49 protein-coding genes, 1 tRNA gene, 1 pseudogene and 1 riboswitch (1 of these 52 running past the window's edge) are annotated in these 57,671 nt (G+C 67.4%); of the genes and pseudogenes, 29 read left to right on the forward strand and 22 right to left on the reverse strand.

Annotation, left to right across the window (positions count from 1 at the left end; translation table 11 throughout):
• The 8 genes and pseudogenes from F7Q96_RS26770 to F7Q96_RS02810 all read left to right on the forward strand — a co-directional run.
• Positions 1-245, forward strand: a pseudogene (locus F7Q96_RS26770) (hypothetical protein); the annotation flags it as partial.
• Between the two features lie 205 nt (positions 246-450).
• Entirely contained in the window at positions 451-1,026 is a 576-nt protein-coding gene (locus F7Q96_RS02780; protein WP_212762988.1) for an RDD family protein, read from the forward strand.
• The gene (locus F7Q96_RS02785) at positions 1,023-2,054 is read left to right on the forward strand and encodes an esterase/lipase family protein (RefSeq protein WP_053821421.1); all 1,032 of its coding nucleotides are present in this window, start codon (positions 1,023-1,025) and stop codon (positions 2,052-2,054) included. The genes F7Q96_RS02780 and F7Q96_RS02785 overlap by 4 nt, the downstream gene beginning before the upstream one ends.
• A gap of 149 nt (positions 2,055-2,203) precedes the next feature.
• Positions 2,204-3,229 carry a UDP-2,3-diacylglucosamine diphosphatase gene (locus tag F7Q96_RS02790; protein ID WP_151022039.1) on the forward strand — a complete coding sequence of 342 codons (1,026 nt, stop codon included), beginning with the start codon at positions 2,204-2,206 and terminating at the stop codon, positions 3,227-3,229.
• A gap of 69 nt (positions 3,230-3,298) precedes the next feature.
• Positions 3,299-4,414 (forward strand): glycosyltransferase family 4 protein, encoded by a 1,116-nt coding sequence (locus tag F7Q96_RS02795; protein ID WP_151022041.1) that lies wholly within the window; start codon positions 3,299-3,301, stop codon positions 4,412-4,414.
• Positions 4,335-4,814: a diacylglycerol kinase gene (locus F7Q96_RS02800; protein ID WP_151022043.1), complete on the forward strand. Its 480-nt coding sequence runs from the start codon at positions 4,335-4,337 to the stop codon at positions 4,812-4,814. Before F7Q96_RS02795 ends, F7Q96_RS02800 begins: the two co-directional genes overlap by 80 nt.
• A gap of 128 nt (positions 4,815-4,942) precedes the next feature.
• On the forward strand, positions 4,943-5,689 hold the full coding sequence (locus tag F7Q96_RS02805) for a TetR/AcrR family transcriptional regulator (protein WP_053821418.1): 747 nt from the start codon (positions 4,943-4,945) through the stop codon (positions 5,687-5,689).
• Positions 5,686-6,270 carry an LOG family protein gene (locus F7Q96_RS02810; protein WP_151022044.1) on the forward strand — a complete coding sequence of 195 codons (585 nt, stop codon included), beginning with the start codon at positions 5,686-5,688 and terminating at the stop codon, positions 6,268-6,270. Before F7Q96_RS02805 ends, F7Q96_RS02810 begins: the two co-directional genes overlap by 4 nt.
• Positions 6,271-6,276: 6 nt before the next feature.
• On the opposite strand, the gene F7Q96_RS02815 is transcribed toward F7Q96_RS02810, so the two are convergent.
• The 5 genes from F7Q96_RS02815 to F7Q96_RS02835 all read right to left on the reverse strand — a co-directional run bounded on the left by F7Q96_RS02815 (position 6,277) and on the right by F7Q96_RS02835 (position 12,108).
• Positions 6,277-6,897: a DUF924 family protein gene (locus tag F7Q96_RS02815; RefSeq protein WP_053821417.1), complete on the reverse strand. Its 621-nt coding sequence runs from the start codon at positions 6,895-6,897 to the stop codon at positions 6,277-6,279.
• Positions 6,898-7,006: 109 nt separating this feature from the next.
• Positions 7,007-7,498: a group II truncated hemoglobin gene (locus F7Q96_RS02820; protein ID WP_226994843.1), complete on the reverse strand. Its 492-nt coding sequence runs from the start codon at positions 7,496-7,498 to the stop codon at positions 7,007-7,009.
• A 33-nt stretch (positions 7,499-7,531) separates the two neighbouring features.
• A complete protein-coding gene (locus F7Q96_RS02825) occupies positions 7,532-10,222 on the reverse strand; it encodes an ABC transporter permease (protein ID WP_151022046.1) in 2,691 nt (896 codons plus the stop codon).
• A 53-nt stretch (positions 10,223-10,275) separates the two neighbouring features.
• Entirely contained in the window at positions 10,276-10,875 is a 600-nt protein-coding gene (locus tag F7Q96_RS02830) for a DUF4126 domain-containing protein (RefSeq protein ID WP_053821415.1), read from the reverse strand.
• 141 nt (positions 10,876-11,016) lie between these two features.
• The gene (locus F7Q96_RS02835; protein WP_053821414.1) at positions 11,017-12,108 is read right to left on the reverse strand and encodes a substrate-binding domain-containing protein; all 1,092 of its coding nucleotides are present in this window, start codon (positions 12,106-12,108) and stop codon (positions 11,017-11,019) included.
• 164 nt (positions 12,109-12,272) lie between these two features.
• Between F7Q96_RS02835 and F7Q96_RS02840 the strand changes: the two genes are divergently transcribed.
• Positions 12,273-13,130: an ABC transporter substrate-binding protein gene (locus F7Q96_RS02840; RefSeq protein ID WP_053821413.1), complete on the forward strand. Its 858-nt coding sequence runs from the start codon at positions 12,273-12,275 to the stop codon at positions 13,128-13,130.
• A gap of 71 nt (positions 13,131-13,201) precedes the next feature.
• On the opposite strand, the gene F7Q96_RS02845 is transcribed toward F7Q96_RS02840, so the two are convergent.
• Positions 13,202-14,152 carry a LysR substrate-binding domain-containing protein gene (locus tag F7Q96_RS02845; protein WP_053821412.1) on the reverse strand — a complete coding sequence of 317 codons (951 nt, stop codon included), beginning with the start codon at positions 14,150-14,152 and terminating at the stop codon, positions 13,202-13,204.
• Positions 14,153-14,420: 268 nt separating this feature from the next.
• Between F7Q96_RS02845 and xdhA the strand changes: the two genes are divergently transcribed.
• The 7 genes from xdhA (at position 14,421) to F7Q96_RS02880 (ending at position 24,177) form a co-directional block, all read left to right on the forward strand.
• On the forward strand, positions 14,421-15,932 hold the full coding sequence (xdhA, locus tag F7Q96_RS02850) for a xanthine dehydrogenase small subunit (RefSeq protein WP_151022048.1): 1,512 nt from the start codon (positions 14,421-14,423) through the stop codon (positions 15,930-15,932).
• A 17-nt stretch (positions 15,933-15,949) separates the two neighbouring features.
• The gene (gene xdhB / locus F7Q96_RS02855) at positions 15,950-18,358 is read left to right on the forward strand and encodes a xanthine dehydrogenase molybdopterin binding subunit (RefSeq protein WP_053821411.1); all 2,409 of its coding nucleotides are present in this window, start codon (positions 15,950-15,952) and stop codon (positions 18,356-18,358) included.
• Positions 18,359-18,403: 45 nt separating this feature from the next.
• On the forward strand, positions 18,404-19,474 hold the full coding sequence (xdhC, locus tag F7Q96_RS02860) for a xanthine dehydrogenase accessory protein XdhC (RefSeq protein WP_053821410.1): 1,071 nt from the start codon (positions 18,404-18,406) through the stop codon (positions 19,472-19,474).
• Positions 19,475-19,533: 59 nt separating this feature from the next.
• Positions 19,534-20,589: an adenosine deaminase gene (locus F7Q96_RS02865; protein ID WP_053821409.1), complete on the forward strand. Its 1,056-nt coding sequence runs from the start codon at positions 19,534-19,536 to the stop codon at positions 20,587-20,589.
• Between the two features lie 69 nt (positions 20,590-20,658).
• A complete protein-coding gene (gene guaD, locus F7Q96_RS02870) occupies positions 20,659-21,975 on the forward strand; it encodes a guanine deaminase (RefSeq protein WP_053821408.1) in 1,317 nt (438 codons plus the stop codon).
• Between the two features lie 204 nt (positions 21,976-22,179).
• Positions 22,180-23,301 (forward strand): fatty acid desaturase, encoded by a 1,122-nt coding sequence (locus tag F7Q96_RS02875; protein ID WP_053821407.1) that lies wholly within the window; start codon positions 22,180-22,182, stop codon positions 23,299-23,301.
• Between the two features lie 68 nt (positions 23,302-23,369).
• Positions 23,370-23,545, forward strand: a riboswitch (yybP-ykoY riboswitch).
• 56 nt (positions 23,546-23,601) lie between these two features.
• On the forward strand, positions 23,602-24,177 hold the full coding sequence (locus F7Q96_RS02880) for a TMEM165/GDT1 family protein (RefSeq protein WP_053821406.1): 576 nt from the start codon (positions 23,602-23,604) through the stop codon (positions 24,175-24,177).
• Positions 24,178-24,496: 319 nt separating this feature from the next.
• Here F7Q96_RS02880 and F7Q96_RS02885 read toward each other — a convergent pair whose 3' ends face one another.
• Both F7Q96_RS02885 and uraH read right to left on the reverse strand, forming a co-directional pair.
• Positions 24,497-25,705 carry a urate hydroxylase PuuD gene (locus tag F7Q96_RS02885; RefSeq protein WP_053821405.1) on the reverse strand — a complete coding sequence of 403 codons (1,209 nt, stop codon included), beginning with the start codon at positions 25,703-25,705 and terminating at the stop codon, positions 24,497-24,499.
• A gap of 31 nt (positions 25,706-25,736) precedes the next feature.
• The gene (gene uraH, locus F7Q96_RS02890; protein WP_053821404.1) at positions 25,737-26,090 is read right to left on the reverse strand and encodes a hydroxyisourate hydrolase; all 354 of its coding nucleotides are present in this window, start codon (positions 26,088-26,090) and stop codon (positions 25,737-25,739) included.
• Positions 26,091-26,383: 293 nt separating this feature from the next.
• Between uraH and F7Q96_RS02895 the strand changes: the two genes are divergently transcribed.
• The 6 genes from F7Q96_RS02895 to F7Q96_RS02920 all read left to right on the forward strand — a co-directional run bounded on the left by F7Q96_RS02895 (position 26,384) and on the right by F7Q96_RS02920 (position 32,242).
• A complete protein-coding gene (locus tag F7Q96_RS02895) occupies positions 26,384-27,124 on the forward strand; it encodes a GntR family transcriptional regulator (protein ID WP_151022050.1) in 741 nt (246 codons plus the stop codon).
• A gap of 179 nt (positions 27,125-27,303) precedes the next feature.
• Positions 27,304-28,710: a nucleobase:cation symporter-2 family protein gene (locus F7Q96_RS02900; RefSeq protein WP_053821403.1), complete on the forward strand. Its 1,407-nt coding sequence runs from the start codon at positions 27,304-27,306 to the stop codon at positions 28,708-28,710.
• A 111-nt stretch (positions 28,711-28,821) separates the two neighbouring features.
• A complete protein-coding gene (gene puuE / locus F7Q96_RS02905) occupies positions 28,822-29,772 on the forward strand; it encodes an allantoinase PuuE (RefSeq protein WP_053821402.1) in 951 nt (316 codons plus the stop codon).
• A gap of 79 nt (positions 29,773-29,851) precedes the next feature.
• Complete coding sequence (uraD, locus tag F7Q96_RS02910; protein WP_053823034.1) at positions 29,852-30,334, forward strand: 2-oxo-4-hydroxy-4-carboxy-5-ureidoimidazoline decarboxylase; 483 nt, start codon at positions 29,852-29,854, stop codon at positions 30,332-30,334.
• A 230-nt stretch (positions 30,335-30,564) separates the two neighbouring features.
• Entirely contained in the window at positions 30,565-31,629 is a 1,065-nt protein-coding gene (locus F7Q96_RS02915; protein ID WP_053821401.1) for a porin, read from the forward strand.
• 367 nt (positions 31,630-31,996) lie between these two features.
• Complete coding sequence (locus tag F7Q96_RS02920; protein ID WP_006576013.1) at positions 31,997-32,242, forward strand: hypothetical protein; 246 nt, start codon at positions 31,997-31,999, stop codon at positions 32,240-32,242.
• Positions 32,243-32,404: 162 nt separating this feature from the next.
• Here the strand turns inward: F7Q96_RS02920 and F7Q96_RS02925 are convergent, their stop codons facing one another.
• Positions 32,405-34,726 (reverse strand): NADP-dependent malic enzyme, encoded by a 2,322-nt coding sequence (locus F7Q96_RS02925; protein ID WP_151022052.1) that lies wholly within the window; start codon positions 34,724-34,726, stop codon positions 32,405-32,407.
• Between the two features lie 323 nt (positions 34,727-35,049).
• Positions 35,050-35,670 (reverse strand): DUF4136 domain-containing protein, encoded by a 621-nt coding sequence (locus F7Q96_RS02930; protein ID WP_053821400.1) that lies wholly within the window; start codon positions 35,668-35,670, stop codon positions 35,050-35,052.
• A 334-nt stretch (positions 35,671-36,004) separates the two neighbouring features.
• Between F7Q96_RS02930 and pepN the strand changes: the two genes are divergently transcribed.
• The 5 genes from pepN (at position 36,005) to F7Q96_RS02955 (ending at position 42,666) form a co-directional block, all read left to right on the forward strand.
• Positions 36,005-38,710: an aminopeptidase N gene (pepN, locus tag F7Q96_RS02935; RefSeq protein WP_053821399.1), complete on the forward strand. Its 2,706-nt coding sequence runs from the start codon at positions 36,005-36,007 to the stop codon at positions 38,708-38,710.
• 200 nt (positions 38,711-38,910) lie between these two features.
• A complete protein-coding gene (locus tag F7Q96_RS02940; RefSeq protein ID WP_053821398.1) occupies positions 38,911-39,927 on the forward strand; it encodes a class 1 fructose-bisphosphatase in 1,017 nt (338 codons plus the stop codon).
• 206 nt (positions 39,928-40,133) lie between these two features.
• Positions 40,134-40,577 (forward strand): hypothetical protein, encoded by a 444-nt coding sequence (locus F7Q96_RS02945; RefSeq protein ID WP_053821397.1) that lies wholly within the window; start codon positions 40,134-40,136, stop codon positions 40,575-40,577.
• A 104-nt stretch (positions 40,578-40,681) separates the two neighbouring features.
• Positions 40,682-40,757, forward strand: a tRNA-Thr gene (locus F7Q96_RS02950).
• Between the two features lie 355 nt (positions 40,758-41,112).
• Positions 41,113-42,666: an amidase family protein gene (locus F7Q96_RS02955; protein ID WP_158507250.1), complete on the forward strand. Its 1,554-nt coding sequence runs from the start codon at positions 41,113-41,115 to the stop codon at positions 42,664-42,666.
• 124 nt (positions 42,667-42,790) lie between these two features.
• Here the strand turns inward: F7Q96_RS02955 and F7Q96_RS02960 are convergent, their stop codons facing one another.
• The 11 genes from F7Q96_RS02960 to F7Q96_RS03010 all read right to left on the reverse strand — a co-directional run bounded on the left by F7Q96_RS02960 (position 42,791) and on the right by F7Q96_RS03010 (position 54,733).
• The gene (locus F7Q96_RS02960; protein ID WP_053821395.1) at positions 42,791-43,804 is read right to left on the reverse strand and encodes an alpha/beta fold hydrolase; all 1,014 of its coding nucleotides are present in this window, start codon (positions 43,802-43,804) and stop codon (positions 42,791-42,793) included.
• Positions 43,805-43,864: 60 nt separating this feature from the next.
• Complete coding sequence (locus F7Q96_RS02965) at positions 43,865-45,796, reverse strand: sigma-54-dependent Fis family transcriptional regulator (protein ID WP_226994842.1); 1,932 nt, start codon at positions 45,794-45,796, stop codon at positions 43,865-43,867.
• On the reverse strand, positions 45,783-47,054 hold the full coding sequence (locus F7Q96_RS02970) for an amidase (protein ID WP_151022056.1): 1,272 nt from the start codon (positions 47,052-47,054) through the stop codon (positions 45,783-45,785). The genes F7Q96_RS02965 and F7Q96_RS02970 overlap by 14 nt, the downstream gene beginning before the upstream one ends.
• 26 nt (positions 47,055-47,080) lie before the next feature.
• Positions 47,081-48,151, reverse strand: a complete 1,071-nt coding sequence (locus F7Q96_RS02975; RefSeq protein ID WP_151022058.1) for a M29 family metallopeptidase — start codon at positions 48,149-48,151, stop codon at positions 47,081-47,083.
• Positions 48,152-48,175: 24 nt separating this feature from the next.
• Positions 48,176-49,102, reverse strand: coding sequence for a branched-chain amino acid ABC transporter permease (locus F7Q96_RS02980; RefSeq protein WP_249041643.1), 927 nt, complete (start codon positions 49,100-49,102; stop codon positions 48,176-48,178).
• 135 nt (positions 49,103-49,237) lie between these two features.
• Positions 49,238-50,104, reverse strand: coding sequence for a branched-chain amino acid ABC transporter permease (locus tag F7Q96_RS02985; protein ID WP_151022060.1), 867 nt, complete (start codon positions 50,102-50,104; stop codon positions 49,238-49,240).
• Positions 50,098-50,787, reverse strand: a complete 690-nt coding sequence (locus F7Q96_RS02990) for an ABC transporter ATP-binding protein (protein WP_315904134.1) — start codon at positions 50,785-50,787, stop codon at positions 50,098-50,100. Before F7Q96_RS02990 ends, F7Q96_RS02985 begins: the two co-directional genes overlap by 7 nt.
• Positions 50,788-50,818: 31 nt before the next feature.
• Complete coding sequence (locus tag F7Q96_RS02995; RefSeq protein ID WP_151022062.1) at positions 50,819-51,646, reverse strand: ABC transporter ATP-binding protein; 828 nt, start codon at positions 51,644-51,646, stop codon at positions 50,819-50,821.
• Between the two features lie 20 nt (positions 51,647-51,666).
• Positions 51,667-52,971, reverse strand: coding sequence for an ABC transporter substrate-binding protein (locus tag F7Q96_RS03000; RefSeq protein ID WP_151022063.1), 1,305 nt, complete (start codon positions 52,969-52,971; stop codon positions 51,667-51,669).
• Between the two features lie 48 nt (positions 52,972-53,019).
• Positions 53,020-53,505, reverse strand: coding sequence for a flavin reductase family protein (locus tag F7Q96_RS03005; RefSeq protein ID WP_053821392.1), 486 nt, complete (start codon positions 53,503-53,505; stop codon positions 53,020-53,022).
• Positions 53,506-53,527: 22 nt separating this feature from the next.
• On the reverse strand, positions 53,528-54,733 hold the full coding sequence (locus F7Q96_RS03010) for an acyl-CoA dehydrogenase family protein (RefSeq protein WP_053821391.1): 1,206 nt from the start codon (positions 54,731-54,733) through the stop codon (positions 53,528-53,530).
• A gap of 444 nt (positions 54,734-55,177) precedes the next feature.
• Here F7Q96_RS03010 and F7Q96_RS03015 point away from each other — a divergent pair, with 444 nt between their 5' ends.
• Positions 55,178-55,591: a hypothetical protein gene (locus tag F7Q96_RS03015; protein WP_053821390.1), complete on the forward strand. Its 414-nt coding sequence runs from the start codon at positions 55,178-55,180 to the stop codon at positions 55,589-55,591.
• Between the two features lie 42 nt (positions 55,592-55,633).
• Here the strand turns inward: F7Q96_RS03015 and F7Q96_RS03020 are convergent, their stop codons facing one another.
• Positions 55,634-57,268: a DUF342 domain-containing protein gene (locus F7Q96_RS03020; protein ID WP_053821389.1), complete on the reverse strand. Its 1,635-nt coding sequence runs from the start codon at positions 57,266-57,268 to the stop codon at positions 55,634-55,636.
• A gap of 233 nt (positions 57,269-57,501) precedes the next feature.
• On the opposite strand from F7Q96_RS03020, the gene F7Q96_RS03025 reads away from it, so the two are divergent.
• Positions 57,502-57,671: the 5' portion of a class I SAM-dependent methyltransferase gene (locus F7Q96_RS03025; protein WP_053821388.1), read on the forward strand. Its footprint extends 658 nt past the window's final position; the window shows 170 of its 828 coding nt (coding positions 1-170); it begins with the start codon at positions 57,502-57,504; its stop codon lies off the right edge, out of view.

A 57,671-nucleotide genomic window follows, 5' to 3' on the forward strand; every position in this document is an offset into this window, starting at 1 on the left:
CGGTACGGCCGATGCCGCACGCGACGGGCGCCGCCTCCGTGCCCGCCGCCGCGGCGAGCGCCGCGGCCGTACTGTCGGCCTCCGCCGCGCTGGTGCCAGGCGCCACCGCGGCCAGCGGCGCCGTTGTGGCGAGCCCCGGTGCCGGCATCCCGCTCGACGCCGCCAGCGCGACGGCCGCAGCCTCGACACCGGTCGCCGAGACCGCGCCGGCCGCCAATACCGACACCTTCTCCCGCGGCAACTGATCTGCGGAAACTGATTCGCGGCAACGGATCGACCCCGTCGACGCCTGCGGCCGCCCGAAGCCGCGCTGCCCTCTCCCCGCTCTCCCGTACCAACCGCCACGCCGCCGCGATGCAGCCCATGGCGACGCCTTTGGCATAATGCCGCTGCCCATCACGCCAGCGCGCGGCCTTTCCGCGCCTCGCCCCGACTCGTCCATGCCAGTCCATGTCCGCCAAGACCGCCACTGACGCCGCCGCACCGCGCCCCGCGCCGACCGCCTCCGCGCAGGTACCCGAGCAGGTCCCCACGCAGGCGCCTGCGATCCGCCGCCGCGTCGCCTGCATGCTGTACGAAGGCGTGCTGCTGTTCGGCGTGCTGAGCGCCTCCACCGCGCTCTATCTGCTGGCCCGGCCGCTGCTGCGGGAACTGCGCGTCGATACGCCGCTGACGATGCAGTTGTGGAGCTTCCTGGTGATGGGCCTCTATTTCTGCTGGTTCTGGCAGCGCACCGGCCAGACCCTGCCGATGCAGACCTGGCGCATCCGCGTCGAAGGCGCCGACGGCAAGCCGCCACGCTGGCCGCGCGCGGCGCTGCGCTATCTGCTGGCCTGGCTGTGGCTGCCGCCGTCGGCGGCGGCCGGCCATGCGCTGGGCCTCGTCAAGGGACCCTTCGTCGGCGTGCTGGCTTGCGGGCTGGCGATCTGGATATTGCTGACCTTCCTCGATCGGCGCCGCCAGTTCCTGCACGACCGGCTGGCGGGCACGCGGCTGGTCGACCTGCGGCCGCCGCGCCGGCCATGAAGCTGACCGCCACCGCGGTGCGGCGCATCGCCGTGGCGATGCAGCTCGGCGGGGTGTACGGTGTGGCGCTGGCGCTGGTCCGGCAGGCCGGCTGGCACTGGGGCGCGGCGCTGGCCGGGGGCATCGCCACCGTGCTGCTGCTGTTCGGGCTGTCGGTCGCGATGGCCTTCGCGATCTCGGTGGGCGGCACCGGCGCATCGGGTACCGGCACATCGGGTACCGGCGCATTCAGCGCCGGCATGCCGACGCTGCCGCCCGCACTGCAGGCGCATCGCACCGCCGCGCGGCTCGGTCCGCGGCAGGCGCTGCTCTGCTATCTGCGCGAATGCCTTGCGGTGTTCCGCATGTTCAACTGGCTGCAACCATTCCGCCATCGGCAGCCGCTGATGCCGGCCCGGCCGGACGCCGCCGCATCGCGCCCACCGGTGCTGCTGGTGCACGGCTACGGCTGCAACCGCGCGGTCTGGCTCGACCTGCAGCCGGCGCTGGCGGCGGCCGGCTACCGCTGCGAAGCGATCGACCTCGAGCCGATGCTGGCCGATATCGACGACTACGGCGACGCGCTGCTCACCGCAATCGAAGCACTGAACCGCTCCACCGGCCGCGCCCCGCTGCTGCTGTGCCACAGCATGGGCGGACTGGCCGCGCGCGCGGCGCTGGCCCGCGCCCGCCGCGAGGGCCGGCCCGCTGCCTGCGCGGGCATCGTCACGCTGGGCACGCCGCACCATGGCTGCACGCTGGCCAGCATCGGCAGCGGCGCCAATGCGCGCCAGATGCGTTGCGGCAACGACTGGCTGCAGGCGCTGGCGCGCAGCGAAAGCCCGCGCGATCGCGCCGCGATGGTGTCGATCTTCAGCTGGCACGATTCGATCGCCGGCCCGGCCGAAACCAGCTGGCTCGACGGCGCCCACAACGTGGCGCTGGCCGGCATCGGCCATGTCTCGCTGCTGCGCGACGCACGCGCCGTCGACGCGGTGCTGGCAGCGCTGGACCGTCTCGCGCACGCCCCGGCCGCGGCCGCTTCCTGATCCCCGGCTGATCGATTGCTGGCCCGCGGCATCGCCGCGCGAGCGGGCGCCCAACGTCTTTACGGTCGGTCACATGTCATTCATGTTTCCGTCATGGCGCCGTCATCGATGGCTGGCTCAATGCAGTCATCGCCGTCACCGGGGCCGCCATGGTCAGTCCACTCCGTTCCGCCCGGGCACATCTGGCCCGCGCCGCGCAGCGACTGCGCGGACGCTCCGACCCGATGCTGCCGCTGGCCGCCATTCCCGGCATGCCAGCCGCCTTCATGCCGCCCGGCCTGGACCGTGCGCCGACCACCGCCTTCCCCGCCGACACCGACCGCCCCGGCCAGCATGACCGGGGCGACCCGGTCCCCGCCGCTGCCCCGTCTCCCGAACCGCCCGAAGTCGAGCGCTACCGCGCGATCTGGCTGTCCGACATCCATCTGGGGACACCGGGCTGCCAGGCCGACTACCTGCTCGATTTCCTCAAGCACAACGAGTCCGACACGCTGTACCTGGTCGGCGACATCATCGACGGCTGGCAGCTGCGGCGCGGCTGGTACTGGCCGCAGAGCCACAACGACGTCGTGCAGAAGCTGCTGCGCAAGGCGCGCAAGGGCACCGAGGTCATCTACGTGCCGGGCAACCATGACGAGGTCGCGCGCCAGTTCGATGGCCTGGCCTTCGGCGACGTGGTGGTGCGCGAGGAAGCGGTGCACGTGACCGCCACCGGCCGGCGCCTGTGGGTCGTCCACGGCGACCTGTTCGACGGCGTGGTGCAGCACGCGCGCTGGCTCGCCTATCTGGGCGACACGCTGTACACGCTGATCCTCGCGCTGAACCGGCATTTCAACCGCATCCGCGCGCGGCTGGGCTTTCCGTACTGGTCGCTGTCGCAGTACCTGAAGCACCAGGTCAAGAACGCGGTCAACTACATCAGCTCGTTCGAACACGCGATGGTCGAGGAAGCGCGCCGGCGCGGCTGCGATGGCGTGGTCTGCGGCCATATCCACAAGGCCGAGATCCGCGAGGTCGACGGCCAGCTCTACTGCAACGATGGCGACTGGGTCGAGAGCCTGTCGGCGCTGGTCGAGACCGTCGAGGGCGAGCTGAAGATCGTCTACTGGACCACGCTGCGCGACCCCGCGCCGGCCGTCGCGCGCCGCACGCGCAAGAGCGCCGCGACGGCGTAACGCCGCGCCGCATTCCGACCGATCGCTGCTCGGCAACCGATACCGCGGCCGCTGCCGCAAGGACACACCATGAAAATCCTGATCGTGACCGATGCCTGGGAACCGCAGGTCAACGGCGTGGTCCGCACGCTGAAGTCGACCCGCCGCGAGCTGCAGGCGATGGGCCATACCGTGGAGCTGCTGACGCCGCTCGAATTCCGCACGGTGCCCTGCCCGACCTACCCGGAGATCCGCCTGTCGCTGCTGCCCGGCGCGGCGGTGCGCCGGCGCATCCGCGAGTTCGCGCCGGACGCGCTGCATATCGCCACCGAAGGCCCGCTCGGCCTGGCCGCACGCCGCCATGCGGTGCGCCAGAAGCTGCCGTTCACGACGGCCTACCACACCCGCTTTCCGGAATACGTGCAGGCGCGCTTCGGCATTCCGCTGGCCTGGACCTATCGCTTCCTGCGCTGGTTCCACGGTCCGGCCCAGGCGGTGATGGCGCCGACCCCGGTGGTGCTGCAGGACCTGCACCGCTTCGGCATCGAGCATGCAGTGCTGTGGACGCGCGGCGTCGATCTCGACGTGTTCGTGCCGCAGTCGGTCAACGTGCTGAACACCGCCCACCCGATCTTCCTCTACGTCGGCCGCGTCGCCGTCGAAAAGAATGTCGAGGCCTTCCTGTCGCTCGATCTGCCCGGATCCAAATGGGTGGTCGGCGACGGCCCGGCACTGCCCGCGCTGCGGGCCCGCTATCCGAACGCGAACTACCTGGGTGTGCTGAGCCAGCCCGAACTCGCCAAGGTGTATGCTTCGGCCGATGTCTTCGTGTTCCCGAGCCGCACCGATACGTTTGGGCTGGTGTTGCTCGAAGCGCTGGCCAGCGGTCTGCCGGTCGCGGCCTATCCGGTCACCGGCCCGATCGATGTACTGGGCGACAGCGACGCCGGCGTGATGCACGAGGATTTGCGCGAGGCCTGCCTCGAAGCGCTGCGCATCGACCGCGCCACCGCACGCGCGCACGCCGAACGCTTCTCGTGGCGCGCCGCGTCCGAACAGTTCCTCGCGCATCTGCGACCGCTGCACGGCATGCCGAACGGCCAGGCCGCGCGCCCCCGACAAGATCATGGCGAAACCCCCTCTTCCCTCCGACAACTCCGTGCCGAAGCCGACCTTGCCCCGCGAGAACGGCGACTACACGATTGAAGACAACCCCCACAAGGGCAACCGCGGCATCGCCCGCGCCTGGCGAGCCGCGGTCAATTCGCTGTCCGGCCTGCGCTATGCGGTGCTCGAGGAAAGCGCGTTCCGGCAGGAGCTGACGCTGGTCGCGGTGCTGACGCCGCTCGCCTTCCTGCTGCCGGTGACCTTGGTCGAACGGATCCTGCTGCTCGGCACGCTGCTGCTGGTGCTGATCGTCGAGCTGCTCAATTCCAGCGTCGAGGCGGCCGTCGACCGCATCTCGCTGGAGCGGCACGGCCTGTCCAAGCGGGCCAAGGACTTCGGCAGCGCGGCGGTGATGCTGGCGCTGGTGCTGTGCGGCGGCACCTGGCTGGCGATCGCCGCCCCGCATGTGGTGGGCTGGCTGCGCGCGCTGACCGGTTGAGCGGGGACCGCGGCGCCGGCGCGCCGCAGGGGCGCATGCGATGCCATTGCATATAATCGCAGTCCGTCCATTCGCAGTGCGCCGGTCCGTCTGTTTGCGGCCCGCGGCTGCCTAGCTTGTCCGGCCTCATGGAATCCAAACCCCAGACCGGTCCCCGCCGCACGCGGGACCGCATCCTCGATGTCTCGCTGCGCCTGTTCAACGAGGTCGGCGAGCCCAACGTGACCACCACCACCATCGCCGAGGCGATGGAAATCAGCCCCGGCAACCTGTACTACCACTTCCGCAACAAGGACGACATCATCACGTCGATCTTCGCGCGCTTCGAGCAGGAGATGGAGCGCCGGCTGAAGCTGCCCGACGACCACAAGCCCACGCTCGGCGAAAGCTGGGGCTACCTGCAGTACATGTCCGAGTTCCTGTGGAACTACCGCTTCCTGTACCGGGACATCAACGATCTGCTGGCCCGCAACCGGATGCTGGAGACCAACTTCAAGCGGATCGTCGAGCAGAAGAAGCGCTTCGCGCAGGAGATCTGCCGGCAGTTCCTCGACGACGGCGAGATGGAAGCCACGCCGGACCAGGTCGATGCGATCTGCACCAATATCGTCGTGGTCGCGACCTACTGGCTGTCGTTCCAGTTCGTGCAGCATCCGCGCCAGTACAACGACCCCGAGCAGATCCGCGGCTATCTGCACAGCGCCAGCTACCACATCTTCTCGATCCTCGCGCCCTATCTGCGCGGCAACGCGCGCCAGGCCTTCGATCAGCTGGCACGCGAGTTCGCCGCGGCCAAGGCGCAGACGGAACAATCGGGCCAGGCGAGCGCGCCGTCGCCCTCCCTCCCCAAACCCAGACAGGAAGGAAAGCAGTGAAATCGGTTTGCGTCTATTGCGGTTCGAGCCCCGGCAATCGTCCGGAATACGCGGAGGCGGCGCGGGCGATGGGCCGCGCGCTGGCCGACAAGGGCCTGGCGCTGGTCTACGGCGGCGGCAAGGTCGGCCTGATGGGCATGGTCGCCGATGCGGTGCTCGAGCATGGCGGCACCGCGATCGGCATCATTCCCGAGGCGCTGATGCACAAGGAGATCGGCCACGCCGGCCTGACCGAGCTGCACGTCGTGCGCAACATGCACGAGCGCAAGCAGATGATGGCCGACCGTGCCGACGCCTTCGTCGCGATGCCCGGCGGCATCGGCACCTACGAGGAACTGTTCGAGACGTTCACCTGGCTGCAGCTGGGCTATCACGCCAAGCCGGTCGGCGTGCTCAATGTCGCCGGCTTCTATGACGGCATGCTCGGCTTCCTGCGCCATGCGGTCGGCGAAGGCTTCCTGAAGCCCGAACACGCCGGCCTGCTGCGCGTGGCCGATACCCCGGACGGCATCCTCTCGTCGCTGGCCAACGTGCCGCAGCTGCGCGTCGACAAGTGGCAGCAGGCCCGCGACAAGACCTGATCGGATTCAGAAGGACGAGCCCGGCTGGCGCAGGAAGGCGACTTCCTCGTCGGTGCTGGGCCGGCCCAGTACCGCATTGCGATGCGGGAAGCGGCCGAAGCGTTCGATCACCACGCGGTGGCGTTCGGCCCATTCGACGACGTCGACGCGCCCCGCCGTATCCTCGCGCAGCGCGGTCATCAGTTCGACCGCCGCGTGCTGGGCGTCCAGCGCCTCGGCATGCTCGAACGGCATATAGCAGAACATCCGGTGATACGGCGTCGGCAGGCAGCGGTCGTCGCCGCGCTCGACCATCCGCCGGGCCAGCGCCAGCGCCTGCGCATCGGTGGCAAAGCTGCGCGGATCGCCGCGGAACATGTTGCGCGGGAACTGGTCGAGCAGCACGATGCGCGCGCAGACCGTTTCCGGCGCCAGCTCGGCGGTGTTCTCGACGAAGGCCGACCATCCATCGGTGCCCGCATGCGCGGCCTGCCACGCCGGCAGGAATTCGGCGCGCACGCGGGCATCGAACGCTTCGCTGCGCGTGAACCACATCGCCCGTTCGCGATCCCAGTCCGGCGAGTCCGGCGTGCCGAACCAGAACGCCAGGATGCGCGCGGCCAGATTGTTGTGATTGGTTTGGTCCATCGTTTCTCCTTGCTGCTGCCGTAGCGGCGCTCCCTGGCGGCTTCCCCCTGCCACATGCGGGAGAGGGAGCCGTTGCCGGCAGCGCGTCAGTGGCCGCGCTGGCGACGCATCATCGCGCCACGTTGCGCATCCAGTCGGCCGTCTGGAACAGCGCCTGCAGCAGCCGCATCTGCAGGTCCTCGGACAGGCCGACGTCCTGCATCGCCATCGCCATGCAGCGCATCCACTGGTCACGCTCGCTGATGCCGATCTCGAACGGCAGATGGCGCGCGCGCAGCCGCGGATGGCCGAAGCGTTCGATGAAATGGTTGGGCCCGCCCAGCCAGCCGCACAGGAACCAGAACAGCTTGTCGCGCGAGCCGTCCAGCGACGGCGGATGCAGCGCGCGCAGCCCGGCGAACTCCGGCTCCAGGTCCATCAGGTCGTAGAAGCGGTCGACCAGCTCGCGCACGCGCGCTTCGCCGCCGATCAGCTCGTAGGCGGTGGGCTGCGCCGCCTGTTCGGTGGCGTCGGTAGCGCCATCGGTGGCGCTGTCGGTGACCTTGTCATTGGCCTGCTGCTCGGCAGCGGTGTCGGCATTCTGCCGGGATACGTCGGACATGGCGGTTTGAATCAATGGAATCGGCTTGCCGGCTCAGGCCTCGCGCAGCGTCGCGAGCGCCGGCTGGCGCAGCACGTCGCGCAGGCCCAGCCAGCCGCCGGCAAAAGCGCACAGCATGCCAGAAACCACGCCGACCGGCACGATCCACGGATTGAGCGCATAGGAGAAGTCGAACACGAAGCGCGACAGCGCCCAGCCGACCGCGATCGCGCCGATGCTGGCCAGCAGCCCCGCCAGGCCGCCGACCACCAGGAATTCGGCGTACTGGGTCTGCTTGATGGTCGCCGCCGATGCGCCCAGCGCCTTCAGCAGTCCCGCGTCGCGGCGGCGCTCGTCGCGCGCGCCGGCCAGCGCGGCATAGAGCACGGTCACGCCCGCCGCCAGCGTGAAGGCGAACAGGAACTGCACCGCGGCGATGACCTGGTCCAGCACGCCCTGCACCTGCCGCAGGATCAGCTCGGTATTGACGATCGTGATGTTCGGAAAGCGCGCGCTCAGCGCATTGCCCAGCGATGCCTGCTCGGGCTTCAGATGGAACGCGGTGATATAGGTCTCCGGCAGTCCCTGCATCATCGACGGCGGCAGGATCACGAAGAAATTGACGCGCATCGAGCTCCAGTCCAGCTTGCGCAGCGAGGTCACCGGCGCCTCGATCTGCTGGCCCGCCACGTCGAAGCGCAGCGTATCGCCGAGCTTCACGCCCAGCGTCCTGGCGATGCCCTCCTCCATCGACGCCTCGGGCCGCTTGCCGTCGAACCAGCGGCCGGCTACCACGCGGTTGCCCTCGGGCAGCGCATCGGTATAGGACAGGTTGAATTCGCGCTCGACCAGATTGCGCGCGCGGCCCTCCTCGTAGCGCGAGGCCTGCACCGGCTCGCCGCCGATATGCGTCAGCCGGCCGCGCACCATCGGATAGAGCAGATCGTCGATGCCGTCGCGCGCCAGCATCTGCCGCAGCGGCTCGCGCTGGTCCGGCTGGATATTGATGATGAAGCGGTTCGGCGCGTCGGCCGGAGTGGCGTTGCGCCACGAATCGATCAGGTCGTTGCGCGTCATGCCCAGCAGCAGCAACGCCATCAGCCCGACCGCCAGCGCCACCGTCTGCAGCACCGTGACCGCGCGGCGGCGCTCCAGCACCGCCAGCGCAAAGCGCCATCCCACCGCCCGGCCGGCCGCCTTGCCGCCGACCAGCCGGCCGCGCACCAGCCGCGCCAGCAGCGTCAGCAGGCCCAGCGCCAGCAGCGCGAACACCACGCCGGCGCCGGCGAAGCCGCCCGCGGTCAGCAGCCCCAGCTTCAGGTCGCGCGCCGCCACCAGCAGCAGCGAGACGAAGGCGCCCAACCCCAGCGCATAGGCGATCCAGACCGAAATCGGCGGCATGCCGACGTCGCGGCGCAGCACCCGCAGCGGCGCGACCCGCGTAAGCGCCAGCAGCGGCGGCAACGCAAAGCCGACCAGCAGCACCAGCCCGGACAGCAGGCCGACAACAGCCGGCAGCGCGGACGGCTGTGGTAGCGACACGGTCAGCAGGTCACCGAGCGACAGCAGCAACCCGTAGTGGCCGAGATAGCCGAGCACGACGCCCAGCGCGGCGCCGAGCACGCCGACCAGCAGGAATTCGAGTCCGAACGCCAGCAGGATCTCTCGGCGCGACAGCCCCAGGCACTTGTAGATCGCGCAGGCGTCGGTATGGCGCTGCATATAGCGTCGCGCCGACATCGCGATCGCCACCGCGGCGATCATCGACGACAGCACCGCGACCAGCGACAGGAAGCGCTCGGCCCGGTCCAGTGTGGCGCGCATCTGCGGCTGGCCCGAGTCCAGCGACTCGACGCGCGTATTGCGCAGCCCCCGCCGCTCGATCTCGGCCTGTGCCCACTGCCGATAGGCGGCGCCCGCCGCCTCCGGCCCGGCGACCAGCAGCCGGTAGCTGACGCGGCTGCCCCAGCCGATCAGGCCGGTCGCTTCCAGGTCGGACAGCGGCAGCATCACGCGCGGCGCGAAGTTCATGAAGCCGCCGCCGCGGTCCAGCTCCTGCGTGATGATCCGCTCGATCCGGAAACTGCGGCTGCCCAGCCGCAGCGTGTCGCCGATCTGCACGCCGAGCGCGCCGAGCAGCGCCTCGTCGACCCATACCGTGCCGGCTGCCGGGATGCCGCCGGCCGGCTGCCCCGGCGCGCCGGGCGCGGTGGCGGTCTTCAGCGTGCCGCGCAGCGGATAGCCGGCGCTGACCGCCTTCAGGGCGGCGAGCTGGCTGGCCGGCGCGTCGTCCTCGGCGGGCGCGGCACCGGCCTGGCCGGCGTTCGGGTTGTCCGCACGCTCGGCAGTCTCGCCGCCGTTCGGCCTGTCTGCCGGGCGGGCGACGGTCGCCATGCTCGGAAAGGTGACCGTCTGCGCGACGGACAGGCCCTGCGCCGCCGCCTGCGCCGCGAAGGCTGCATCGAACGGCTGGTCCGCCACCAGCAGCACGTCGGCGCCGATCAGTTGGCGGGCATCGCGCTCCAGCCCCTGCCGCATCCGGTCGGACAGGAAGCCGACGCTGGCCAGCGCCGCGACCGCCAGCACCAGCGCGAACAGCAGCAGCGTCAGCTCGCCGGCGCGCCAGTCGCGCCGTGCCATCCGCCACGCCTGGGCCCACGGCGAGAAACGCGCTCCGGCATGGGGAACGGCGACGGGGCGCACCAGCGCAGGGGCGGTGGGATCCGCGGCGGAATCGGTCGGCATGATGTCGTGGTCAGGGGTGCTCGTGTTGGGGCAGCGGACGCTGCCGATCCCGGTCAGTACGTGGCGGGCGGCCCGCCCTTGCGGGTCAGCGTGCCATGCAGCTTGCGCACGCCGCGCCACAGCTTGGGCAGCAGCCACAGCGCCAGCAGCAGGCTGATCGCCAGCAGTACGAAGAACAGCACCGGCAGGAAGAACGCCAGCAACAGGCTGCCGGTGGCGGTCACATCCTCGGTGAATGAGGCCGCCCAATTCGAAAAGGGTTCCGGCGACACATTGATCAGCGCTCGGGTGCCGGCCTTGGCGGCATGCGCGGTACCGGCCAGCGTGCCGCCGATCAGGCCGGCGACCACCATCCACTGCGGATCGAGATTGCCGAACGCGGCCGCCGCCAGGATCGCGCCGGCGGGAATGCGCACGAAGGTATGGATGCCGTCCCAGACCGAATCGAAGCCCGGGACCTTGTCGGCGACGAATTCCGCCAGCGCCAGCACGGCGGCCACGCCGATGACCCAGTTCGACGCCAGCGGCTGCAGCCCGGCCGGCAGATCGAGCCAGCCCATGCGGGCCAGCAGGCCGGCGGCCAGCACGGCCAGGTAGAGACGAAAGCCGCTGGCCCAGGACATGCCGGCGGCCAGCGCGGCGGTTTCCAGCATCGGGACGCCCTCGCAGAGTCGCGGCCGGCGGCGCCGGCCATGGGCGCAGTGTAATACGGGTGTCGTCCCGGGCTGCCCGAAGGTCCGCGGTCTTGCCCCGGTCTTGCCCCGGTCTTGCCCTGATCTCGCCCTGGTCTCGCCCTACTCGCGCCCGTCGACCCCGTACCAGGGCAGCACCTGCTCCGGGGCCAGCAGCCCGCGCTGCTCGACCAGCGTATAGCCGGGCAGCGCGGTAATGCGGGCGGCGATCGCCGGGTCGGCCAGCAGCGCCAGCAATGCATGGACCCACGGCGCGAACTGGTCGGCCTTGCGCAGCGCCAGATAGTAGACCTCGCGCGTCAGCGGCACGAAGGCCAGGCCGTGCGCCTCGGCATTGACGCGCAGGCCGAAGCCGACTTCGGCGCGGCCGGCATGCACCGCCTCGGCAACCTTCTCGTTGCTGAACTCGGGCTCGTCATAGCCGACCACCTGGTCGGCATACAGTCCATGCGCCGCCAGCAGCTGGTCGAACAGCAGCCGCGTGCCCGAGCTGCGCTGCCGGTTGACGAAGCGCGCCTGCGTGCGGACCAGATCGCGCAGCTCGCGGATTTCGCGCGCCCGCGACGGCGCGACGATCAGCCCCTGCTCGCGCGAGGCCACCGGGATCAGCCGCACCGCGGACGGGCGCAGCCATTTGCGCAGCGTCACGTGCGCGACCGATCCGGCGGTCTGGATCGGCGCGACATAGAAGCCCGCCAGCTCGGCCTGCCGCTCGTGCAGGCAGATCAGGCCCTCGACGCTGCCGCAGAACACGGTGTCGAGCTGCAGCCCCTCCGGCTGCTCGTTCAGGGCCGCGGCCAGCACCTCCATCGCGGGATCGTGACTGCCGGAGAAATGGATGCGGGTCTGTGGCCGGGCGGCGTCGTCCAGTTCCGCGGCGAACTCGGCCAGCGCCTTGCGCACCGCCGGATCGACCGCCTCGCGCAGCTTGCCCTCGGCCCGCAGCAGGCGCTCGCCGAACCGGGTCAGCGAGGCGCCGCGACCGCGTTCCATATCCAGCATGCTGCGCCCGAGCAACGCCTCCCAGTCACGCATCACGCCCCAGGCATGCCGGTACGACAGCCCGACCTTGGCGGCGGCGCGATGCAGCGAGCCGGTCTCGCGCACCGCCTGCAGCAGCAGGAACACCTTGCCGTTGGCACGCGGATTGTCGTCCGCCGATACCACCGGAAACAGTTCGAATTGGAATGTCATATGTTCCGCTGTTCTTATTTACTTTGTTCTTGGAGTGCCGAGACAATCATGGCGCCCGTACAAGCTTGCGCAGATTAGCGGAAGCTTCGGATGTTGCGCATTGTCACCGAAGCCGATGGGCGCACGCAATTATGTTCTGACAAACATAACTAGAGGAATTCCACATGCCGTCTCCCCTCCTGGGTCGCCCCTCCCGCGCGCTGCCGCGCCTGCTCGCCGCCGCCCTGCTATCCGCCGCCTCGCTGCTCGGGACCGGCAGCGTCTTCGCCGGCGAACTGAAGCTGGCGACCACCACCAGTACCGAAAACTCCGGCCTGCTCAAGACCCTGCTGCCCCGCTTCGAGCGCGACAGCGGCGTCACCGTCAAGGTGATCGCGGTCGGATCCGGCAAGGCGATGAAGATGGGCGAAATGGGCGACGTCGACGTGCTGCTGGTGCATGCGCGCAAGATGGAGGATGCCTTCGTGGCGGCGGGCCACGGCATCGACCGGCGCGACGTGATGTACAACGATTTCATCGTGGTCGGTCCGTCGGCGGATCCGGCGAAGATTGCGGGCAGCAAGGACGTGATCGCCAGCTTCCGCAAGATCGCCGCCAGCGGCGTCAAGTTCATCTCGCGTGGCGACAACTCGGGCACCGACGTGATGGAGAAGTCGTACTGGAAGGAGGCCGGCATCGAGCCCAAGGGCCAGGCCTGGTACGTCAACGCCGGGCTCGGCATGGGCGAGGTGCTGACGATGGCAGCGCAAATGCCCGGCTATACGCTGTCCGACCGTGCCACCTATGGCGCGTATCGCGCGAAGACTGGACTGGCCATCGCGGTGCAAGGCGATCCGAAGATGTTCAACCCCTACGGCATCATCGCGGTCAATCCGGCCCGGCATGCCGGCGTCAACTACTCCGATGCGCGCAAGCTGATCGAGTGGATCACGTCGAAGGCGGGGCAGGACGCCATCGCCAGCTACAAGGTCGACGGCGAACAGCTGTTCTTCCCCAGCTACAAGGAAAAGGCGGGCTCCTGATCCGCGGCCGGAAGCAACGGCAGCAACAACCGCAGCAACAACAGCAGCAGCCGCGGCCGTGCCTTGCCGTGTCAGGGCTCGGCCGGGATCTCCAGCCGCGGCAGCAGCGGCAGATCGGCTGCCACCTCGGCGATCATCCGGCGCAGCCACAGCACGTCCGGCGCGGCGTGGCAGCGCTCGTGCCATAGCTGGTAGAAGCGCATCCGCGGGAACGCCACCGGCGCCGGCACCATCCGGATCGGCAGGTACTGCGCATAGTGCGCGGCGAACTGACGGCCGGTGGTGAACACCATGTCGGTCTTCATCAGCACATAGGGCACCAGCCCGAAATACGGCAGCGTGACCTGGATCCGCCGCTTGTAGCCCTGCTCCGCCAGCGCCTGGTCGATCATGCTGCGCTGCATCGACGCATACGGCGCCGGCGCCAGATGCGGCATCTCCAGATAGTGCTTCAGCGACAGCCCCTTCTTCGCCAGCGGATGCTGGGCGCCAAGCATGCAGACCACCTCGTCCTCGAACAGCGGCGAGATATGCAGATGCTCGGGGGGCGACAGCCAGTTACCGACCACGATATCCAGCTTGCCCTGCTCGAGCTCCTCCAGGAAATCCGTGGCGCTGGTCAGCGGATGGACGAACAGCTTCGCGCCCGGCGCCAGCCGACGCACCCGCTCGACGATATTGGGCAGGAAGAAGGCGTCCAGATAATCGGGCGCCCCCAGATGGAAGGTCCGGTCGGTCGTGGCCGGATCGAACTGCTGCGGGGGCCGCGCGATGCGGTCCATCGCGGCCAGGCTTTGTTCGGCGAGCTCGAGCAGCTCGCGGCCGCGCTCGGTCGGCACCATGCCGCTCTTGCCGCGCACCAGGATCGCGTCGCCGGTGATCTCGCGCAGCCGCTTCAGCGTATTGCTGATGGCCGGCTGCGACTGCCCCATCCGCACCGCGGTGCGCGTGACGCTCTGCTCGGTCAGCAGGGTGTGCAAAACCCGAAGCAGATAGGTGTCCAGATGGTCGCGTCCGTGCATGGTGAATTCGTCCGGCCTGATAAGCCTGCGGGCCGGTGGCGTGGGGATAAGGATCGGCGCATAGTGTATGCCAGTCCCCCTGGCAGCGGTCAATTCGGCGCAAACCCGCGGAATGCCACCGGTTTTCGTGCGCCACGGCACATTTGGGGGGCGCGCCGGCGGTGCCGCGGGTGACCGGGGCGTCATGATGGGGCATATCACCTGGGCCGAATATTGCTACTCGGCGCGAGTGCTATGTTTGTCCCCATCGCAAGGAGATAAAACGACCATGGAGACACAACCCATCCGCTTCTATCATCGCGGCCAGGTTCAGCAGGTCACCGACGCCCCGATCACCCGCACCGTGCTGCAATACCTGCGCGAGGACGCGCGTTGCACCGGCACCAAGGAAGGCTGTGCCGAAGGCGACTGCGGTGCCTGCACCGTGGTCATCGGCGAACTGCAGCAGGATGGCGAACTGAGCTTCAAGGCCGTCAACTCCTGCATCCAGTTCCTGCCCACGCTGGACGGCAAGGCGCTGATCACGGTCGAGGACCTGCGCCAGGCCGACGGCTCGCTGCATCCGGTGCAGGAAGCGATGGTCGAATGCCACGGCTCGCAATGCGGCTTCTGCACGCCGGGCTTCGTGATGTCGCTGTGGGCGCTGTACCAGCAGCACCAGCCGGGCGGCCCCGCGCCGGACCGCCAGACCATCTGCGACGCGCTGACCGGCAATCTGTGCCGCTGCACCGGCTACCGGCCGATCATCGAGGCCGGCCAGCGCATGATGTCGCTGCCGGCGCCGCATGCCAGCCGGCTCGAGCCGAAGGCGATCGCCAGCGCGCTGCGCACGCTGATGCGCGAGGACACCTTCCACTATCGCGATCCGTCGGGCGCTCTCTTCCATGCGCCGCGCACCGCGTCGGCCTTCGCCGCGCTGAAGGCGGCGGAACCGTCGGCACGCATCCTGGCCGGCAGCACCGACGTGGGGCTGTGGGTCACCAAGCAGTTCCGCGAGCTTGGCAATCTGCTTTATGTGGGACAGGTCGAGGACCTGCAGCATGTCGTCGAGCACGACGGCGTCATCGAGATCGGCGCAGCCGTCTCGCTGGAGCGCGCCTACGCCGCGCTGAACCAGGCCCATCCCGAACTCGAAGAGCTGTGGAAGCGCTTCGCCTCGCTGCCGATCCGCAATGCCGGCACGCTGGGCGGCAATATCGCCAACGGCTCGCCGATCGGCGACTCGATGCCGGCGCTGATCGCGCTCGGGGCCGAGGTCGTGCTGCAGCATCGCGACACGCGCCGCACGCTGCCGCTCGAGGACCTGTACCTGGCCTACCAGAAGACCGCGATGGCCGAGGGCGAATTCGTCGCGGCGCTGCGGGTGCCGGTGTCCGGGCCCCAGCACTTCCGTACCTACAAGCTGTCCAAACGGTTTGACGAGGACATCTCGGCGGTCTGCGCCGCCTTCGGCATCACCATCGCCGACGGCGTGGTGCGCCAGGCCCGCATCGCCTTCGGCGGCATGGCGGCCACGCCCAAGCGCGCGGCCCACGCCGAGGTCGCGCTGCTCGGCCAGCGCTGGGACGAAGCCACCGTCAAGGCCGCGATGGCCGCGCTGTCGCAGGACTACACGCCGCTGACCGATATGCGCGCCACCGCCGAATATCGCGCCCGCGGCGCCGCGAATCTGCTGTACCGCTTCTGGCTGGAAACGCGCGACGATGCGCTGCCGGCCGCCGCCGTCAACGTACGGGCGCCCGGCGCGGGCAGCGTGCCGGCCACCGCGATCACCGCTTAAGAAAAGGAGCGATCGGCATGAACAAGCAAACCGAAGCCTTCCTGCTCGACACCGGTGTCGCCAACGGCGGTGCGCCGGTCGCGGCGGACTTCAGCGGCGGCGACCTCGCCGCCCATATCGCGGCGGAGGCGCCGCCGCAGATCGGCGTGTCGCGCCCGCACGAGTCCGCGCATCTGCATGTGGCCGGCACGGCCACCTATACCGACGACATTCCCGAACTCGCCGGCACGCTGCACGCCGCGCTCGGCATCAGCGCCCGCGCCCACGCCCGCATCCGTTCGATCGCGCTGGACAAGGTGCGCGCCGCGCCCGGCGTCGTCGCGGTGCTGACCGCGCAGGACATCCCCGGCGTCAACGACTGCGGCCCGATCGTCCACGACGATCCGATCCTGGCCAGCGACACCGTGCAGTTCGTCGGCCAGCCGATCTTCATCGTGGTGGCGTCCTCGCACGATGCCGCGCGCCGCGCCGCACGCCTGGCCGCGATCGACTACGAGGACCTGCCGCCGATCCTGTCGCCGCAGGCCGCGCACGAGGCGCGCAGCTACGTGCTGCCGCCGATGCATCTGGAGCGCGGCCAGCCGCGCCAGCAGCTGGGCACGGCCGCGCATCGCGACAAGGGCCATATCCGCCTTGGCGGCCAGGAGCAGTTTTATCTGGAAGGCCAGATCGCCTATGCGGCGCCGAAGGAAAACGACGGCATGCACGTCTGGTGTTCGACCCAGCATCCGACCGAGATGCAGCACGCGGTCGCCCACGTGCTCGGCTGGCAGGTACACCAGGTGCTGGTCGAATGCCGGCGCATGGGCGGCGGCTTCGGCGGCAAGGAATCGCAGTCCGCGCTGTTCGCCTGCTGCGCGGCGCTGGCCGCGTGGAAGCTGATGTGCCCGGTCAAGCTGCGTCCGGACCGCGACGACGACATGATGATCACCGGCAAGCGCCACGACTTCGTGTTCGACTACGAGGTCGGGCATGATCCGCGAGGCCGCATCGAGGCGGTCGCGGTCCAGATGGTGTCGCGTGCCGGCTTCTCCGCCGACCTGTCCGGCCCGGTGATGACGCGCGCGATCTGCCACTTCGACAATGCCTACTGGCTGCCGCACGTGCAGATCGACGGCTACTGCGGCAAGACCAATACGCAGAGCAATACCGCGTTCCGCGGCTTCGGCGGTCCGCAGGGCGCCTTCGCGATCGAGTACATCCTCGACAATATCGCGCGCACCGTCGGCCGCGACGCGCTGGACGTGCGCCGCGACAACCTGTACGGCAAGACCGAGCGCAACGTGACGCCGTACGGCCAGACCGTCGAGGACAACGTCATCCACGAGCTGCTGGACCAGCTCGAAGCCAGCAGCGACTACCGCGCCCGGCGCGAGGCCACGCGCGCGTTCAACGCGGCCAGCCCGGTGCTGAAGAAGGGCATCGCGATCACGCCGGTCAAGTTCGGCATCTCGTTCAACGTCGCGCACTTCAATCAGGCCGGCGCGCTGGTGCACGTCTATAACGACGGTTCGGTGCTGGTCAATCACGGCGGCACCGAGATGGGCCAGGGGCTGAACACCAAGGTGGCGATGGTGGTCGCGCACGAGCTCGGCATCCGGCTCGAACGCGTGCGCGTGACCGCGACCGACACCAGCAAGGTCGCCAATACGTCGGCGACCGCGGCCTCGACCGGCACCGACCTGAACGGCAAGGCCGCGCAGGACGCGGCGCGCCAGATCCGCGAGCGGCTGGCCGCCTTCGCGGCGCGCCAGGCCGGCGTCGATCCGTCCACGGTGCGCTTCGGCGACGACCTGGTGGTCGCGGGCGAGCTGCGCCTGCGCTTCGACGAGCTGGCGCGCCAGGCCTACGTCGCACGCGTGCAGCTGTGGTCCGACGGCTTCTACGCCACGCCCAAGCTGCATTGGGACCAGAGCAAGCTGCAGGGCCGGCCGTTCTACTACTACGCCTACGGCGCGGCCTGCTCCGAAGTGCTGGTCGACACGCTGACCGGCGAATTCCGGCTGCTGCGCGCGGACGTGCTGCACGACGTCGGCCGCTCGCTGAACCCGGCGATCGACATCGGCCAGGTCGAGGGCGGCTTCATCCAGGGCATGGGCTGGCTGACCACCGAGGAGCTGTGGTGGAACAAGGACGGCAAGCTGATGACGCATGCGCCGTCGACCTACAAGATCCCGACCGTCAACGACTGTCCGGAAGCGTTCAACGTGCGGCTGTTCGAGAACCGCAACGCCGAGGACAGCATCCACCGCTCGAAGGCGGTCGGCGAGCCGCCGCTGCTGCTGCCGTTCTCGGTGTTCTTCGCGATCCGCGATGCCATCGCCAGCCTGGGCGGCTATCGCATCAACCCGCCGCTCGATGCGCCGGCGACCAGCGAGGCGATCCTGAACGCGGCCGATGCCGTGCGTCAGGCCGCTGCGGCCTGACGCCGTCACGCGCAATCCGTCGAAGGCCAACATTCGGACGCGATCATGCAGGACGCCCCGCTCAAGCCCTTCCGCTTTGCCGACGCCGCCGCGCTGGTGCGCGCCGGCGTGCCGGTCGCGATGGTCACCATCGTCGAGGTCAAGGGCTCCGCGCCGCGCGAGCCCGGCATCCGCATGCTGGTGACCGGCGACGACCTGATCGGCACGATCGGCGGCGGCCATCTGGAATGGCGCGGCATGGCGATCGCGCGCGAGATGCTGGACGCGGCAGCGCAAGGCGAGGCCGCGTCGCTTGCGCCCGATGCCACGCGCCGCGTCGTGCGGATTCCGCTCGGACCGGCGCTGGGCCAGTGCTGCGGCGGCGTGGTGCAGCTCGCCTTCGAGCGGCTCGGCCCGGCCGATCTCGAGTGGCTGGACGCGGTGGAAGCGGCCTTTGCCGCGCGCCGCACCGTCACGCGCGCGGTGCCGGCCGCCGGCCCCGTCCGCCATGCGATCGACCGCACGCCACTGCCGACGCTGCCCGCCGTCACGCTGCACGAGGACGGCAGCTGGACCGACCTGCTGGCCCCGGACGAGATGCATGTGGTGCTGTTCGGCGCCGGCCATGTCGGCCACGCACTGGTCAAGGTGCTGGGCACGCTGCCGTGCACGGTCCATTGGGTCGACGAGCGCGACACGCTGTTTCCTGCCGGCCTGCCCGGCAACGTGGTGGCCGAAGCCACCGACACGGCCGAGGCGGTGGTCGACGAAGCCCCGCCCGGCAGCTACTTCCTGGTCATGACGCATAGCCACGCGCTGGACCAGGCGCTGTGCGAACGGATCCTGCGGCGCACCGACTTCGCCTACTTCGGGTTGATCGGCTCGAAGACCAAGCGCGCCCGCTTCGAACACCGGATGGTCGAGCATGGCATCGACCCGGCTGCCTTTGTACGGATGACCTGCCCGATCGGCGTCGCGGGCATCACCGACAAGGCTCCGGCTATGATTGCAGTTGCCATCGTCGCCCAGCTGCTGCAAGTGCGCGATCGGCGCCTGGCGGCGCTGCGCGCCGGCGCACCGGCAACGCAGCGCGACGGCGGGCAGCCGGGCGGCAGCGAAAGCCCCGCCCACCGGTAACCGCGCCGGCACACTGTTCGAACACGGACAGCATGCCGGCATAGAAAAAAGGATTCCCCATGACGCTCGACGCCGCGCTCGCGGACCGCATCCGCCGCACTCCCAAGGCCGAACTGCATGTGCACATCGAAGGGACGCTCGAACCCGAGCTGATCTTCCGGCTCGCGCAGCGCAACCAGGTCAAGCTGCCCTACCCCAGCGTCGAGGCGCTGCGCGCCGCCTATGCGTTTACCGATCTGCAATCGTTCCTCGACATCTACTATGCGGGCGCCAGCGTGCTGCTGACCGAGGAGGATTTCTTCGACATGACGATGGCGTACGTCGAGCGCGCGGTCGCCGACAACGTGCGTCACGCGGAAATCTTCTTCGATCCGCAGACGCATACCGCGCGCGGCGTGGACATCGAGATCGTGATCGACGGCATCGCCGATGCCCTGGCTCAGGCCCGCACGCAGTACGACTTCTCCAGCAGCATGATCCTCTGCTTCCTGCGGCATCTGTCGGAGGAAGACGCGTTCGCCACGCTCGAGGCCGCGCTGCCCTATCGCGACCGCTTCATCGGCGTCGGTCTCGACTCGTCGGAGCGCGGCAATCCGCCCGAGAAGTTCGCGCGGGTGTTTGCCCGTGCGAAAGAGCTGGGCCTGCATCGCGTCGCTCATGCCGGCGAGGAAGGGCCGGCCGACTATGTCCGCGACGCGCTCGACATCCTGCACGTCGAGCGCATCGACCACGGCGTGCGCGCGATCGACGATCCGGCACTGGTCGAGCGGCTGGCGCGCGAACGCATCGCGCTGACCGTGTGCCCGCTGTCGAACCAGAAGCTCAAGGTCTATCCCGACCTGCGCGACCACTCGCTGAAGAAGCTGCTCGACGCCGGCGTCGCGGTGACGATCCACTCGGACGACCCGGCCTATTTCGGCGGCTATATGAACGCCAACTGGGAGGCCACCTTCGACGCGCTGCCGCTCGATGCCGCCGACGCGCACCGGCTTGCCCGCAACAGTTTCGAGGCCAGCTTCCTGCCGCCGGCGCTGAAGGCCGAATACCTGACCGAGGTCGACCGCTTCTGGCAGGCGGCCAGCCCCACGAAGCCGGCAAGCGCGGCGACGGCTTGATGCCGTTGCCGCCCTGACCGGCGCAACATCGGCCGGCGCCCCGCGCCGGCCTTTCCCAACCCCACGACCATGAACCAGACCACCAGCCCCTCTTCCCCTACCGGTACCCTTCGCGCCATCCGTGGCCGCGTGCTGCATTTCCTGCGCGACCCGCAATTCCATGATGACGCGTATCAGTATTGGGAAGACGGTGTGCTGCTGGTCGACGACGGCCGCATCGTGGCCGCGGGCCCCTATGCCGAGCTGGCGCCATCGGTCGCCCCGGGCACCGAGGTGATCGACCATCGCGGCAAGCTGATCGTGCCGGGCTTTATCGATACGCACGTGCACTATCCGCAGACCGACATGATCGCGTCGCCGTCGCCGGGCCTGCTGCACTGGCTCGACACCTATACCTTCCCCGAGGAGCGCCGCTTCGCCGAGCCCGAGTACGCGGCCGGCGTGGCTGCCTTCTTCGCCGACGAGCTGCTGCGCAACGGCACCACCAGCGCGCTGGTCTGGAGCACCGTCCATGCCGCCTCGGCCGACGCGCTGTTCGCCGAGAGCCATCGCCGCAATCTGCGGCTGGCGACCGGCAAGGTGCTGATGGACCGCCACTGCCCGGACTTCCTGCGCGACACCGCCGAGTCCGGCGCGCGCGAATCTGCCGATCTGCTGTCGCGCTGGCATGGCAAGGGACGCCTGTCCTATGCGATCACGCCGCGCTTCGCGCCGACCTCGACCGAGGCCCAGCTGGCGGCCTGCGGCGAGCTGGCGCGCGCCTACCCCGAAGCGCTGATCCAGACCCACGTGGCGGAGAACCGCGACGAGGTCAAATGGGTCGCCGAGCTGTTCCCGCAGGCGCGCAGCTATCTGGACGTCTACGATCGATACGGGCTGCTGCGGCCGGGGGCGTTCTACGGCCATGCGATCCACCTCGACGACGACGATCGCCGCCGGCTCGCCGATACCGGCGCCGCGGTCGCGCACTGCCCGACTTCGAACCTGTTCCTCGGCAGCGGCCTCTACGACTTCCACCAGTCGGACGCGCATCGGCTCAATCTGACGCTGGCCACCGACGTCGGCGGCGGCACCTCGTTCTCGATGCTGCGCACGATGAACGCGGCGCACAAGGTCGCGCGGATGGGCGGCTACCATCTGACCGCGCTGCGGATGTTCTACCTGGCCACGCGCGCGCCGGCCGACGCGCTGGGCTGGGGCGACCGCGTTGGCAGCTTCGCGCCGGGCAACGAGGCCGACTTCATCGTGCTCGACCCGGAGGCCACGCCGCTGCTGGCCCGCCGCAGCGCGCGCTCGGAAACGCTCGAGGAGCAGCTGTTCGCGTTCGCAATGCTGGGCGACGATCGGGTGATCGACAGCGTGTACGTGATGGGCGAGCGGGCCTGAACGGCCACGGTGTAGCCGGTACGGCGGTGCGTCTGAAGACACCGGGTCCCCGCCTTTGCGGGGACGACGACGATTCGCGAACATGCCCGTCGTCCCCGCGCACGCGACGACCCAGCGGCTTGCGCCTTGCTTGACCCCGGTCAAGGTCCTCGCCATCGATCTGCATTACGCTGGCCCGCGCCATTCGACAATGCCGATCCCGATATGACCACACCCGTTGCACCCGCCGATGCCGTTCCATCCGGCGTTCCACCCGAACCGCTGTCGCCCCACGCTCCGCTGCCACCCCGCAAGGTCATCCGCAGCTGGCTGATTCCGCTGTCCGACCGCAGCACGCCGCGCGCGCTGCTGCTGTTCGCGCTCGACGCGTCGCTGTTTTTTGCGGCCCTCGCCGCGCTCGTGATGGCATCGCACTGGCTCGCCAAGCTGGCGCTCGGCGTGCTGGCCGGCGTGCTGATCGCGCGCCTGTTCATCCTCGGACACGATGCCTGCCACCAGAGCCTGACGCCGCGCCGCGGCCTGAACAAATGGCTGGGCCGGATCGCCTTCCTGCCGTCGCTGACGCCGTACAGCCTGTGGGAGGTCGGCCATAACGTCGTCCATCACGGCTACACCAACCTGAAGGGCTTCGATTTCGTCTGGGCCCCGTACTCGATGCAGGAATACGCGGCGCTGCCCTGGTGGCGCCGCGCGCTGGAGCGGCTGTACCGCAACGGCCTGGGCGCCGGGCTGTATTACCTGATCGAGATCTGGTGGCTGAAGCTGTTCTTCCCCAGCCGTCGGCAGATGGCGACGCGCCGCCGGATCTTCCTGGCCGACTGCCTGCTGGCGGCCGGCTTCGCGGCGCTGTGGATCGGCGCGCTGGCTTGGCTGGCCATGGCGACGCAGCAGTCGGTCGCGCTGCTGCTGGCCGCCGGTTTCGGCGTGCCCTTCCTGATCTGGAATGCGACGGTCGGCTTCGTGCTGTATGTCCACCATACCCATGAAAGCGTGGCCTGGTACGACAGCAAGGCGATGTGGGCGCGGGCCCAGCCCTTCGTCTCGACCACGGTCCATCTGCGCTTTCGCCATGGCGTCGGCACGCTGCTGCACCACATCATGGAACACACGGCCCACCACGTCGACATGAGCGTGCCGCTGTACCGGCTCAAGCGCGCGCAGGCGCTGCTGGAGCGCGCGCTGCCCGGCCGCATCGTGGTGCAGAACTTCTCGTGGCGCTGGTACTTCGATACCGCGCGCCGCTGCAAGCTGTACGACTTCCAGGCGCTGTGCTGGACCGATTTCCGCGGCCGCCGCACCACCGCGCCGTCGCCGGTGCCGGCGTAGCGAGCGCGGTCGGACGCAGCGGAGATCGGTGCCGGTATGGACGACCGCCTCGCAGACTGGCTATAATCGCGCTTCCCATTGGGGAGTAGCCGCCCTGCCGCTCGGCACCGAGCCATGCGACAGGGGCGTACGTCAACAGACTTGACCGCTTGCGGTTATGGCGTGCGCAGCTTCCGGAACGGTGCAATGCCTGTTCCAGGGCCTGGCGAGACCGATGACGTCGTTTTTCGGCTGGGCCGGGGAAAACGCACGTCATTGGCATCTCGCGATGCGTCCGGCCCGCTGCTCCGATAACAACGAATGGAATCCCTGCTCGTCTCGACCGGTATCGTCGCCCTCGCGGAAATGGGCGACAAGACCCAACTGCTGTCGCTGATTCTCGCTGCGCGCTACCGCAAGCCCATCCCCATCATCCTCGGCATCCTGATCGCGACGCTTGTCAACCATGGCCTGGCCGGCGCGCTCGGCGGCTGGATCACGCAAATGGTCGGCCCGGCGCTGCTGCGCTGGATCCTCGGCCTCGGCTTCATCGCGATGGGCGCATGGATGCTGATCCCCGACAAGCTCGACGAGACCGAAAAGCCCAAGGCGGTCAAGGGCGCGTTCGGCGTGCTGTGCGCGACCGTCGTGGTGTTCTTCTTCGCGGAGATGGGCGACAAGACGCAGATCGCCACCGTCGCCCTCGCCGCCCGCTTCAGCAGCGATATCCTCGCGGTGGTCGCCGGCACCACGATCGGCATGATGCTGGCCAACGTGCCGGCGGTGCTGCTGGGCGAACGCTTCGCGCACCGGCTGCCGATCAAGCTGGTGCACCGCATCGCCGCGGCGGTGTTCGTCGTGTTGGGGGTGGTGGCGCTGATGGATATCGGAGGCTGATCCCGGCCACGCGCTCCGGCCACGGAATGCCGGTCGCCGGCTCTCGCCGATTCTCCTGTCACGTGCGGTCGCAACGGCGCAAGCGCGATCGTCGCCACGCGCAAACCCAGGGACTTCGTCGATTGCGGTATTGCGATCGTCAATCCGTGGGAGCCGCCGCCAGGCGAAGCCGGCGTCCGTTGAGACGCCGCCTGCGAACGCGACAAACCAATACGAAGCCACAAAAAAACGGGGCTTTCGCCCCGTTCAAACCCTCGCCGGCCCGGTACTGCGGTCGCCGACTGCGCGGCCACCGGACCGTCGATCACCGATCGGTAGGTTATTGCGTCGTGCTGGCGCCGGCCTCGAACCACTGGCCCAGCAGCGCGCGCTCGTCGTCCGTGATCTGCGTGACGTTGCCCAGCGGCATCGCCTTCTGCTGCACGGCCTGCTGATAGATCAGCTGGGCGTGCGCCTTGATCTCGTCCGGCGTTTCGAGCTTGATGCCTTTGGCCGCCGTCGGCATCATCTTCGGCGCTTCGGCATGGCACTGCACGCAGCGCGCGTTCATGATCTCCTGCACTTTGGTGAAGCTGACCTTGGTCGCGGCGGCGCCGTCCGGCTGCGCGGCAACCGGCTGGCGCGGCTGCGGGGCGATCATCACGGCAACCACGCCCAGCGCGGCGACGCCGGCGGCGGGCCACAGCACATTGATCTTGCCCTTGTGCTTGAGGATGAAGAACTGGCGGATCAGCACGCCGGCCAGCATGATCAGCACCAGCACGACCCAGTTGTACTTGTGCGCGTAGGTCATGCTGTAGTGGTTCGACAGCATCGCGAACAGCACCGGCAGCGTGAAATAGGTGTTATGCACGCTGCGCTGCTTGGCGTTCTTGCCGTGGATCGGATCGACCGGCTTGCCTTCGCGCATCGCCGCGACGGTCTTGCGCTGCCCCGGAATGATCCACACCAGCACGTTGGCGCTCATGATGGTCGCGATCATCGCGCCGGTCAGCAGGAACGCCGCACGGCCCGAGAACATGTGGCAGGCCACATAGGCCGCCAGCACCACGTACAGCGCGACAAGAATGCCGACCACGCGATCGTTCTTGCCGAACACGCGGCAGATGCAGTCGTAGACCACCCAGCCCACCGCCAGATAGGCAATGGCCAGCCCGACCGCCGCGCCCGGCGACATGTCGTAGACGTTCTTGTCGATCAGGAACGTGCTGGCGTTGAACAGGTACAGCACCACCAGCAGCGCGAAACCCGTCATCCAGGTCGAATACGACTCCCAATAGAACCAGTGCAGGTTCTCCGGCAATTTCTTCGGTGCGGTCAGGTATTTCTGCGGGTTGTAGAAGCCGCCGCCGTGCACGGCCCACAGCTCGCCGCCGACGCCCTTGTCCACCAGGTCGGGATCGACCGGCTTTTGCAGGCTGTTGTCCAGCCAGACGAAGTAGAACGACGAGCCGATCCACGCGATCGCGGTGATCACGTGGGCCCAGCGCAGCAGCAGATTGGCCCAGTCGAAAATGTAGCCTTCCATCTCTTGTCTCCTGTTTCCCTCGCCGCGCGGATCAGCTGCCGCGGTAGGTCGAGTACGACCACGGCGACACCAGCAGCGGCACGTGGTAGTGCGCGTTCGTATCGGCAATGCCGAAACGCAGCGTCACCACGTCGAGAAAGGCCGGTTCGGGCAACTGCACGCCGCGCGCGCGGAAATAATCCCCGGCGCCGAATTCGAGTTCGTAGACGCCGACGGCAAGATCGGCCCCCTCGAGCAGCGGCTGATCGCAACGGCCGTCGTGATTGGTCACAACGGTCTTCAGCGTTTCGCGGCGATTGTCAACAATTTTGGAAAGGGTAATCGACAGGCCTTGGCCGGGAATGCCTGCGGCAGTGTCGAGAACGTGGGTGGTCAAGCGTCCCATGGTCTGGTTCCTTAGCACGTGGGTGGTGAGAGGCGCCGCTGCCTTCACTAGCACCATTTGTGGGTATGGTGCCCGCTCGGTACGTCTTTTCAACGCATCCCGGCGCAGAACTGGTGCATGGCGACAATGCGCCGCACCAATCCGGATGACAACTACGGGATTACCCGTAGTTGTCGAAAACCTGGTTCGGTTTTGTTGACAATATTGAATGCACAACCAAATAATTGTCAACAATTTTTGGATCGGCGCGCCGGAGCGAAGCGTGGCCCGATCCTCCACCAGCGGGTGCCACGATGTCCAAGACTCTCAAGCTGATTGCCGGCGCCGATGAAGGCGCCGCGCCCAACGAAACGAAGCCGCGCAAGGGCTCGGTCGAGGAGCGCATGTATCACGAGATCTACGACGCGATCATGGAGCATCGGCTGCCGCCGCGCACCAAGCTGACCGAGCATCCGCTTTGCGAGATCTATGCCACCGCGCGCCACACCGTACGGAAGGTGCTGGCCCGTCTGGCGGCCGACGGCATGGTGGACCTCGAGCCCAATCGCGGCGCCTTCATCGCCAGCCCTTCCACCGACGAGGCGCACGACATGTTCGAACTGCGCCAGATGCTCGAGCGCGCGGTGCTGGAAAAGCTCGCGGCGCAGCGCAATGTCCGCAGCGTGATCGCCCCGGTGCGGCAGATGGTGCAGCAGGAGCGCCAGGCCTTCCTGAACAACGAGCGGCCCAAGTGGATCCGCCTGTCGGCCGAATTCCATACCGCGCTGGCCGAGCTGTCCGGCAACGCGCTGCTGGTCACGATGATGCGCCGCCTGGTGTCGCGCACCACGCTGATGATCGCCAGCGTCGAGGCGCCGGGCAACAACGCCTGCTCCTTCGACGAACACGAGGCCATTCTCGATGCGCTGGAACAGGGCGACGCCGCCCTGGCGCAATCGCGCATGGCGCACCATCTCGGCGCCTGCGCCGACCGCGTACAGCCCGACGACCCGGGCAGCTTCGATCTTCGCAGCGTGCTGGGGCGCTCCACCTAGCACGCTGTTCCACCCTGCCGGCGCCCCGCCCAGCTTTCGCACCCCGCCCAGCCACGCGCACCCTCGCAGGTGCCGGCAGCGGGACCAGGCCCGGATCGTTCCGAACGACCGGGCCGGACGCACCAGAAGGCATGCGGACGCCAAGCAAACGTCCAACCATCGGAGAGGAGACAAACACAATGACAAGCGCAAGCACCACGGTCCCCACGGACCTGACCAATGAGCGCCTGCCCTCGGGCCGGCTGCTCGCGCTCGGGCTGCAGCATGTATTGGTGATGTACGCGGGCACCGTGGCGGTGCCGCTGATCGTCGGCGGCGCGCTGAAGCTGCCGAAGGACCAGCTGGCCTTCCTGATCAACGCCGACCTGTTCGCCGCCGGCATCGCCACGCTGATCCAGGCGTTCGGCTTCTGGAAATTCGGCATCCGGCTGCCGGTGATGATGGGCGTGACGTTCGCCTCGGTGGCGCCGATGATCGCGATCGGCACCGATCCCAATATCGGGCTGCTCGGCATCTACGGCGCGGTGATTGCGTCCGGGCTGTTCGGCATCCTGATCGCACCGATGATGGGCCGGATGCTGGGCCTGTTCCCGCCCGTGGTGACCGGCACCGTGATCACGCTGATCGGCGTGTCGCTGATGCGGGTCGGCATCAACTGGGCCGCCGGCGGCCAGCCGACGACGCGGGCGGTGATCGACGGCGTCGTCAAGGAGGTGCCGAACCTGGCCTACGGCGACCTGACCAATCTGGGCATCGCCGGCGCGGTGCTGGTCATCATCCTGCTGCTGACGAAGTACGGCCGCGGCCTGGTGTCGAACTGCGCGGTGCTGCTGGGCATCATCGCCGGCACGCTGATCGCGATGGCGATGGGCAAGGTGTCGTTCGAAGGCCTGCACGAAGCGAGCTACGTCGCCGTGATCACGCCGCTGCATTTCGGCATGCCGACCTTCCACTTCTCGGCGATCCTGTCGATGTGCATCGTGATGGTGATCACGCTGGTGGAATCGACCGGCATGTTCCTTGCACTGGCCGACATCACCGGCAAACGGCTGTCCAACGCCGACCTGACGCGCGGCCTGCGCGCCGACGGCCTGGGCACGGTGATCGGCGGCGTGTTCAATACCTTCCCGTACACCTCGTTCTCGCAGAACGTCGGCCTGGTCACGGTGACGGGCGTGCGCTCGCGCTATGTCGCGGCGGCGGGCGGCCTGATCCTGATTGCCTTCGGCCTGTTCCCCAAGATGGCGCACGTGGTCGCCTCGGTGCCGCAGTTCGTGCTGGGCGGCGCCGGCATCGTGATGTTCGGCATGGTCGCGGCGACCGGCATCCGTATCCTGGGCTCGTGCGATTTCAACCGCAACCGCCACAACCTGTTCATCGTCGCGATCTCGATCGGCTTCGGCATGATCCCGACGCTGTCGCCGACCTTCTTCCAGTACCTGCCGAGCTGGACCCATGCGATCACGCACAGCGGCATCGTGCTGGGCACCGTGGTCGCGGTGGCGCTGAACCTGTTCTACAACGGCATGCAGTCGGCCGACGAAGCGATGCGCAACGCGGCCGCCAACAGCCACGGCACGGAGTAAGGCCAGCCGTGCGTTTGCCCGCGCCGCCGCCGTGGCCGTTGTTGCCGCCGCGGCGGCGGCGCGGGCCGGGTCGATGCCGTGCGGCCTGTTTTGACAACCCGAGTGACCCTGATGACAAACCATAACTATCCACGCGATCTGATCGGTTACGGCAGCCAGCCGCCGCACGCCCGATGGCCGGGCGGCGCGCGCATCGCGCTGCAGTTCGTGCTCAATTACGAAGAAGGCGGCGAGAACTGCGTGCTGCACGGCGACGCGGCCTCCGAGCAGTTCCTCTCCGAGATCGTCGGCGCGGCGGCCTACCCCGACCGCCACATGAGCATGGAGAGCATCTACGAATACGGCTCGCGCGCCGGTGTCTGGCGCATCCTGCGCGAGTTCGAGCAGCGCGGCCTGCCGCTGACCATCTTCGGCGTGTCGATGGCGCTGCAGCGCCATCCCGAGCTGACCCGCGCCTTCGTCGAGCTGGGCCACGAGATCGCCTGCCATGGCTGGCGCTGGATCCACTACCAGAACATCGACGAGGCCACCGAGCGCGAGCACATGCGCATCGCGATGCAGATCATCCGCGAACTGACCGGCAGCGCGCCGCTGGGCTGGTACACCGGCCGCGACAGCCCCAACACGCGGCGCCTGGTGGTCGAGCACGGCGGCTTCGTCTACGACTCGGACTACTACGGCGACGACCTGCCGTTCTGGACCGAGGTGCGGACGAGCAACGGCGAAACGAAGCCGCATCTGGTGGTGCCCTACACGCTGGACTCGAACGACATGCGCTTTGCCACGCCGCAAGGCTTCAACACCGGCGAGCAGTTCTTCCAGTACCTGAAGGACGCCTTCGACGTGCTGTACGCCGAGGGCGATCCGCAGGGGCTGAACCAGCCGAAGATGCTGTCGATCGGCATGCATTGCCGGCTGCTCGGACGCCCCGGGCGCTTCCGCGCGCTGCAGCGTTTCCTGGACTACGTGCAGTCGCACGACAAGGTCTGGATCGCACGCCGCATCGATATCGCCCGGCACTGGATCGAGACGCATCCGTACGCCGCGAAGGCGCCGCGGTAATCCACCATCCCAGGCGCCACGCCTCCATCGAACACAGCCGAGTCCCGACGTGACCTACACCCTCTCCCAACTGAACGCGATGCCGTCCGCCGAATTCGTGCAGGCCCTCGGCGGCATCTATGAACACTCGCCCTGGGTTGCCGCCAGCGCCGCCGAGCAGCGGCCCTTCGCCGACCGCCAGGCGCTGGCGGCGGCGATGCGCGCGGCCGTCGACCAGGCCGGCGAAGCGGCCCAGCTCAAGCTGGTGCGCGCCCACCCGGAGCTGGCCGGCAAGGCAGCGGTGCGCGGCGAGCTGACCGAAGAATCAACGCGCGAACAGAGCGGCGCCGGGCTCAATCAATGCACGCCCGAGCAGTTCGAACGGCTGCAGGCATTGAATGCGCGCTACAACGAGAAATTCGGCTTCCCGTTCATTCTCGCCGTACGCGGCTACGATCGCGCCGGCATCATCGACGAGTTCGCAAGACGCATCGAGAATTCGCCGGCCGATGAGTTGCAAACATGCATCAATCAGATCCATCGCATTGCCCAGTTCCGTCTTGACGACTTAGTATCCGGCTGAGTCGAAATTCCCCTCGCATGGAACCCATGCATGGAGCCAGACCGCGCATCGGGCAAGGCCTCGGCATGTCACCGCCGGCGCCCTGCCCGATGACATGATGAACGGCGCCCGAAGCCAGCGCCGTCCGCCGCCGGCACCCTTGCCACCGATGCCGGCGGCGCACCAAAAAGAGAACCCGTCAGGGACCCAGTACACAACGTTCCAACAGGATCAAACCACGGAGGTCTTTCATGCAGAAGCAGTTCAAGTTGGCGGCACTGGCCGCGGCCCTTTTCAGCGGCGCGGCCATGGCGCAATCGAGCGTCACGCTCTACGGCCAGGTCGACATGTTCGTCGGCGCGGTCAAGAACCCGGGCACCGGCGAGCGCGCCTGGGTCGCCAATTCGGGTGGCATGCAAACGTCGTACTGGGGGATCAAGGGCGCCGAGGATCTGGGCAACGGCCTCAAGGCGATCTTCGACCTGAACGGTTTCTATCGCACCGATAACGGCCGCACCGGCCGCTTCGACGGCGATGCGATGTTCAGCCGCAATGCCTATGTCGGGCTGCAGAGCGACCGCGCCGGTACGCTGAAGCTCGGCCGCAACACCACGCCGTATTTCATCTCGACCATCCTGTTCAATCCGCTGGTCGATTCGTACGTATTCTCGCCGGCGATCTTCCACACCTATTTCACCGCGACCAATGGCACGGTGTTCGATCCGGGCATCATCGGTGATTCGGGCTGGAGCAACTCGCTGGTCTATTCGACGCCGACCTTCGGCGGCCTGACCGCCAACCTGATCTATTCGTTCGGCGAACAGGCGGGCTCGACCGGCCGCAACAAGTGGGGCGGCAACCTGATGTACTTCAACGGCCCGCTCGCCGCGACCGTCGCCTTCCAGCAGGTCAAGTTCAACAACGTGCCGGGCGACGTGACCTCGCCGGCTACGCTGGCCGGCTTCGACAAGCAGAACGCGGTGCTGGCCGGCCTGTCGTACGACTTCAAGGTGGTCAAGCTGTTCGCCCAGGGCCAGTACATCAAGAGCGACGTGAACAATGCCACCGGTGACATCAAGCACACCAGCGGCCAGATCGGCGCCTCGGTGCCCATCGGCGCCGGCAGCCTGCTCGCTTCGTATGGCTATGCGAAGGCCGAGAACAATGTCGACGACTTCAAGCGCAATACCTTCGCGATCGCCTACGACTACAACCTGTCGAAGCGCACCGACGTGTATGCCGCCTACTTCTACGACAAGATCACCGGCGCCGAGCACGGCGATTCGTTCGGTGTCGGCGTTCGGCACAAGTTCTGATCGGGATTGCCTTCGGGCCTGAACGGCCTGAACGGCCCCAAGGACCCTGTCGCCTTGCCCTCTCCCCCGGCCCCTCTCCCGCAAGCGGGAGAGGGGAGAAGACCAGCAGCGTGTCGCGGGTCTGTGGGTGTCCCTCTCCCGCTTGCGGGAGAGGGCTGGGGAGAGGGCAACAGCGCCCCCCGCTGCGGCGCAATGCCGCAGCATCGCATCATTTCCCCCCTTCCCCGCTGCATCGCAGCACCGTTCCCCTGCTCCCGCGGCGGGAATGAACGACTTCACCTCATAGGCTCATTCAATTGGCACGGCCCAGGACGAATGCCTACATTGAACGTCCAGACCACGATTAGCCAAACGAGAGAGGTGACTCATGCGGCGATACGCAAAGACCCGGTCGGAGTTGATGGCTATCCTCAACCAGTGCCTCGATAACAATCCGGAATGCGGCGAGTGCGAGTTGCATGCGGTACGCGTGCACCAGCCGGACCATACGGGATGCAATTGGAGCGCCGAGGTGGACTTTCCCCGTGCGGCCGAAGACAGCGTATCGATGCAACTGCGCGCGGCGAAGTCGATCATCGTCGACATGCGCCAGCAGTACAATGTCTTGCAATAGCGCGGCCTTCAGCCAATACGCTGCTCCGCAGCACAGCACCGCAGCATGAAATAACGAGCACCGATCAGCGAACGCCATCGCGACCGAATGTCGCAATAAAAAAAGCCGGGCACAGAGCCCGGCTTTTTTGTTTGAAGCGGCCGCTTGTCAGCCGCCCGCGGATCAGCGCAGCGCGCCCGACTCCGCCACCGCCACCGCCGTCATATTGACGATCCGGCGAGTGGTCGCCTGCGGATTCAGGATGTGCACCGGCTTGGCGGCGCCCAGCAGGATCGGGCCCACCGTCACGCCCTGGCCGCCGGTGATCTTCAGCAGATTGAACGCGATATTGGCCGCATCCAGCGTCGGCATCACCAGCAGATTGGCCGAGCCGGCCAGCTTGGTGCCCGGCAGGAAATGACGGCGCACGTCCTCGACCAGCGCCGCGTCGCCCTGCATCTCGCCCTCGACTTCGAGCTCGGGCGCGATCTGGCTCAGGATCTGCTGCGCCGCGCGCATCTTGCGCGCCGAAGCACGATTGGACGAGCCGAACATCGAGTGCGACAGCAGCGCGACCTTCGGCGTCAGGCCGAAGCGGCGGATTTCCTCGGCCGCCAGTTGCGTGATCGCGGCCAGCTCGTCGGCCGTCGGATCGTCGTTGACGAAGGTGTCGGTGATGAACAGCGTGTACTTCTCCAGCATCAGCGCATTCATCGCCGCCAGCACCTTGGCGCCGGGCTTCAGGCCGATCACGTCGCGCACATGCTCGAGGTGCGCCTCGAAGCGGCCCACCGTGCCGCACAGCAGCGCATCGGCATCGCCCATATGCATCAGCATCGTGCCGATCAGCGTATTGGAGCGGCGCAGCGCGACCTTGGCCATGTCGGGGGTCACGCCATCGCGTCCGCGCAGCGCGTGATAGGCCTCGTGATAGGCGCGATAGCGCGGATCGTCCTCGGGGTTCACCAGTTCGAAATCGACGCCCGGCTTCAGCCGCAGGCCGGCCTTGTCGATGCGCATCTGGATCACGTGCGGACGGCCGATCAGGATCGGGCGGGCCAGCCCTTCGTCGACGACGGTCTGCACCGCGCGCAGCACGCGCTCTTCCTCGCCCTCGGCATAGGCGACGCGCTTGGGCGCGGCCTTGGCGGCCGAGAACACCGGCTTCATGATCAGGCCGGTGTGGTAGACGTATTGCGTCAGCTGCTGGCGATAGGCCTCGAGGTCCTGGATCGGACGCGTGGCCACGCCCGATTCCATCGCCGCGCGCGCGACGGCCGGCGCGATCTTCTCGATCAGGCGCTGGTCGAACGGCGTCGGGATGATGTAGTCGGGACCGAACTTCAGTTCCTTGCCGGCATAGGCAGCGGCCACCGCGTCGTTGGTCTCCGCCTCGGCCAGCTCGGCGATCGCCTTGACGCAGGCCAGCTTCATTTCCTCGGTGATCTTGGTCGCGCCGCAATCGAGCGCGCCGCGGAAGATGTACGGGAAGCAAAGGACGTTATTGACCTGGTTCGGATAGTCCGAACGGCCGGTCGCGATGATGCAGTCGGGGCGCGCGGCCTTGGCCACTTCCGGACGGATCTCCGGCTCGGGATTGGCCAGCGCCAGGATGATCGGCTTGTCGGCCATCGTCTTGACCATCTCGGCGGTCAGCACGCCGGCGGTCGAGCAGCCGAGGAACACGTCGGCGCCCTTGACGATATCGGCCAGCGTGCGGGCCGAGGTGTCCTGCGCGTAGCGCGCCTTGTTGGCCTCCATGTTGGCGTCGCGGCCGACGAAGATCACGCCCTTCGAATCGACCACGTAGATGTTCTCGCGCTTGACGCCGAGGCTTACCATCGTGTCGAGGCAGGCGATCGCCGCCGCGCCCGCGCCCGACACCGCCATCTTGACGTTGGCGATGTCCTTGCCGACCACCTTCAGGCCATTGAGCAGCGCCGCCGCCGAGATGATCGCGGTGCCGTGCTGGTCGTCATGGAAGACCGGAATGTTCATCCGCTCGCGCAGCTTCTTCTCGATGTAGAAGCACTCGGGCGCCTTGATGTCCTCGAGGTTGACGCCGCCCAGCGTGGGCTCGAGCGCGGCAACGATCTCGACGATCTGGTCCGGGTCGCGCGCATCGAGTTCGATGTCGAACACGTCGATGCCGGCGAACTTCTTGAACAGGCAGCCCTTGCCTTCCATCACCGGCTTGCCGGCCAGCGGGCCGATGTCGCCCAGGCCCAGCACCGCGGTGCCGTTGGTGACCACCGCCACCAGGTTGCCGCGCGAGGTGTACTCGGCCGCCATGGCCGGGTCCTTGGCGATCTCCTCGCACGCATAGGCCACGCCCGGCGAATAGGCCAGCGACAGGTCGCGCTGGTTCGACAGCGCCTTGGTCGCGGTCACCTGGATCTTGCCCTTGGTGGGGCTGCGGTGATATTCCAGCGCGGCGAGGCGCAATTGCGCTTCAGGACTGTTGGGGGCGTGTTGCGGTGCGTCACCGCTGGTCTTGCTGCTCATGTCGCTCGTCCGGAAAGAGGCCCAACATGGCGCCGTGCGAGGCCGGTCGATGCCGGTCGATGCCGGTCGGACAGCCAGGGCCGAAAAAATCGAGCAGCTATTCTAGCCCAGCAGCAGAGCGCGAGTCGCGTCGATGGCGCCCTGGCAGGCCGCCAATGCGGGGATTTTGCGGTTAAAGAGCTTTTACCGGAATAGCGTCAATGGCGCAGAGGGGGCGCGCATGGGCTCTGGACGATCCACCGGTAAAACAAGACGCCGGCATGCAACCTTTGACGGATGCATGCCGGCGTCCATGTCGATGCACCGGAACCGGTCGTTTCGCGCTACCTCGCGTTCTTGTCGACCTCCAGCGTCACGCGCCGCGGCCGGCCGCTTTCCATCGGAAATTCCGCGAAGGCGCTGCGCACCAGATAGGGCATCAGCCCGGGCATCGTGCTGCCTTCGCTGAGGTTCTGCGCGGTGACCTGGTAGACCCGCTTGTTGCCGGCGGCCTCGCGGATAAAGACGCGCAGGCTCGCCAGCGTGGCCGGCACGTCGCGGATCACCGTCTGCGGCGGCCAGTAGCCCGGGCCCCAGCCCCACGGCCCCCACGGACGGTAGTAGCCGTAAGGCCCCCAGTACGGCCCCCACGGATACCACGGATCGGGATAGTAGGTCTCGTGCACGCGCACCAGGCGCGGATCCGAATCGAAATCGAAGCTGACCAGGTAGCGTGCCTGCGACCGCGGCACCTGCGTGAAGCCGTGGCCGGCCAGCGCGTCGGCAATCCAGTTCTGATAGGTGGCACGGTCCAGTTGGGCCTGCTGCTCCTGCTGGCCCTGCCCCTTCTCCGCCTCGAACGCGTAGGTGCGGGGCGGATCGTTCTGCCAGCCGGGCTGCCGGAACGCCGTCACGTCGGTGGTCACGGTGCTGGCGCAGCCGGACAGCAGCAAGGCGCCGAGCATCGCGGCCCCGGCCCATCCGGACCGGCCGGCGGTCCGCCCCACAGTTTCGCCGCGACGGCTCACGGTGCTCAGCCATTGGCCCACCCGTGCACAGGCCTTTCGCCATTGCCACATGATGTTCTTCCTTCTGTTCATGGTCTCGCCGACAGGGCTTCACCGGACCGGGCGCCGGTGATTGGCGCGGGGGCGGTCGGCGGGCCGCCCTCTCGTTGCATCAGACCGGCCGCGTGCGCCGGAATTCCCTTGACGCCATGCGGCCATGCCGTGCTTGGCTACAATGGATTACCCGGCGCCCGGCGCGCCCGACTCATCGCCTTCCAGGACAGGACCATCCATGCTCCGCACCGATACCCCCGTCACCGTCCACCGCAAGGACTATACCCCGCCCGCCTTCGCCATCGAACACGTCGACCTGGTGTTCGAACTGGATCCGCGGCGCACCGTGGTGACCAGCACGCTGCGCTTTGCTCGCCGCCAGGCCGGCGCGCCGCTGGTGCTGGCCGGCGAAGCGCTCGAGCTGCTGAGCGTCGGCCTCGACGGCCAGCCGTTCGGCGACTATGACGTCGACGAGGGCAGCCTGACGCTGAACGGGCTGCCCGAGCATGGCACGCTGCAGATCGTCAGCGCCTGCCAGCCGGAAGCCAATACCACGCTGTCGGGACTGTACGTCTCCAACGGCAACTTCTTCACGCAGTGCGAGGCCGAGGGGTTTCGCCGCATCACCTATTTTCTCGACCGCCCCGACGTGATGGCGACCTACCGCGTCACGCTGCGCGCGGACAAGGCCGCCTATCCGGTGCTGCTGTCCAACGGCAATCTGATCGGCGAACAGCAACTGGACGGCGGCCGCCACGAGGCCGTGTGGGAAGACCCGTTCCCCAAGCCCTCCTATCTGTTCGCGATCGTCGCCGGCAAGCTGCAATGCATCGAGCAGCGCATCACCACCGGCTCGGGCAAGGAGAAACTGCTGCAGGTCTGGGTCGAACCGCAGGACCTGGACAAGACGCAGCACGCGATGGATTCGCTGATTCACGCGATCCGCTGGGACGAGCAGCGCTTTGGCCTCGAGCTCGATCTGGACCGCTTCATGATCGTCGCCGTCGGCGACTTCAACATGGGCGCGATGGAGAACAAGGGCCTGAACATCTTCAACACCAAGTACGTGCTGGCCAATGCGGCCACCGCGACCGACACGGACTTCTTCAATATCGAAGCGGTGGTCGGCCACGAGTACTTCCACAACTGGACCGGCAACCGCGTGACCTGCCGCGACTGGTTCCAGCTGTCGCTGAAGGAAGGGCTGACGGTGTTCCGTGACCAGGAATTCTCCGCCGACATGATGGCCCAGCAGGGCGCGGACGACGGCTCGGCGCGCGCGGTCAAGCGCATCGAGGACGTGCGCGTGCTGCGGCAGGTGCAGTTCCCCGAGGATGCCGGACCGATGGCGCATCCGGTGCGGCCCGACAGCTACGAGGAGATCAACAACTTCTACACCGTGACGGTGTACGAGAAAGGCGCCGAGGTCGTGCGCATGTACCAGACCCTGCTGGGCCGCGAGGGCTTCCGCAAGGGCATGGACCTGTATTTCCAGCGGCACGACGGCCAGGCCGTGACCTGCGACGACTTCCTTGCCGCGATGGCCGACGCCAACGGCCGCGATCTGACCCAGTTCGGACGCTGGTACAGCCAGGCCGGGACCCCGGTGGTCGGCGTGCATACCGAATGGGACGCCAGCCAGGGCCAGCTGACGCTGACGCTGACGCAGCAATGCCCGAAGGTCGGCATCGAAACCCTGCCCGGCACGCCGGAGAAACTGCCCTTCCATATCCCGTTCGCGCTGGGGCTGATCGGCGCCGACGGCAAGGACCTGCCGCTGCAGCTCGATGGCGAATCCGCCGCGGGCGGAACGACCCGCGTGCTGAACTTCACCGAAGCGCGGCAGACCTTCCGCTTCGTCAACCTGCCCAAGGGTCCGCGCCCGCCGCTTCCCTCGCTGCTGCGCAACTTCTCCGCGCCGGTGATCGTCGATGTCGACTACAGCGACGACGAGCTGACCTTCCTGCTGGCGCACGACAGCGATCCGTTCAACCGCTGGGAAGCCGGCCAGCGGCTGGCGACGCGGGCGCTGCTGAAGCTGGTCGCCGACGTGCAGGCCGGGCGCGAGCTCGAGCTGGACCATGCGCTGATCGGCGCGTTCCGCTCGGTGCTGACCGACACCTCGCTGAGCCCGGCCTTCCGGGAGCAGGCGCTGATGCTGCCGGCCGAGGCCTATCTGGCCGAGCGCATGGGCGTGGCCGATCCGGCGGCGATCCATCGCGCCCGGCAGTTCCTGCGCGCGGGCCTCGCCCGCACGCTGCAGAGCGACTGGCTGGGCGCCTACGAGAGCAACGCGACCACCGGCCCGTATCGGCCCGACCCGGAATCGGCGGGCAAGCGCGCGCTGCGCAATCTGGCGCTCGCCTATCTGGTCGAGGTCGGCGACGATGCGATGTATGCGCTGGCCGGCGAGCAGTATCAGCAAGCCGACAACATGACCGACCGCTTCGCCGCGCTGACCGCACTGGTCAACAGCTTCGCGCCGGGCCGCGAGGCCGCGCTGGCCGATTTCTACCAGCGCTTCGAGCACGATCCGCTGGTGGTCGACAAATGGTTCTCGCTGCAGGGCATGCAGCGCGGCGAAGTCGGCCCGCATGCGGGCAAGCGCACGATCGACACGGTGCGGGCGCTGATGCAGCATCCGGCCTTCACGCTGCGCAACCCCAACCGCGCGCGGGCGCTGATCTTCAGCTTCTGCTCGGGCAACCCCGCGCAATTCCATGCCGAGGACGGCTCGGGCTACGAATTCTGGGCCGAACAGGTGCTGGCACTCGACGCGATCAATCCGCAGGTGGCGGCACGGCTCGCGCGCGCGCTCGACCGCTGGCAGAAATACGCGCTGCCGCTGCGCGACAGGATGCGCGCAGCGCTCGAGCGCGTGGCGGCGGCCGACAAGCTGTCGCGCGACGTGCGCGAGATCGTCGGCAAGGCGCTGTCGGCGTGATGCGGCCCGCTGGGGCGCGGTTGAGGCGCGATTGAGGCGCGATTGAGGCACGGTAGGGACGCGGTTGACGGCCTGGCTGCGTGCCCCGGGCGGGTGCCGGTCAGGTGCGATAGCGAACCGGCGATCGCGGCAAGGCCCGCCGGCATCGGTGGGCCGCCCGCCCCGGCCTGTAGAATGGCGGCCATTCAAGGAGGAAACCCATGACTCGCATCAGCCTGACCCGCTATCTGGTCGAGGAACAACGCAAGCACAACACCATCCAGCCCGAACTGCGGCTGCTGATCGAGGTGGTCGCGCGCGCGTGCAAGGCCATCTCCAATGCCGTCAGCAAGGGCGCGCTCGCCGGCGTGCTGGGCTCGGCCGGCACCGGCAACGTGCAGGGCGAAACCCAGCAGAAGCTGGACGTGATCGCCAACGAAGTGCTGCTCGACGCCAACGAATGGGGCGGCCACCTGGCCGCGATGGCGTCGGAGGAAATGGACTCGTTCTACGAGATCCCGAACCGCTATCCGAAGGGCGAATACCTGCTGCTGTTCGATCCGCTCGACGGCTCGTCGAACATCGACGTCAACGTGTCGATCGGCACGATCTTCTCGGTGCTGCATATGCCCAAGCCGGGGCAGACCGTCACCGAGAGCGACTTTCTGCAGCCGGGCACCCATCAGGTCGCGGCCGGCTACGCGGTGTACGGCCCGCAGACCACGCTGGTGCTGACCGTCGGCAACGGCGTCCATATGTTCACGCTGGACCGCGAGGCGGGCAGCTTCGTGCTGACGCAGTCGGACGTGAAGATCCCCGAGGACACCAAGGAATTCGCGATCAACATGTCGAACATGCGGCATTGGGCCCCGCCCGTGCGCCGCTACATCGACGAATGCCTGGCCGGCGAGGAAGGCCCGCGCGGCAAGAACTTCAACATGCGCTGGATCGCCTCGATGGTGGCCGACGTGCACCGCATCCTGACGCGCGGCGGCATCTTCATGTACCCGTGGGACAAGCGCGAGCCGGAGAAGCCGGGCAAGCTGCGCCTGATGTACGAGGCCAACCCGATGGCGATGCTGGTCGAGCAGGCCGGCGGCGCGGCCACCAACGGCCATCAGCGCATCCTCGAGGTCCAGCCGGAAAAGCTGCACCAGCGCGTATCGGTGATCCTCGGCTCGAAGAACGAGGTCGAGCGGGTGACGCGCTACCACCAGGAAGCGCAGGCGGGCAGCTGATACCGCCTGCTTGCACGCGGGCCGGTCTTCGACAGAGGCCGGTCTCGCGGGGCCTGCATCGACGTGCATGGTGCCCGCCGACAGGGAGCCAACCGCATTGCCGGTGGCTCCTTTTTCTTTCCGCAGCGGAAATCAGAATCCGCTCATTTCCTCCGCCTCGCCGAGTCCCTACCCTGCTGTTTTCTCCACGCAGCAAGGAAACCGCGATGGCCCCCCTTTCGGATGCCGGCGCCCGCTACGCCATCACCCCGCCGATCACCCCGCCGATCAACCCGCCCGTTACCGCCACCCTGCCGGCCAACCCGCCGTGCGGCGAGGCCCCGCTCGAACTCGCAGCCGTGCAGGCCCTCGCCATCCGGCTGCACGAGACGCTCGACGTCGCGCTGCATTACGGCCTGAGCGACGGCATCGACCTGCATGTCTGCGATTTGCGCCAGCTGGCGAACTGGGGCGTGCCGATCAGCGAGCAGGAACGCGAGTTGTATTTCCATCCCTGGACCATCGACGCATCGGACCCGGTATTTCCGGTCACGCTGGTCCGCCTGCGCGAATTCATCGCCGCGATCGACGGCCTGCTGACCGCGCTGGCGCGGCCGGACGGGGCCACGCCAGCCCATCCCGCCCCGCCTACGGGCCGCACCTTCGGCTGACGGCCGCCTGGGGGAACCGTGAAAAAAGTGCGCCGAGGGGCTTCACAGGCGCGTGATCCGCTGCTATTATTGCGGGCTCTATCCGGTTCCCAACCGGTAGTGTTGCCGAAGTAGCTCAGTCGGTAGAGCAGCTCATTCGTAATGAGAAGGTCGGGGGTTCGATTCCTCTCTTCGGCACCAACGGATTTAAACACTTAGCCCAGCCCACGCGGTTGGGCTTTGTCGTTTCTGGGGGCCGCCCGTAGGGAACCGCATCGCCGCGTGTGGCGGGCAGCGCGGTCGCGTCACTCCGGCTCGACAGGATGGAACTTGACGGCGTGCCGACTGCCGTCAGGCGCAGCACGTGTTGCAGCGGCCTTTAGCCATGCTTTCGGGCGCGAGCCTTCGTCCGTCACCCCGGCAAGGCGGGCCCCGCTCAGAAACTGGTGGCGCAAGGCCGGCGCGTTCCGCGGATCACCGTTGGAACAGCACTTGCTTCAGGGTGGTGGCAGGCCTTTCCATGGCCTGCTCCGATCCATCCCCCTGGAATCAAGGCATGACCATCAAAACAACACGCGCGGCGCTGTCCGTCGCGGCGACACTCTTTGTCTCTCAAGCCATGGCGGCACCGTTCTCACTGGAAGAGGCGACGGTTTCGAAGATCCATGACGCGTTCCGCCATGGCACCCTGACCTGCACCCAGCTCGTTTCCGGCTATCTTGCCCGCATCGATGCCTACAACACCAGGGGTCCGGCGCTGCGTGCCATTCTGACCGTGAACCCCTCCGCGCTGGAGCAGGCACGGGCGCTCGACGCGCAATATGCGGCAAATCCGAACGCGGCGGGAAGCCTGCACTGTATCCCGCTCATCCTCAAGGACAATTTCGACACCGTCGACATGCCGACATCGAGCGGCAACGTGGCGATGCGCGATTCCAGACCCCAACACGATGCATTCACGGTGGCGAAGATGCGCCAGGCCGGTGCATTGATCCTGGCGAAGTCCAATCTTCAGGAATTCGCGCGCGGCGGCGTCTCGATCAGCAGCCTCGGCGGCCAGGTGCTGAACCCCTATGATCTGACCCGCAATCCTGGCGGTTCGAGTGGCGGAACCGGTGCGGCGATCGCGGCGAATTTCGCCGTGATGGGAACGGGCAGCGACACCGGGCAATCGATCCGCTCTCCGTCCTCGGCCAACAACCTGGTTGGCGTTCGCCCTACCCGAGGGCTGATCAGCCGGACCGGCGTGATGCCGAACAGCTTCACCCAGGACGAAATCGGGCCGATCGCGCGCACCGTGACGGACGCCGCGCGCTTGCTCGACGTGATGGTCGGCTTTGACAAGGACGACCCCATCACGGCCCTTGGCGTGGGCAAGACGCCGCGCAGCTACACCGACGGCCTGAAGGCTGACGCGCTGAAGGGCGCCCGCATCGGGCTGTTCACCGATCTGATGGGGAGCGATGCGCGGCATGCCGAGGTCAGCGCGGCCATGAACCGGGTTGCCGCCGAAATGGAGCGGCGCGGCGCGACCGTGGTTCGTTTCTCGTTGCCGGCCTATGCCACGCTTTCCAAGGTCGTTGCGACCGACAGCTTCGAAGCCAGGCCGGCATTCGACAAATACTTCGCCACGTTGCCGGCGAACGCGCCGGTCAAGTCCTTCCGCCAGCTCGTCGATGGCAAGACCGCGTCTCCGGACATTCAGAAAACCCTGGAAAAGGAAATCGCGATCGAGAACGGCATGGAGAGCGACGAGTACAAGACCCGCATGCTCAATCGCGAGAAGCTGAGGATCGCACTCGCCGGGAAGATGGCCGAACTGCGGATCGACGCGATCCTCTATCCGATGCAGAGCGTGCTGGTCACCAAGGCCGGTGATGCGAACCAGCCCGAGCGCAATGGCACGTTGTCCAACGGCACCGGTTTCCCTGCGGTCACCTTCCAGGCAGGCTTCTCGGCACCGACGGCCGACGCCCCGCTCGGCGTGCCGATCGGCGCGGAACTGCTGGGCCTGGACTACACCGAGCCGAAGCTGCTGGCCTATGCCTATGCATTCGAGCAGGCCACGCATCTGCGCAGGCCGCCGCTGTCGACGCCAGCGCTGAAGTAAGCGCGCCATCTGCGCCCCTCTCCCGGTGGCGGGAGAGGGAGTCCGCTGGCGTAGCGAGATGGCGGCGATCTGCCGGATCAGCCCGTCGATATCGCGCTACGCCTTGGCGTCGGCATGGGCCGCCCTACTCCGCCAGCCACCGGCGTACCGCTTCGCGCAGAAAACCCTGGTCTTGCGGATTGCGCTGCGGATTGCCGGCGAGATGCCCCCAGATGCTGGGAATGGGCAACAGCTCGCCATGGCGCAAGTGGGGCAGCTCAAGGGCATTGTCCGCGACGCGGAAGTACAGGTCGGTCTCGCCCGGCATCAGCAACACGCGCGCCTCGATGGAGGCCAGGGCCTTGGCGAGATCGTTGCGGAAACGCTCGTTGGCGCTGATATCGCTGTGTGACCAGGTCATCAGATGCGCGCGCAGATCGGAGCCATGCCGGTGGGTGAAGCGATCGCTCCAGTTGGCGGCAAGAAACGATTCCAGGTCCGCGGCGCCGAACGCGCGCAAATGCAGTCCTTCCCGATAAAAGTCCTGGCTCAGCGCCCAGCCGGCATAGACACGCCCAAAGGCCCGCAGCGCTGCGAGCGGCTTCTGGCTGAAGCGGCCGTGGCCGACATACTCCGGCGCGGCTTCGAGCACGGCACGCAGCCCGTCAAGGAACACCTGGTTGTGGACAGCGGTGCGGGCGCTGCCGCAGCAGATCACGGCGCGCTCCACCTGATCAGGGAACAGAGCGGCCCAGTGGTAGGCCTGCTGCGCGCCCATCGACCAGCCGTAGGCGCAGTGGATGCGCTCGATGCCGAACTGCTCCGCCAGCAAGCGGCGCTGGGCATGGACATTGTCATAGGCGGTCACCAGTTCGGGGTAGCCGCGATCGTTCGACGGACTGGACGACAACCCGTTGCCGAACATGTCCGGGATGACGATGAACCAGCGCGACGGATCGAGGATGCGATCGGCACCGATCAGCCATTCGATGTCGCCGTGATGCGCACCGAAGCTGGTCGGATAGACGATCACGTTGTCTCGCCGGGGCGAGAGCGTGCCGTAGGCCTTCCAGCTTAGCCGGGCCTGAGCAAGCACCTGGCCGGACTGTAGCGGGAAATCGCCGAGATTGAATACACCTTGCTGAATGGGGCAGTCCATCGTTGTGTCTCCGCATGCGGGTGGCGAGCCTTCTGGGGCCCGGAGGAGGATTGGGGCGGCTCAGGTCTTGGTTGTGCCCTGCCGCTTGAGCCGGTATTCGAGCTGGGCACGGGATATGCCCAGCAGCCGTGCCGACGCCGACAGATTGCCCTTGCTGCGCCGGACCGCCGCGCGCAGGATGCCGTCCTCCAGCGCGTCCAGCGTCAGCGCAGCATCGAGCGCCTGTCCGGCCAGCGTGTCGATCGTGTCGGTGCCGGCAAAGTCTGACGTGGGCGCCGCCAGATCGCTGGCCACGCGCACCTTGCCATTGGCGTCAACGGCGAAGATGCTGTCGGCGCAGGTGCGCGCTTTTTCGTTCAGGCATAGATGGGCGACTTCGAGCAGTTCGCCGTCGCCGGCCAGGATCACCGCGCGTTCGATAATGTTCTCGAGCTCGCGCACGTTGCCGGGAAAGTCGTAGTTCAACAGGACGCTGAGCGCCTTGTAGCCGAGTCCGGGACAGCTCTTGCCATGCATCCGCGAGAACTTGGCGAGAAAATGCTGCGCCAGTAGCGGGATATCGTCGCGCCGCTCGCGCAGCGGCGGAATGGTGATCGGAAAAATGTTGAGCCGGTAGTAGAGGTCCGCGCGGAACCGACCTTCACGCACCAACGCTTCGAGGTCGGCATTGGTCGCGGCAACGACGCGCACATCGATGCTCCGCGTGCGCGAGTCCCCCACTCGCTCGATCTCCTTTTGTTGCAAGGCCCGCAGCAATTTGACTTGACCGCTTTCATTGAGCGTACCGATCTCGTCGAGGAACAACGTTCCCCCTTCTGCGCGTTCGAACCTCCCCTTGCGCGACTCCGTCGCGCCGGTATAGGCGCCACGCTCGACGCCGAACAACTCCGACTCGAGCAGATTGTCCGGGATCGCACCGCAATTGACCGCGACGAACGGCCCTTTGCCGCGGTTGCTGATCTGATGCAGCATATGGGCAAAGCGCTCCTTGCCCACGCCGGTTTCGCCCAGCATCAAGACCGTGGCATTCGTCGACGCGACCTGCTGGAGCTTGTAGCAAGCCGAGATAAAGCTGGAGGACACCCCTACCAGGCCGCGGGTCGACAGGTCCTGCTCGCGCGTTTCGCTCGCCGCATCGATCGGATGCGCGGGCGCTGCCGCGAACAGGCTGGGATTGACGAAGGATTGCGGCTGGAAGAAGCGGGTGTCCTCCTCCGGCGCCTGCCAGTCGCTCGCCAGTTTTCCGATGATGCGGCAATAGGTATTGCCCATCGACTGACACTGGACTTCGCGGAACACGATCGGACGCCCGAAGAAGGTGCTGTTGTATCCCGAGGCGTACCCGATCTGCATCCAGCACATCGGTTCATTGCCAATGCCGAACTCGGCCATATGGGCGTCGTCTTCCGAGGAATCGTGCCAGATCTGCTCGCAGTAATAGGTGCCCGCCTCCAGATCGACATCGAGCCGGATCGTTTCGACCGACACCAGCCCCTGCAGGGCATGGAAGGCCGGACCGGTAGTGAAGGCATCCATCAGACTGTCGTTCGGACGGATCTTGGCCGCCAGCCGCGCTGCCTGGGTGCCGGCGGAGTAGCCGATGCGGGTCAGCAAGTCGCGTGCCTTGTCCATCCCGAGCGACAGCACCAGTTCCTTGCGCATCATCGCGAACGCGGACAGATGCAGCAGGATCATGCGCTGGTCGTCGAGCCAGATGCGGCCGTTGGAGGCCGCGAAGCTCAGGCGGGCGTGCAATTCCTCGGTGCGCAGCTTGCGATTGAGGTCCGATGGAGCATGGGCTGCCGCGCCTGCCGTGGGCGGCCCGCCTTCCGCGAAGTGAGACAGTTTGCGTGGCATGGGAACGGGACTTCGGCGAAGAACCAGGTTCAGGCCAGCCAAAGCCAGCCTGGCCGCATGCACGACATCCGGGATTGGCGCATGCTGAAGTCGCAAGCCCTGCACGAAGCGTGCCGAGCGCTCAGCCGGGTACAAGGTATCGGGCTGCCCACGCCGACACGTCGAGCAACGGCGCGTCGCCGCCCTTGGGCGCGACCAGTTGAATGCCAAGCGGCAGCCCACGCGGGCCCGAACCGTGCGGCAAGGCCACGCAAGGGGCATGCAATGCCGTCCAAAGCCGGCTCATGATGGGGTCTCCCGTGCCGTCCGCGGCAGGCGGCGCCTCTCCCAGCGCCGACGGCACCAGCCATGCCTGGTACCCGGCGAACAGGCGCGCGAACGCCGCGCGTGCCTCGCCGATCCGCGCCAGCGCGGCGCGGTATGCGGCCGGGGAAACGCTCTCGCCCGCCTCGCACAACCTGCGGAACGCGGCGCTGGTCTGCAGGGGATAGCGCTCGTACTCGAACGGATAATTGCGCCACGCCTCGTGCGCCATGACCGCATACTGCGCGTCCTCCGCGCCGGCGAGCGCCGCGGGTAGCTCCACGGTATCGACGCTGGCACCGGCGGCGCGCAGGCGTGCCACCGCGTCCTGCACTGCCTCCCTGGCTGCCGTCTCCATCTTTTCCCAGTGCGGCGTGCGGCAAAGGGCCAGCCGCGGCGGCGCTGTGCCGGCCACCGGTGCGACCGCAGGCTGGCAACGCCCGAGCAGCACTTGCCGCATCAGCGTGACGTCTTCCAGCGATCGCGCCAGTATGCCAAGGCTGTCGAGCGACTCGGCGAAGGGCCGGATGCCGGCGAGGCTGAACTCGCCATGGCTGGCCTTGTAGCCGACCACACCGCAATATGCCGCCGGGCGGATCAGCGAACCAGCGGTCTGCGAGCCAAGGGCCAACGGCACCATGCCGTCGGCCACCGCCGCGGCCGAGCCGCTCGACGACCCGCCCGGCGTCACCAGCCGATCGCGAGGATGCCTGGTCTTGCCCGCGGCGAAATAGGCGAACTCCGTGGTCACGGTCTTGCCGAGCACGATGGCGCCCGCGCGACGGCAGGCAGCGACACAAGCGGCATCCCAGGAAGGGCGCCGGTCCGCGTACGGAGGAAAGCCGAGGCCGGTCGGCATGTCGCAGGTGTCGATGATGTCCTTGACGCCGATCGGCACGCCATGCAATGCCCCGCGAGGCGCGCTCCGGTCGGCCTCGCGCGCGGCGGCCAGTGCAGCGTCCGGATCGAGCCAGGTCCAGGCACCGACCACCGGTTCGCGCGCCTCGATGCGGTCCAGGCATGCCCGCACGAGATCCTCGGCGCGCAGCCTGCCGGAACGAATCAGCGCAGCCGCCTCGCTTGCGGTCATGACGGCGGCATCCAGGCATGCCTTGCTCATCGCGCCCCCAGGGATGGGACGCGCTGGTCAGCGGGAATGACGTCGCCATCGAGCACCATCGGTTCGCCGTCCAGATACAGGCTGGCGCCTTTCATGACGATATCGAGGTGCGCCGGCGTATTGCGGGTGCCGCCCACATCCGTGTTGGGACCGGTCGACCACAGCACGTTGCCGTAGAACGCGCGTCCGTCCTGGCCGATCGCGGTTTCCTTGTTGATCAGGCTGATGCCGTTCCACAGCGCCATCTCATCGAGCCCCCAGCCGATATGCGCCATGGCGTAGGCATCGGGGTCGTTCCAGGCGGCCAGGAAATGGGCCAGATGCTCGGCATCGAAGCCGCCCTCGATATCGGTGATGAAGCCGTTGCGCACGGTAATGCGGACATTGCCGCGAACGAACTCCTTGAACGGATAGATGATATCCCCCTCGCGCAACACGATGACGCCCTCGCTCTCCCCCTCGTTCGGCCAGGTATAGGCGAACGCGCCTGGAAAATGGTCCCACCTGCCCGGCTGATCGGTATAGCCATACTGCAGGATCGGGCTGTGCGAGTATTGTCCGAGCCTGTAGGTCAGGTCGGTGCCGGCCGGACTGGTGATGCGCAAGGTCGATGCGGCCGCGATCTTGCGGCCGGCGGCTTCGACCCGAGGACGGGTGTCCTCGCGGGCGAGCATGCGGGCGAGGATGTCGGGCGGCTCCACGACCATCAGCACGCGCGTGCCGGCCTTCTGGATGTCGAGCTGCTCGGGCGAGTGCAGCAGGCCGATCAGATCGATCAGGATATCGGCGCGTTTGAGTATCTCCACGCCGGACCGATGCCCGGTCAGCGGCGTGATGCCCCACAGGGCGCCCTGCGCGGTGGTCGGCGTCTGCCGAAACGCCGTCACGGGCTGCGGCAGGTTCAGATGAAAGACCTCGGCGCCCAGCTGCTGCCCGGCGGCGATGAATGCCGCCACATAGTCCGGCCGGGTACCGGGGCCGCTCAGCACGGCCATGGTCTCGCCTTGATGCACCTTGCACAGTTCCAGCTCGCGGCGAAACAGGGCCAGTAGATCGATTGCACTCATCGAAAATCTCCACACGAAGAAGAATCAGCCGTCCAGCAGCGCGGCATGAAGCCGCCGCTGGATTGGAAACAGCCGGATACCGTAGCGGTCGCTGGCCCAGCCCCAGAGGCCGCGCGGGTAGCGGATGGTGACGACGATGGCGGTCAGGCCGAGCGCCACCATGTACCAGGTGCCGTAGTCACTGAAGTACTTCGACACGAGGAAGTAGAGGACCGCGCCGATGATCGGACCTTCGATGGTGCCGATGCCGCCGATGATGACGATGAATACGATGACGGGAGTCCATTGCACGCCGAAAGCAGAGTCGGGCGAGATGCGCAGGCTCAGCAGAAAGAACAGCGCCCCGGCGATGCCGAACCCGAACGCGGACAGCAGATAGACGGCCAGTTTCATCCGGGCCACGTGCACGCCCTGACTTTCCGAGGCGACTTCGCTATCGCGGACGGCCGTCAGCGCCAGGCCGTACCTGGAACGCAACAGCAGATAGATCAGCGCCACCGCAGCAAATGCCAGCGTGATGGCCAGCCAGTACGTCGCGGATTCCCGGACGGCGCGCGGGACGCCGCGAAAGGCGGTCAGGCTGGTTCCCGAGCCGCCCCCCAGCACTGCCTGATTGGCGACCAGCAGCCGCAGGATCTCGGCCACGGCCCAGGTGCCGATGGCGAAGTAGCCGCCCTGCAGCCGAAACAGCAGGCGCGAGGCAGGAAGCGCGATCGCAGCCGCCATCAGGCCCGCAAGCGGCACGCACAGGAACGGATTCAGCCCGGCGAAGTTGGCCAGCACGATCAGCGTGTAACCGCCGACACCGATATAGCCCTGCTGCCCGATCGAGGTCAACCCGCCGTAGCCGCTCAGCAGATTCCACATCTGCGCCATGATGATCAGGCAGGCGAGTTCAGTGACTTGCCGCAGCAAGGCGGAGCCGCCCCACAGCGGCAGCGAGGCGAACACCGCGAACAGGATGAAGGAACAGGCGAGCAGCAGCTTGCCCGCACCGGGCGCCAGCATGGGAGCGGCAGCAGGCGCGGCCGCGTCGCCGGCGATTTCGAGTGAACTTGAGGTCGACATGGGAGCGGACGTTGGCGATTAGCGGGTTTTGGGAAACAAGCCACTGGGCCGGACGATCAGCGCCAGCACGAACACCAGGTGGCCGGCCAGGATGCCCCAGCCCGGGTCGAGCCGGAATCCGATCGATTGGGCGACGCCAAGGATCATGCCGCCGACGAAGCTGCCCCAGAACGAGCCCATGCCGCCGATGATGACCACCTCGAAGGCGTAGATCAGCTGCACCGGACCGTCGCTTGGCGCGATCGTGGTGCGCATGCCGTGCAGCATTCCCGCTACGCCAACGATGGCGACGGCGATGCCGGTGGCCAATGCATAGATGTGGCGATCGCCGATTCCCATCAGCAGCGCTGCCTCCCGATCGTCAGAGGTCGCGCGAAAGGCGCGGCCGAGCGCGGTATGCCCAGTGACCCATTGCAGGCCCAACGTTGCGCAGAACGCGGTCAGCAGCGTGAACATCGGCAGCACGCCAACGGTGAGCCCACCCGCCAGCGGGATGCTGGCGGTTTCCAGCCCCCCGGCCGCAATCGAACGCGAATCGGCGGAGAAGGCTTCCAGCAACAGGTTCTGCACGACGGTCGCCATGCCGAAGGTGACCACCAGCGAAGGGAGCGGATCGCGCGTGACGACGAAATTGAGCACGCCGCGCTGCAGCACATAGCCGAACAGGAATGCGCATGGCACCACCACTGCCGTCGCCCCGAGCGGGCCGATGCCGAGTGAATCGGTGAGGAGGAAGCCCAGGAAGGCCGCCAGAATGACGAGGTCGCCGTGGGCGGTGTTGACCAGCCGCATGACGCCGAACATCAGCGCCAGGCCCATTGCGAACAGTGCGTAGAGCCCGCCCAGCATCAGCCCCTGCAATGCGGTATCGATCCAGCTCAGCATGCCGCGCGCTCCGCACCGAAGTAGGCGCGCGATATCTCTTCGGCGCCGAGTGTCGCGGAGGCGCCCGCCAGTGCGACGCGGCCTTCCTGAAAACAATACAGCCGCGTGGAACATCGCCTGGCGAGCGCGACATCCTGTTCCACCAGGATCACCGTCATGCCGCCGTCCAGGATGCGGGCGATCGCCGCGTAGATATCCTTGATCACGATCGGCGCAAGGCCAAGCGACAGTTCATCGCAGATCAGCAGCTTCGGGTTGGCCATCAGCGCGCGCCCGATCGCGACCATCTGCTGCTGTCCGCCCGACAGCGCCGTGCCGGGCGCCCTGCGCCGTTCCCCGAGCACCGGGAACAACGCATATACGCGTTCCAGTGTCCAGAACCCGCAGCGCCGGGAGTACCCGCCGACCCGCAGGTTCTCTTCGACGCTCAGGCTGGGGAAGATGCGGCGGCCTTCCGGCACCATCGCGATCCCGCGCCGCACCAGCTCGTGCGCCGGTGTGCCGCCGATGTTCCGGCCTTCGAACTGCACTGCGCCCTCGGACGCCGGAAGCAAGCCCGTGATGCACTTGAGGAAGGTCGACTTGCCGGCGCCGTTGGCTCCGATGATCGCCACGACTTCCCCTTCCGAGATCTCGAAGTCGATACCGAACAGGGCCTGAAAGTCGCCATAGCGCGCGGTCAATGCGCGCGTACGCAATAACGGACTGGCCATTTCACACCTCCATTCCCATGTAAACGCGGCGGACCTCCGGATCCGCCATGACGGCATCGGGCTGGCCCTCGGCAAGCTTCGCGCCGAAGTTGATGACCAGCAGCCGATCGGCAACGGCCAGCAGCGCATGGACCACGTGCTCGATCCAGACGATCGTCATACCGCTCGCCTTGATATCGCGGATCAGCGCCACCAGTTCGATCGCCTCCTGGTCGGTGAGCCCGCCGGCGATCTCATCCATCAGCAGCAGCTTTGGCGACGTGGCCAGCGCACGCGCAAGCTCGAGCCGCTTGCGGTCGAGCAGCGTCAGCGAGCCAGCGCGGTGGTTCGCCTTGCGGATCAGCCCGGTGCGCCGCAGGATCTCCACACAAGGCGCATAAGCATCGCGCTCGCGCATCGCCGCGCCAAACGACGCGGCCACCAGCAGATTCTCGAATACCGTCATTCCCGAAAAGGGGTGGGGAATCTGATAGGTGCGACCGATGCCGAGCCGGCAGCGCTGGTGCGGCGTGAGCGAGGCGATGTCGGCCCCGTCGAAGACGATCCGCCCTGCGTCCGGCCGCACATCGCCCCCCATCAGATTGAACAGGGTCGACTTGCCCGCGCCATTGGGCCCGAGAATGCCCAGCACCTCGCCGGACGGGACCTCGAAGCTGATATCGTCGGTAACGCGCAGTGCGCCGTAGCTCTTGCGCACATCACGCAAGGCGATCCGCGCGGGCGCCGCCGGCAGGCCGGGCCGAAGGGCGGCGGCAGCGGGATCGGCGGTGGCCGCGGCAGCGGGATCGGCAGTGGCCGCGGCAGCGCGAGCGGCACCGCTATCTGGCATGGTTGGCATCGGCGCGGGCCTTAGAGCGAGCGGAACTTGCCCTGCACGGGAATGCCGGGCATGGTCTTGTTGTTGACCACGAGAAGGTCATAGGGATGGGTCTTGCCCTTGAACCACTGAGCTCCCACCAGCGGCGTCTTGGCCACGTTCCTGACCGGCCCCCTTGCCCAGGACAAGGGCCCCACCACCGTGTCCAGATTCGTTGCCGCGATGGCGTCCCGAATGGCCTGCTTGTCGTCAATGCTTCTGGTGCGCCTGAGCGCGTCGAGCGCGACCTCGAACATCGCATGGGAGCAACCGAGCGGCTGCGACCATGGCTTGCCGGTCGCCTTTTCATAGGCCGTCGCCACTTCCATCGCACTTTGTCCGGTCATGGACGAGCGGAACGGACGGTTCGCGCTCCAGAACGATTCCTGCGAGATCCCCTCGCCGATGTCGCCCACCGCCTCGATCGCGGAGGGAAATGCCAACGCCTTGCCCACCGTCACGATCTTCGGCTTGAAGCCCTGTTGCTTGGCCTGCGTCCAGAACGTCTTGAAATCCGGAGGCGTCGGAACACCGGCCACGATCTCGACATTGGCGGCCTTGAACGCCGCGATATAGGCGCTGAAGTCGGCCTGCATGTTCTGGTAGCGCCCGGGATCGACCACCTTGTAGCCGCGCGCCTTCAGCACCGGCGGAAAGCCGATCTTCGGGTCGCCCCATGCGTTGCCGTCGCCGTCGTTGGAGAACAGCAGCCCGACGACCTTGTTGGTCGGGATCTCGGCCCACATGTTCGTGAAGACCTCGATCACGTCTTCGAGACCGAAATAGAAGTGATAGGTCCATTCGAAACCCCGCTTCGGCGTCCCGCCCCGCGTGAAGTACCACGCTTGCCAAGGGGCCGCCGTGGAGATGCAAGGAACGCCGTTCAGTTCGCACTGGTCAGACACGGGATTGGTGGTCTCCGGGGTACCCCCCACCACCATCAGGTCGATCTCGTTGCGCAGGATCAGATCGGTGGCAGCTTCCGCGGCCTTGTTCGGGTTCGACTGGCAGTCCTTCATCCATACCTGCACCGGGTGCACCTTCCCATTGATGGCGATGCCGCGTCGCGTGGCATCGATGAACTGCGCCTGCGTGAACTTGTCCACTTCGCCGAAGCCTGCGAGCTGCCCGGTCTGCGGCGATACGAGACCAACCCGAAGGGGGCGCCCTGCACCCTGCGCGCGCGCCAGCGGATTCAGTCCGGCCAGTCCGGCCGCCCCGAGCGCGATGGTGGTACCGGCAGCCGTGACGGCGAAACGGCGGCGGCCCCGATCTACTGCGTCCTTGCTATGGCCCATGAGTTGACTCCTTGTGGCGGTGATGGAATGAATGAGGCGGCAGCCGGGTCAGGCGGCGGCCAATCGGTGCGCGCTTGCGTAGCTGCCGTCCTGGTACAACAAGGGGGACACCTGATCGGCAATCAGCACGTGTTCCACGCGGCCGATGAAGATGGTGTGGGTGCCATAAGCGATGCGCCGGTCGACCAGGCAAAAGAGATTGGCCTGGGCGTCCTCGAGATAGGGCAGGCCGTCGTCATGCAATTGCCAGCTGCCCACGCTGAAGCGCTCCGCCCCTTTGAGCCGGCCGCTGAACGCCTGCGACAGATCCACTTGCGAGCTGTCAAGCAGATTCACGCAGAAGCGCTCCGCGCCGCTGATCGCGTGATGGAACGACGCCGCGGTATTGACACAAACCAGAAGCGAGGACGGCTCCGCGCAAACCGACGTGACGGCTGTGGCCGTCATGCCGTGGGCGCCGGCTTCGTTCGCGCACGTGATGATGCTGACGGTACTGGCCATGCGCCGCATGGCGGTCTTGAAGTCCGCGATCATTTCAGTAGGCCTCCATCGCGGCTCAAATCAGATCGGTGTTCTGCGGCAAGCCAAGAACGATCCGGCCATACATCTCGCGGGCGGTGTCCAGACAGTTCAGACCATGCAGATTGATCGCATGCAGGTCGAGCCAGGCACGTTGCACGGGATTGCCCAGCGCGACCGCCGACCCTCCCGAGGACAGGTACAGCATCTGGACCGCCTCCAGGCACAGACGCGATGCATAGGCCGTATCCATGCGCACCTGGGCGCGCTGGTCGAGCGGCATCAGTTCACGCGCTTCGGCATAGCGCTCGATGTTCCGCGCCGCCTGATGCAGGATCGAACGTGCCGCATTGATACGCGTGGCGGCATCGGCCACCATCACATGCGTGACCGGCATCTCCATTTGGATTTCGTGGCGGGTATAGATGACCTGCTTGCCTGGCAGACGGGCCTTGAAGTCGGCCAGCGCGCCCTCGGCCAAGCCCAGCGCCGTGGGGCCCAACGCAATGGCCAGCACGGGAATGACGCCCGAGTGGTACAGGCTTCCCTCGTGAATCGCCATGCCGGGATTGCTTCCTTCAATGGCCCGCGGCATCGACAGGAAGCGGTGAGCGGGCACGAACACCTCGCGTGCCACCACGCTATTGCTGCCGGTGGCCTTCAGGCTGGCGACGTTCCAGTCGTCCTTGACCTCAAGCTCGGCGATCGGAATCAGGAATTCGCCCTCGTCGATGGGCTGGCCGTCATCGTCCTGCACGATTCCGCCAAGCATGACCCAGTCCGCCGCGGTGGATCCGGAACAGAACGGCCAGAAGCCGTTCAGGATATAGCCGCCATGGGTGCGGCGGGCCTTGCCGCGGGAACTGACGACTGCCGAAATCAGGGCATCGGGATTCGCGGCGAATACATCGTCCTGTGCCTGCCGCTCGAACAGGCCGATCAGCCAATGGTGGGCCCCGGTCACGGCCGTGACCCAAGCCGATGCGCCGCATCCCGTCGCGAGCGCCGCCACCGCGTCGATGAACTCGTGCAGGTCGGTCTCCAGGCCGCCGCATCGCCGCGGCTGCAGTGCCTTGAACATGCCTGCCACGCGCAAGTCCTGAACGTTGTCGTCGGGCAAGCGTCGCAACGCCTCTGCCCGCGGAACGCGGTCGCGCAGCGTTTTTGCGAGGGCACGCGCATTGCCGACCAGATCGGGACGTTGCCCGGTCGAGGAGTCGGCGGCCAGTACTGCGAATGTCATGAAGCTCTCCTTGTTGGCTGTATCGGCTGCTGGGTATCGCCGAAGAGCAACAAGGGTGCCAGGGGGTCAGCGCGTCTCGGCGCAACGGCAGCGGCAGCGCGTCGCGATTGCCGCGAAGGCGCATGCGGCCGCGCTTTGCGGGAAATGGCGAGGTAGCGGGATGCGGCGGCATGGCGCAATTGGCGCGGCCGGCCACGCGATGCGTCCCCCCTCGCGCTTCATCAATTGATGAAGCGGGCCCCGTCTCGCACAGGCCGGCCTTCAGAAATAGATGAAGCCGCAAGGGCGGGCGGGCCGCCCCTGTCCGTTCGTCTCGCTTTCCTGCCACGTCTCGCCGGCATGCCGATTCGCGAGCGGCCAGGACCTTTTCAGAATCCGCCCAGCCCCATCGGGCGCCCGGCTCGATAAGCTCGAGCGTCCCTTCACTTCTCCTTGGCCATACCGATGGAATCGATCCGCACTGTGCCTCGAACCGAAGCCGCCGTCGCAGGCGACGCCCTTGCCTTCCCGCCGGCCGGCGCTGTCGGCGTCGACGTTGTCAGCGGGCCACGCGATTGTGCCGAAGCGCTTGCCATCACGCGGCGCCTGCAGGAGGCGATCGACAACACCGCTCCAGGCCGGCCTGACGACTTCGTGGTGCTGCGGCTGGCCGACCTGCGGCAAATGGACACCTGGGGGATCACGATCCAGGGCGAAACGCTGCACAGCTATTTCGATCTGGGTTCGATCGACGACGCCGTTCCGCACTACCCCGTGACCGGGGACGAGGCTCGATGGCTGAGGGGGGCAATGGAGGCATGGACGGGCGCCACCTGTGGCGCCGCTGCGGGACGCCGTCGTTGGCGCGATACGGCCTGAGGTGCCGTCCAGAAACACGGCGCCTCGGCGCCGTCTTCGGTTTTACTCCTTGACCACGCCGATGCCGTCTCCCACCAGCCGCAGCTCGACTTTCGGCAGCTCCTCCATCACCCGCATCGCCTTCTGGCCGATCGCGATGCTGACGCCGCCGTATACGCGCTTGCCGACCACCACCGCGGCATCGGGACGTGGATGCAGCTGCTCGGCCAGTTTGGCCAGATGCGCGTCGGTGTCCATGATGTCGCGGGTGTACTTGAACAGGGTCGCGCGCGCTTTCTCCCGCAGTTCCGGCGTGGCGCGCTCGGGATTCTTGGCGAAGAACGCCATCAGTTGCTGGATCTTGGCCTGCTCCTGTTCCTGCCGGCGCTTCTCCGCTTCCAGCGCGGCCTTTTCGGCGTCGGCATAGGGGTTCAGGCCGACGTGGATGGCGGTAGCGGTGCCCGCCGGCGCGCCCAGCGTGCCGGCACGGACCGCATGCCAGGCGCGGCAGCGGCCGCCGGTGATATTGCCGCTGCCGATGGCCGCGTCTCCGGCAGTGATCGTCTCCCCAGCCGCGACATCGCTCTGGCGAATGGCGCTGTCGACAGTGACCGTGGTGCCGGCCTCGACCACGGCGTTTTCGATGAAGCGCGCATGTACCGACCCCTTGCACTGGATCCGTGCGATGGCGCTGGCCGGGTCGTGCGGCCCGTCGGACTTGCCGATGATGCCGCCGCTGACCACCACATTGCCGCCGGCCTCGACGTGGGCGGCCTCGATGGTGCCGGCGACGATCACGTCGCCGCCGACGCGCACCGACATGCCGGTCTTGATGTCGCCGTTGACGCGCAGCGTGCCTTCGAACGCGATATTGCCGGAGTGCATGTCGACCGCATCGACCGCGACGACCGGATTGACGCTGACGCCGCGCGCGCGCACCGATGGCAGGCCGGCGACGGTCGCCACCAGCAGATCCGGATCGTCCGCGTCGGGACCGACGCCGGTCAGGCGATCGGTGAACGGTGTATCGGCGACTTCCGGCGCCGGCAGCACGCGGCCGAACACGTCCTGACCCGCGGTGCCCTGCACCGCGGGGATACGCCGCATCAGGTGCGTGCCTGGCTGCACCAGCAACAGGTTGCCGAGGTCACGCAGATCGATGCGGGCGTGGTCGTCGTCCGCGCCGCCGCGGCGTGGCTCGAGCAGATTGACGAAGCGCGCCGGCGTGCCGCGCGTCGGCGCCGTGCCGTGCACGATCGGCAGGTCGTCGCAACGTCCCGCGGCAAAGGCTTCTGCCAGCGCCGCCTCGTCGACCGGCAGCTTGATGCCGCGCCCCGCCAGCACGATGCGTACGTCGTCTGGCTGCACCACCCGTCCGCCTTCGGGCGGCCACAGCGTCAGCCGCACCGTCAGCGAATCGGCATCGATATCGATCTCGAAATAGCCGTCGACCAGTTCGCCGATCACCGCCTCGGCCGGCACCCCGTCGCGATGGCAGGCGAGCAGGAACGCCGCGATGGCGGACTCGTCCAGCCTGGCATGCGCCCAGCCCTGGGCCTCGAGGGCTGCCATCAGCGCGGCGCGGTCGGGGGGCCCGTTGCCCTCTTCGGCCTCCGCCGGCAATTCGTACCGCGCCCGCACGGCCTTGTCCGCGCCGTCCACCCACACCCGTACAACTGAAGCTGCTACGTCGCTCATCGCGTCCTCCAGCCGTCTGCCTTTGATTTATCGTTGTTGTCGGGGCGGCACCCAGTCGGCATGCCGCCTGTCCGTCACCTACGGCAGATTTCGGCAAAACTTTAGGAAAATTCTTTCGGGACGCCTTCCGGTAAACTGTCGCCCTGCCCGCCCGGGCCCACGCGCCTGTCCCAAGGCCGCACGATGCCGCAAGACGCGGCGCACCATTACCCGGGCCAACCGCGCCGTATCCCATGTCGAACACCCACGAAATCCGTCCCGGCCAGTCGATCGAGCTGCTCAAGGAACTCCATATCCTGACCCGCGACGGCAAGATGAATCAGGACAGCCGCCGCAAGCTGAAACAGGTCTATCACCTTTATCAGTTCATCGAACCGCTGCTGCAGGACCTCAAGCGCGACCA

Source organism: Cupriavidus gilardii, from assembly GCF_008801915.1.
Taxonomy (GTDB): domain Bacteria; phylum Pseudomonadota; class Gammaproteobacteria; order Burkholderiales; family Burkholderiaceae; genus Cupriavidus; species Cupriavidus gilardii.

Coding starts and splice junctions, on each gene's coding strand:
- F7Q96_RS02995 (WP_151022062.1), bottom strand. CDS start 51,646: ATGCCAGATAGCGGTGCCGCTCGCGCTGCCGCGGCCACTGCCGATCCC.
- F7Q96_RS02835 (WP_053821414.1), bottom strand. CDS start 12,108: ATGACATTCCAATTCGAACTGTTTCCGGTGGTATCGGCGGACGACAAT.
- F7Q96_RS02780 (WP_212762988.1), top strand. CDS start 451: ATGTCCGCCAAGACCGCCACTGACGCCGCCGCACCGCGCCCCGCGCCG.
- F7Q96_RS03015 (WP_053821390.1), top strand. CDS start 55,178: ATGGAATCGATCCGCACTGTGCCTCGAACCGAAGCCGCCGTCGCAGGC.
- uraD (WP_053823034.1), top strand. CDS start 29,852: ATGCCGTCCGCCGAATTCGTGCAGGCCCTCGGCGGCATCTATGAACAC.
- F7Q96_RS02845 (WP_053821412.1), bottom strand. CDS start 14,152: ATGCACGGACGCGACCATCTGGACACCTATCTGCTTCGGGTTTTGCAC.
- F7Q96_RS02865 (WP_053821409.1), top strand. CDS start 19,534: ATGACGCTCGACGCCGCGCTCGCGGACCGCATCCGCCGCACTCCCAAG.
- F7Q96_RS02795 (WP_151022041.1), top strand. CDS start 3,299: ATGAAAATCCTGATCGTGACCGATGCCTGGGAACCGCAGGTCAACGGC.
- xdhB (WP_053821411.1), top strand. CDS start 15,950: ATGAACAAGCAAACCGAAGCCTTCCTGCTCGACACCGGTGTCGCCAAC.
- F7Q96_RS03000 (WP_151022063.1), bottom strand. CDS start 52,971: ATGGGCCATAGCAAGGACGCAGTAGATCGGGGCCGCCGCCGTTTCGCC.
- F7Q96_RS03020 (WP_053821389.1), bottom strand. CDS start 57,268: ATGAGCGACGTAGCAGCTTCAGTTGTACGGGTGTGGGTGGACGGCGCG.
- F7Q96_RS02960 (WP_053821395.1), bottom strand. CDS start 43,804: ATGGACTGCCCCATTCAGCAAGGTGTATTCAATCTCGGCGATTTCCCG.
- F7Q96_RS02820 (WP_226994843.1), bottom strand. CDS start 7,498: ATGTCCGACGTATCCCGGCAGAATGCCGACACCGCTGCCGAGCAGCAG.
- F7Q96_RS02800 (WP_151022043.1), top strand. CDS start 4,335: ATGGCGAAACCCCCTCTTCCCTCCGACAACTCCGTGCCGAAGCCGACC.
- F7Q96_RS02945 (WP_053821397.1), top strand. CDS start 40,134: ATGGCCCCCCTTTCGGATGCCGGCGCCCGCTACGCCATCACCCCGCCG.
- F7Q96_RS02970 (WP_151022056.1), bottom strand. CDS start 47,054: ATGACCGCAAGCGAGGCGGCTGCGCTGATTCGTTCCGGCAGGCTGCGC.
- uraH (WP_053821404.1), bottom strand. CDS start 26,090: ATGGGACGCTTGACCACCCACGTTCTCGACACTGCCGCAGGCATTCCC.
- F7Q96_RS02955 (WP_158507250.1), top strand. CDS start 41,113: ATGACCATCAAAACAACACGCGCGGCGCTGTCCGTCGCGGCGACACTC.
- F7Q96_RS02885 (WP_053821405.1), bottom strand. CDS start 25,705: ATGGAAGGCTACATTTTCGACTGGGCCAATCTGCTGCTGCGCTGGGCC.
- F7Q96_RS02900 (WP_053821403.1), top strand. CDS start 27,304: ATGACAAGCGCAAGCACCACGGTCCCCACGGACCTGACCAATGAGCGC.
- xdhC (WP_053821410.1), top strand. CDS start 18,404: ATGCAGGACGCCCCGCTCAAGCCCTTCCGCTTTGCCGACGCCGCCGCG.
- F7Q96_RS02785 (WP_053821421.1), top strand. CDS start 1,023: ATGAAGCTGACCGCCACCGCGGTGCGGCGCATCGCCGTGGCGATGCAG.
- F7Q96_RS02880 (WP_053821406.1), top strand. CDS start 23,602: ATGGAATCCCTGCTCGTCTCGACCGGTATCGTCGCCCTCGCGGAAATG.
- puuE (WP_053821402.1), top strand. CDS start 28,822: ATGACAAACCATAACTATCCACGCGATCTGATCGGTTACGGCAGCCAG.
- F7Q96_RS02915 (WP_053821401.1), top strand. CDS start 30,565: ATGCAGAAGCAGTTCAAGTTGGCGGCACTGGCCGCGGCCCTTTTCAGC.
- F7Q96_RS02975 (WP_151022058.1), bottom strand. CDS start 48,151: ATGAGTGCAATCGATCTACTGGCCCTGTTTCGCCGCGAGCTGGAACTG.
- F7Q96_RS02875 (WP_053821407.1), top strand. CDS start 22,180: ATGACCACACCCGTTGCACCCGCCGATGCCGTTCCATCCGGCGTTCCA.
- F7Q96_RS02920 (WP_006576013.1), top strand. CDS start 31,997: ATGCGGCGATACGCAAAGACCCGGTCGGAGTTGATGGCTATCCTCAAC.
- F7Q96_RS02815 (WP_053821417.1), bottom strand. CDS start 6,897: ATGGACCAAACCAATCACAACAATCTGGCCGCGCGCATCCTGGCGTTC.
- F7Q96_RS02790 (WP_151022039.1), top strand. CDS start 2,204: ATGGTCAGTCCACTCCGTTCCGCCCGGGCACATCTGGCCCGCGCCGCG.
- F7Q96_RS03005 (WP_053821392.1), bottom strand. CDS start 53,505: ATGATCGCGGACTTCAAGACCGCCATGCGGCGCATGGCCAGTACCGTC.
- F7Q96_RS02925 (WP_151022052.1), bottom strand. CDS start 34,726: ATGAGCAGCAAGACCAGCGGTGACGCACCGCAACACGCCCCCAACAGT.
- F7Q96_RS02930 (WP_053821400.1), bottom strand. CDS start 35,670: ATGCTCGGCGCCTTGCTGCTGTCCGGCTGCGCCAGCACCGTGACCACC.
- F7Q96_RS02940 (WP_053821398.1), top strand. CDS start 38,911: ATGACTCGCATCAGCCTGACCCGCTATCTGGTCGAGGAACAACGCAAG.
- F7Q96_RS02895 (WP_151022050.1), top strand. CDS start 26,384: ATGTCCAAGACTCTCAAGCTGATTGCCGGCGCCGATGAAGGCGCCGCG.
- F7Q96_RS02840 (WP_053821413.1), top strand. CDS start 12,273: ATGCCGTCTCCCCTCCTGGGTCGCCCCTCCCGCGCGCTGCCGCGCCTG.
- F7Q96_RS02825 (WP_151022046.1), bottom strand. CDS start 10,222: ATGCCGACCGATTCCGCCGCGGATCCCACCGCCCCTGCGCTGGTGCGC.
- xdhA (WP_151022048.1), top strand. CDS start 14,421: ATGGAGACACAACCCATCCGCTTCTATCATCGCGGCCAGGTTCAGCAG.
- F7Q96_RS03010 (WP_053821391.1), bottom strand. CDS start 54,733: ATGACATTCGCAGTACTGGCCGCCGACTCCTCGACCGGGCAACGTCCC.
- F7Q96_RS02985 (WP_151022060.1), bottom strand. CDS start 50,104: ATGCTGAGCTGGATCGATACCGCATTGCAGGGGCTGATGCTGGGCGGG.
- F7Q96_RS02805 (WP_053821418.1), top strand. CDS start 4,943: ATGGAATCCAAACCCCAGACCGGTCCCCGCCGCACGCGGGACCGCATC.
- guaD (WP_053821408.1), top strand. CDS start 20,659: ATGAACCAGACCACCAGCCCCTCTTCCCCTACCGGTACCCTTCGCGCC.
- pepN (WP_053821399.1), top strand. CDS start 36,005: ATGCTCCGCACCGATACCCCCGTCACCGTCCACCGCAAGGACTATACC.
- F7Q96_RS02830 (WP_053821415.1), bottom strand. CDS start 10,875: ATGCTGGAAACCGCCGCGCTGGCCGCCGGCATGTCCTGGGCCAGCGGC.